At 65.3% G+C, this 54,038-nt stretch carries 62 protein-coding genes and 1 riboswitch (2 of these 63 cut by a window edge); of the genes, 28 read left to right on the plus strand and 34 right to left on the minus strand.

The annotated features are described in order from the left end of the window. The 3 genes in view from EN852_RS10700 to EN852_RS10710 are tightly spaced (each overlapping or abutting the next) and all read left to right on the plus strand, a layout consistent with a single transcriptional unit that may run on beyond the window. Nucleotides 1–285: the 3' portion of a (2Fe-2S)-binding protein gene (locus tag EN852_RS10700; protein ID WP_189545818.1), read on the plus strand. It extends 216 nt beyond the left edge of the window; the window shows 285 of its 501 coding nt (coding positions 217–501); the start codon falls outside the window, past its left edge; it ends in the stop codon at nt 283–285. Beyond that, on the plus strand, nt 282–1,265 hold the full coding sequence (locus tag EN852_RS10705; protein WP_127875065.1) for a xanthine dehydrogenase family protein subunit M: 984 nt from the start codon (nt 282–284) through the stop codon (nt 1,263–1,265). The genes EN852_RS10700 and EN852_RS10705 overlap by 4 nt, the downstream gene beginning before the upstream one ends. Beyond that, the gene (locus tag EN852_RS10710; protein WP_127875064.1) at nt 1,262–3,556 is read left to right on the plus strand and encodes a xanthine dehydrogenase family protein molybdopterin-binding subunit; all 2,295 of its coding nucleotides are present in this window, start codon (nt 1,262–1,264) and stop codon (nt 3,554–3,556) included. Before EN852_RS10705 ends, EN852_RS10710 begins: the two co-directional genes overlap by 4 nt. 300 nt (nt 3,557–3,856) lie before the next feature. Here EN852_RS10710 and EN852_RS10715 read toward each other — a convergent pair whose 3' ends face one another. After that, a complete protein-coding gene (locus EN852_RS10715; protein WP_127875063.1) occupies nt 3,857–4,867 on the minus strand; it encodes an NAD(P)-dependent alcohol dehydrogenase in 1,011 nt (336 codons plus the stop codon). A 96-nt stretch (nt 4,868–4,963) separates the two neighbouring features. Between EN852_RS10715 and EN852_RS10720 the strand changes: the two genes are divergently transcribed. Next, the gene (locus EN852_RS10720; protein WP_127875062.1) at nt 4,964–5,893 is read left to right on the plus strand and encodes a LysR family transcriptional regulator; all 930 of its coding nucleotides are present in this window, start codon (nt 4,964–4,966) and stop codon (nt 5,891–5,893) included. 13 nt (nt 5,894–5,906) lie between these two features. On the opposite strand, the gene EN852_RS10725 is transcribed toward EN852_RS10720, so the two are convergent. Beyond that, nucleotides 5,907–6,284, minus strand: a complete 378-nt coding sequence (locus EN852_RS10725; protein ID WP_127875061.1) for an SgcJ/EcaC family oxidoreductase — start codon at nt 6,282–6,284, stop codon at nt 5,907–5,909. A 139-nt stretch (nt 6,285–6,423) separates the two neighbouring features. Here EN852_RS10725 and EN852_RS10730 point away from each other — a divergent pair, with 139 nt between their 5' ends. The 3 genes from EN852_RS10730 to EN852_RS10740 all read left to right on the plus strand — a co-directional run bounded on the left by EN852_RS10730 (nt 6,424) and on the right by EN852_RS10740 (nt 7,670). After that, on the plus strand, nt 6,424–6,633 hold the full coding sequence (locus tag EN852_RS10730) for a hypothetical protein (RefSeq protein WP_040980578.1): 210 nt from the start codon (nt 6,424–6,426) through the stop codon (nt 6,631–6,633). Between the two features lie 42 nt (nt 6,634–6,675). Further along, nucleotides 6,676–7,059, plus strand: a complete 384-nt coding sequence (locus EN852_RS10735; RefSeq protein WP_127875060.1) for a VOC family protein — start codon at nt 6,676–6,678, stop codon at nt 7,057–7,059. Between the two features lie 125 nt (nt 7,060–7,184). Beyond that, nucleotides 7,185–7,670, plus strand: a complete 486-nt coding sequence (locus EN852_RS10740) for a hypothetical protein (protein WP_246694231.1) — start codon at nt 7,185–7,187, stop codon at nt 7,668–7,670. A gap of 50 nt (nt 7,671–7,720) precedes the next feature. On the opposite strand, the gene EN852_RS10745 is transcribed toward EN852_RS10740, so the two are convergent. From EN852_RS10745 to EN852_RS10765, 5 genes are all read right to left on the minus strand, one after another. After that, nucleotides 7,721–9,616 (minus strand): diguanylate cyclase, encoded by a 1,896-nt coding sequence (locus EN852_RS10745; protein ID WP_189545826.1) that lies wholly within the window; start codon nt 9,614–9,616, stop codon nt 7,721–7,723. A gap of 161 nt (nt 9,617–9,777) precedes the next feature. Further along, nucleotides 9,778–10,536, minus strand: a complete 759-nt coding sequence (locus tag EN852_RS10750) for a slipin family protein (RefSeq protein WP_127865222.1) — start codon at nt 10,534–10,536, stop codon at nt 9,778–9,780. Further along, the gene (locus EN852_RS10755; RefSeq protein ID WP_127865221.1) at nt 10,533–11,918 is read right to left on the minus strand and encodes a nodulation protein NfeD; all 1,386 of its coding nucleotides are present in this window, start codon (nt 11,916–11,918) and stop codon (nt 10,533–10,535) included. Before EN852_RS10755 ends, EN852_RS10750 begins: the two co-directional genes overlap by 4 nt. Before the next feature lie 226 nt (nt 11,919–12,144). Further along, nucleotides 12,145–12,456: a hypothetical protein gene (locus tag EN852_RS10760; protein WP_127865220.1), complete on the minus strand. Its 312-nt coding sequence runs from the start codon at nt 12,454–12,456 to the stop codon at nt 12,145–12,147. A 128-nt stretch (nt 12,457–12,584) separates the two neighbouring features. After that, on the minus strand, nt 12,585–12,779 hold the full coding sequence (locus tag EN852_RS10765) for a hypothetical protein (protein WP_127865219.1): 195 nt from the start codon (nt 12,777–12,779) through the stop codon (nt 12,585–12,587). A 321-nt stretch (nt 12,780–13,100) separates the two neighbouring features. Here EN852_RS10765 and EN852_RS10770 point away from each other — a divergent pair, with 321 nt between their 5' ends. After that, on the plus strand, nt 13,101–13,463 hold the full coding sequence (locus EN852_RS10770; protein ID WP_127865218.1) for a low affinity iron permease family protein: 363 nt from the start codon (nt 13,101–13,103) through the stop codon (nt 13,461–13,463). Nucleotides 13,464–13,657: 194 nt separating this feature from the next. After that, nucleotides 13,658–13,897 carry a hypothetical protein gene (locus tag EN852_RS10775; RefSeq protein WP_127865217.1) on the plus strand — a complete coding sequence of 80 codons (240 nt, stop codon included), beginning with the start codon at nt 13,658–13,660 and terminating at the stop codon, nt 13,895–13,897. 449 nt (nt 13,898–14,346) lie between these two features. Here the strand turns inward: EN852_RS10775 and EN852_RS10780 are convergent, their stop codons facing one another. Then, the gene (locus EN852_RS10780; protein ID WP_246694244.1) at nt 14,347–15,774 is read right to left on the minus strand and encodes an MFS transporter; all 1,428 of its coding nucleotides are present in this window, start codon (nt 15,772–15,774) and stop codon (nt 14,347–14,349) included. 133 nt (nt 15,775–15,907) lie between these two features. Here EN852_RS10780 and EN852_RS10785 point away from each other — a divergent pair, with 133 nt between their 5' ends. Next, nucleotides 15,908–16,816: a LysR family transcriptional regulator gene (locus EN852_RS10785; RefSeq protein WP_127875058.1), complete on the plus strand. Its 909-nt coding sequence runs from the start codon at nt 15,908–15,910 to the stop codon at nt 16,814–16,816. Nucleotides 16,817–17,262: 446 nt separating this feature from the next. On the opposite strand, the gene EN852_RS43155 is transcribed toward EN852_RS10785, so the two are convergent. Next, nucleotides 17,263–17,385, minus strand: a complete 123-nt coding sequence (locus EN852_RS43155; protein ID WP_281407780.1) for a hypothetical protein — start codon at nt 17,383–17,385, stop codon at nt 17,263–17,265. 1,212 nt (nt 17,386–18,597) lie between these two features. Here EN852_RS43155 and EN852_RS10790 point away from each other — a divergent pair. Further along, a complete protein-coding gene (locus EN852_RS10790; RefSeq protein ID WP_127875057.1) occupies nt 18,598–18,819 on the plus strand; it encodes an alkylphosphonate utilization protein in 222 nt (73 codons plus the stop codon). A 122-nt stretch (nt 18,820–18,941) separates the two neighbouring features. Continuing rightward, on the plus strand, nt 18,942–20,936 hold the full coding sequence (locus EN852_RS10795) for an acyltransferase family protein (RefSeq protein ID WP_127875056.1): 1,995 nt from the start codon (nt 18,942–18,944) through the stop codon (nt 20,934–20,936). A 211-nt stretch (nt 20,937–21,147) separates the two neighbouring features. Here EN852_RS10795 and EN852_RS10800 read toward each other — a convergent pair whose 3' ends face one another. Further along, complete coding sequence (locus tag EN852_RS10800; RefSeq protein ID WP_127875055.1) at nt 21,148–21,501, minus strand: cupin domain-containing protein; 354 nt, start codon at nt 21,499–21,501, stop codon at nt 21,148–21,150. A gap of 102 nt (nt 21,502–21,603) precedes the next feature. Here EN852_RS10800 and EN852_RS40805 point away from each other — a divergent pair, with 102 nt between their 5' ends. Then, nucleotides 21,604–21,792, plus strand: coding sequence for a hypothetical protein (locus tag EN852_RS40805; RefSeq protein ID WP_189545828.1), 189 nt, complete (start codon nt 21,604–21,606; stop codon nt 21,790–21,792). Between the two features lie 327 nt (nt 21,793–22,119). On the opposite strand, the gene EN852_RS10810 is transcribed toward EN852_RS40805, so the two are convergent. Beyond that, on the minus strand, nt 22,120–24,144 hold the full coding sequence (locus EN852_RS10810; protein ID WP_246694245.1) for an AI-2E family transporter: 2,025 nt from the start codon (nt 24,142–24,144) through the stop codon (nt 22,120–22,122). A 255-nt stretch (nt 24,145–24,399) separates the two neighbouring features. On the opposite strand from EN852_RS10810, the gene EN852_RS10815 reads away from it, so the two are divergent. The 3 genes from EN852_RS10815 (at nt 24,400) to EN852_RS10825 (ending at nt 26,857) form a co-directional block, all read left to right on the plus strand. Then, nucleotides 24,400–24,729 carry a hypothetical protein gene (locus EN852_RS10815; RefSeq protein WP_127875052.1) on the plus strand — a complete coding sequence of 110 codons (330 nt, stop codon included), beginning with the start codon at nt 24,400–24,402 and terminating at the stop codon, nt 24,727–24,729. Between the two features lie 220 nt (nt 24,730–24,949). Further along, a complete protein-coding gene (locus EN852_RS10820) occupies nt 24,950–25,279 on the plus strand; it encodes a hypothetical protein (protein ID WP_127875051.1) in 330 nt (109 codons plus the stop codon). 324 nt (nt 25,280–25,603) lie between these two features. Beyond that, complete coding sequence (locus EN852_RS10825) at nt 25,604–26,857, plus strand: DUF763 domain-containing protein (RefSeq protein ID WP_127875050.1); 1,254 nt, start codon at nt 25,604–25,606, stop codon at nt 26,855–26,857. A gap of 90 nt (nt 26,858–26,947) precedes the next feature. On the opposite strand, the gene EN852_RS10830 is transcribed toward EN852_RS10825, so the two are convergent. The 7 genes from EN852_RS10830 to EN852_RS10860 form a co-directional block, all read right to left on the minus strand. Continuing rightward, entirely contained in the window at nt 26,948–27,820 is an 873-nt protein-coding gene (locus tag EN852_RS10830; RefSeq protein ID WP_127875049.1) for an NmrA family NAD(P)-binding protein, read from the minus strand. 85 nt (nt 27,821–27,905) lie between these two features. Beyond that, on the minus strand, nt 27,906–28,502 hold the full coding sequence (locus EN852_RS10835) for a DUF6456 domain-containing protein (RefSeq protein ID WP_127875048.1): 597 nt from the start codon (nt 28,500–28,502) through the stop codon (nt 27,906–27,908). 179 nt (nt 28,503–28,681) lie between these two features. After that, on the minus strand, nt 28,682–29,056 hold the full coding sequence (locus EN852_RS10840) for a hypothetical protein (RefSeq protein WP_127875047.1): 375 nt from the start codon (nt 29,054–29,056) through the stop codon (nt 28,682–28,684). Continuing rightward, nucleotides 29,025–29,663, minus strand: a complete 639-nt coding sequence (locus tag EN852_RS10845; RefSeq protein WP_127875046.1) for a hypothetical protein — start codon at nt 29,661–29,663, stop codon at nt 29,025–29,027. The genes EN852_RS10840 and EN852_RS10845 overlap by 32 nt, the downstream gene beginning before the upstream one ends. A gap of 304 nt (nt 29,664–29,967) precedes the next feature. Further along, nucleotides 29,968–30,765, minus strand: a complete 798-nt coding sequence (locus tag EN852_RS10850; protein ID WP_127875045.1) for a GcrA cell cycle regulator — start codon at nt 30,763–30,765, stop codon at nt 29,968–29,970. Between the two features lie 109 nt (nt 30,766–30,874). After that, a complete protein-coding gene (locus EN852_RS10855; RefSeq protein WP_127875044.1) occupies nt 30,875–31,189 on the minus strand; it encodes a hypothetical protein in 315 nt (104 codons plus the stop codon). Continuing rightward, nucleotides 31,186–31,521: a hypothetical protein gene (locus tag EN852_RS10860; protein WP_246694232.1), complete on the minus strand. Its 336-nt coding sequence runs from the start codon at nt 31,519–31,521 to the stop codon at nt 31,186–31,188. The genes EN852_RS10855 and EN852_RS10860 overlap by 4 nt, the downstream gene beginning before the upstream one ends. An 80-nt stretch (nt 31,522–31,601) precedes the next feature. Here EN852_RS10860 and EN852_RS10865 point away from each other — a divergent pair, with 80 nt between their 5' ends. From EN852_RS10865 to EN852_RS10875, 3 genes are all read left to right on the plus strand, one after another. Continuing rightward, complete coding sequence (locus EN852_RS10865) at nt 31,602–32,246, plus strand: S24 family peptidase (protein ID WP_127865199.1); 645 nt, start codon at nt 31,602–31,604, stop codon at nt 32,244–32,246. 167 nt (nt 32,247–32,413) lie between these two features. Further along, complete coding sequence (locus EN852_RS10870) at nt 32,414–35,944, plus strand: tetratricopeptide repeat protein (protein ID WP_127875043.1); 3,531 nt, start codon at nt 32,414–32,416, stop codon at nt 35,942–35,944. A gap of 50 nt (nt 35,945–35,994) precedes the next feature. Then, nucleotides 35,995–36,735 (plus strand): hypothetical protein, encoded by a 741-nt coding sequence (locus EN852_RS10875; RefSeq protein ID WP_246694233.1) that lies wholly within the window; start codon nt 35,995–35,997, stop codon nt 36,733–36,735. 63 nt (nt 36,736–36,798) lie between these two features. On the opposite strand, the gene EN852_RS10880 is transcribed toward EN852_RS10875, so the two are convergent. The 4 genes from EN852_RS10880 to EN852_RS10900 all read right to left on the minus strand — a co-directional run bounded on the left by EN852_RS10880 (nt 36,799) and on the right by EN852_RS10900 (nt 40,377). Next, complete coding sequence (locus EN852_RS10880) at nt 36,799–37,809, minus strand: ABC transporter substrate-binding protein (RefSeq protein WP_127875041.1); 1,011 nt, start codon at nt 37,807–37,809, stop codon at nt 36,799–36,801. Continuing rightward, the gene (locus EN852_RS10885; protein ID WP_127875040.1) at nt 37,802–38,578 is read right to left on the minus strand and encodes an ABC transporter ATP-binding protein; all 777 of its coding nucleotides are present in this window, start codon (nt 38,576–38,578) and stop codon (nt 37,802–37,804) included. Before EN852_RS10885 ends, EN852_RS10880 begins: the two co-directional genes overlap by 8 nt. Next, a complete protein-coding gene (locus EN852_RS10890) occupies nt 38,575–39,363 on the minus strand; it encodes an ABC transporter permease (RefSeq protein WP_127875325.1) in 789 nt (262 codons plus the stop codon). The genes EN852_RS10885 and EN852_RS10890 overlap by 4 nt, the downstream gene beginning before the upstream one ends. Before the next feature lie 405 nt (nt 39,364–39,768). Continuing rightward, the gene (locus EN852_RS10900) at nt 39,769–40,377 is read right to left on the minus strand and encodes a YkoF family thiamine/hydroxymethylpyrimidine-binding protein (RefSeq protein ID WP_127875039.1); all 609 of its coding nucleotides are present in this window, start codon (nt 40,375–40,377) and stop codon (nt 39,769–39,771) included. Next, a riboswitch (TPP riboswitch) is annotated at nt 40,368–40,480 on the minus strand. (Overlaps the previous gene by 10 nt.) Nucleotides 40,481–40,672: 192 nt before the next feature. Between EN852_RS10900 and EN852_RS10905 the strand changes: the two genes are divergently transcribed. The 3 genes from EN852_RS10905 to EN852_RS10915 all read left to right on the plus strand — a co-directional run bounded on the left by EN852_RS10905 (nt 40,673) and on the right by EN852_RS10915 (nt 42,612). Next, entirely contained in the window at nt 40,673–41,761 is a 1,089-nt protein-coding gene (locus tag EN852_RS10905) for a GSU2403 family nucleotidyltransferase fold protein (protein ID WP_127875038.1), read from the plus strand. 103 nt (nt 41,762–41,864) lie between these two features. Further along, entirely contained in the window at nt 41,865–42,209 is a 345-nt protein-coding gene (locus tag EN852_RS10910; protein WP_127875037.1) for a hypothetical protein, read from the plus strand. A 193-nt stretch (nt 42,210–42,402) separates the two neighbouring features. After that, nucleotides 42,403–42,612 (plus strand): hypothetical protein, encoded by a 210-nt coding sequence (locus EN852_RS10915; protein ID WP_127865192.1) that lies wholly within the window; start codon nt 42,403–42,405, stop codon nt 42,610–42,612. A 162-nt stretch (nt 42,613–42,774) separates the two neighbouring features. Here EN852_RS10915 and EN852_RS40810 read toward each other — a convergent pair whose 3' ends face one another. The 4 genes from EN852_RS40810 to EN852_RS10930 form a co-directional block, all read right to left on the minus strand. Next, nucleotides 42,775–42,918 (minus strand): hypothetical protein, encoded by a 144-nt coding sequence (locus EN852_RS40810; protein WP_189545830.1) that lies wholly within the window; start codon nt 42,916–42,918, stop codon nt 42,775–42,777. Between the two features lie 60 nt (nt 42,919–42,978). Next, complete coding sequence (locus EN852_RS10920) at nt 42,979–43,206, minus strand: DUF2934 domain-containing protein (protein ID WP_127875036.1); 228 nt, start codon at nt 43,204–43,206, stop codon at nt 42,979–42,981. A gap of 108 nt (nt 43,207–43,314) precedes the next feature. Beyond that, nucleotides 43,315–43,524 (minus strand): hypothetical protein, encoded by a 210-nt coding sequence (locus tag EN852_RS10925; RefSeq protein ID WP_127865190.1) that lies wholly within the window; start codon nt 43,522–43,524, stop codon nt 43,315–43,317. Between the two features lie 128 nt (nt 43,525–43,652). Then, nucleotides 43,653–43,952 (minus strand): DUF1236 domain-containing protein, encoded by a 300-nt coding sequence (locus EN852_RS10930; protein WP_127875035.1) that lies wholly within the window; start codon nt 43,950–43,952, stop codon nt 43,653–43,655. Between the two features lie 241 nt (nt 43,953–44,193). On the opposite strand from EN852_RS10930, the gene EN852_RS10935 reads away from it, so the two are divergent. Further along, the gene (locus EN852_RS10935) at nt 44,194–44,541 is read left to right on the plus strand and encodes a DUF982 domain-containing protein (protein ID WP_127875034.1); all 348 of its coding nucleotides are present in this window, start codon (nt 44,194–44,196) and stop codon (nt 44,539–44,541) included. Nucleotides 44,542–44,685: 144 nt separating this feature from the next. Here EN852_RS10935 and EN852_RS10940 read toward each other — a convergent pair whose 3' ends face one another. Together EN852_RS10940 and EN852_RS10945 are read right to left on the minus strand one after the other, a co-directional pair. Further along, nucleotides 44,686–44,907, minus strand: coding sequence for a hypothetical protein (locus EN852_RS10940; RefSeq protein WP_127865187.1), 222 nt, complete (start codon nt 44,905–44,907; stop codon nt 44,686–44,688). A 227-nt stretch (nt 44,908–45,134) separates the two neighbouring features. Next, the gene (locus EN852_RS10945) at nt 45,135–45,434 is read right to left on the minus strand and encodes a DUF1236 domain-containing protein (RefSeq protein WP_127875033.1); all 300 of its coding nucleotides are present in this window, start codon (nt 45,432–45,434) and stop codon (nt 45,135–45,137) included. A gap of 250 nt (nt 45,435–45,684) precedes the next feature. Between EN852_RS10945 and EN852_RS10950 the strand changes: the two genes are divergently transcribed. After that, entirely contained in the window at nt 45,685–46,617 is a 933-nt protein-coding gene (locus EN852_RS10950) for a DUF1236 domain-containing protein (RefSeq protein ID WP_127875032.1), read from the plus strand. A gap of 269 nt (nt 46,618–46,886) precedes the next feature. Then, nucleotides 46,887–47,252 (plus strand): exopolysaccharide production repressor protein, encoded by a 366-nt coding sequence (locus tag EN852_RS10955; protein ID WP_246694234.1) that lies wholly within the window; start codon nt 46,887–46,889, stop codon nt 47,250–47,252. Nucleotides 47,253–47,303: 51 nt separating this feature from the next. On the opposite strand, the gene EN852_RS10960 is transcribed toward EN852_RS10955, so the two are convergent. Further along, nucleotides 47,304–47,711: a hypothetical protein gene (locus EN852_RS10960; RefSeq protein WP_127875031.1), complete on the minus strand. Its 408-nt coding sequence runs from the start codon at nt 47,709–47,711 to the stop codon at nt 47,304–47,306. A 492-nt stretch (nt 47,712–48,203) separates the two neighbouring features. Here EN852_RS10960 and EN852_RS10965 point away from each other — a divergent pair, with 492 nt between their 5' ends. Continuing rightward, a complete protein-coding gene (locus tag EN852_RS10965) occupies nt 48,204–48,746 on the plus strand; it encodes a J domain-containing protein (protein ID WP_127865183.1) in 543 nt (180 codons plus the stop codon). 463 nt (nt 48,747–49,209) lie between these two features. Here EN852_RS10965 and EN852_RS10970 read toward each other — a convergent pair whose 3' ends face one another. Beyond that, nucleotides 49,210–49,998, minus strand: coding sequence for a hypothetical protein (locus EN852_RS10970; RefSeq protein WP_127875030.1), 789 nt, complete (start codon nt 49,996–49,998; stop codon nt 49,210–49,212). Nucleotides 49,999–50,361: 363 nt separating this feature from the next. On the opposite strand from EN852_RS10970, the gene EN852_RS10975 reads away from it, so the two are divergent. Further along, a complete protein-coding gene (locus EN852_RS10975) occupies nt 50,362–50,643 on the plus strand; it encodes a hypothetical protein (protein ID WP_127875029.1) in 282 nt (93 codons plus the stop codon). Between the two features lie 368 nt (nt 50,644–51,011). Here EN852_RS10975 and EN852_RS10980 read toward each other — a convergent pair whose 3' ends face one another. The 4 genes from EN852_RS10980 to EN852_RS10995 form a co-directional block, all read right to left on the minus strand. Beyond that, nucleotides 51,012–51,296 (minus strand): hypothetical protein, encoded by a 285-nt coding sequence (locus EN852_RS10980; RefSeq protein ID WP_127865179.1) that lies wholly within the window; start codon nt 51,294–51,296, stop codon nt 51,012–51,014. Nucleotides 51,297–51,473: 177 nt separating this feature from the next. Next, nucleotides 51,474–51,914, minus strand: a complete 441-nt coding sequence (locus EN852_RS10985) for a TadE/TadG family type IV pilus assembly protein (RefSeq protein ID WP_246693047.1) — start codon at nt 51,912–51,914, stop codon at nt 51,474–51,476. Beyond that, nucleotides 51,904–52,353, minus strand: a complete 450-nt coding sequence (locus tag EN852_RS10990) for a TadE/TadG family type IV pilus assembly protein (protein ID WP_245519593.1) — start codon at nt 52,351–52,353, stop codon at nt 51,904–51,906. Before EN852_RS10990 ends, EN852_RS10985 begins: the two co-directional genes overlap by 11 nt. Then, nucleotides 52,350–53,600, minus strand: a complete 1,251-nt coding sequence (locus tag EN852_RS10995) for a pilus assembly protein TadG-related protein (RefSeq protein ID WP_127875028.1) — start codon at nt 53,598–53,600, stop codon at nt 52,350–52,352. The genes EN852_RS10990 and EN852_RS10995 overlap by 4 nt, the downstream gene beginning before the upstream one ends. Nucleotides 53,601–53,881: 281 nt before the next feature. On the opposite strand from EN852_RS10995, the gene EN852_RS11000 reads away from it, so the two are divergent. After that, nucleotides 53,882–54,038: the 5' end (the start) of a TadE/TadG family type IV pilus assembly protein gene (locus tag EN852_RS11000; protein WP_127875027.1), read on the plus strand. 1,061 nt of this gene lie beyond the right edge of the window; only the first 157 of its 1,218 coding nucleotides appear in the window; it begins with the start codon at nt 53,882–53,884; its stop codon lies beyond the right edge, outside the window.

Genomic DNA, 54,038 nt, shown 5'->3' on the forward strand with positions numbered 1-54,038 from the left:
CTGGCAGCGCAGGTCGAAGGCCGCGAGATCACCACCATCGAGGGGCTCGCCGCCGAGGACGGCACGCTCAACGCCGTGCAGGCCGCTTTCCTCGAGCAGGACGCCTTCCAGTGCGGCTATTGCACGCCGGGACAGATCATGTCGGCGGTGGCCTGCATCCGTGAGGGGCATGCCGGCTCCGACGAGGAAATCCGCGAATATATGGCCGGCAATCTTTGCCGCTGCGGCGCCTATCCGAACATCGTCGCCGCCGTCCGCCAGGCCGCACAGGAGCTGCGCTCATGAGAGATTTTTCCTACTTCCGCGCCGACAATATCGAGGCCGCCCGCAACGCGGCCGCCCTTCCCGGCGCGATGCTGCTTGCCGGCGGCACGACGCTGATCGACCTCGCCAAATGCGGCGTCGCCGAACCTTCGACCGTGATCGACATCAGCCATATCGATGGGCTCAACGCCATCGACGTGACCGCCGACCGCGCCGTCATCGGCGCGCTGGCCAGGATGAGCCATGTCGCCGACAACCCGCGCGTGAAGAGCCTCTTCCCGGCCGTCTCGGAAGCGCTGTGGCAGGCCGCTTCGGCGCAATTGCGCAACATGGCGACCATCGGCGGCAATCTGATGCAGCGCACGCGCTGCCCCTATTTCCGCGATCCGCAGAACTTCCCGGCCTGCAACAAGCGCGCGCCCGGCAGCGGCTGTTCGGCGATCGGCGGCGTGACGCGCGGCCATGCCGTGCTTGGCGTGAGCGAGGCCTGCATCGCTACCTATCCGGGCGATCTGGCGGTGGCGCTCGTCGCCTTCGACGCCGAGGTCGATCTCGGCCAGCGCAAGCTCAAGATCGAGGATTTCTTCCTCGCCCCCGGCGCCACGGCCGAGCGCGAGCACGACATCCATCCCGGCGAGGTGATCACGGCGATCGAAATCCCCGGCTCGGCCGCCGCCAGGCGCTCGACCTACATCAAGGTGCGCGACCGCGAGTCCTATGAATTCGCCGCGGCCAGCGCCGCCGTCGGGCTGGAGCTCGAAGCGGACGGCCGTACCGTCCGCGACATCCGCGTGGCGCTTGGCGGCGTCGCGACGAAGCCGTGGCGGGTGCGCGCCGTCGAGGACGCGCTGAAGGGCAAGGCGCTTTCCGAAGTCACGATCCGCAAGGCGAGCGAGCTCGCCATGGAGGGCGCCGTCGACCATGGCGCCAACCACTACAAGATCGCATTGGCGCCGCGCGTGATCGCGCGCGCCATCCTCAAATTGGGAGAGACGGCATGACCGTTCATGACATGAAACACGCAGCGTCCGACAGCGCGCGCCTCGAAGCGGTGGGCGGACGCCTGTCGCGCGTCGACGGTCCGGCCAAGATCACCGGCGCGGCAAAGTATGCCTTCGAGCAGCAGCTCGAAGGGCTGGTGCATGCCGTGCTGGTCGGCGCGACCATCGCCGCCGGCAAGGTCTCGGCCATCGACAGCCGCGCTGCCGAGACCGCGCCCGGCGTGCTCGCGGTGCTCACACCCGACACCATCATGGAACTGAAGGGCGCGTCGGACTGGCTGGGCAACCCGCCGTCGCAGCAGACCTATAACCCTCTCGCCCGCGAGGTCACCTATTCGGGCCAGCATATCGCGGCGGTGGTGGCCGAGACCTTCGAGCAGGCGGTGGCCGCCGCGGCGCTGCTCAAGGTCTGGTATGACGAGACGCCGGCCATCGTCGACCTCAGCGACGGCAAGGCCGGCGACGGCATCCCGATCGACGCCATGACCAAGGAATGGGGCGACGCGCAGGCCGCCTTCGCCGCCGCCCCGGTGCGCATCTGCGCGGCCTACAACACGCCGCGCGAATTCCAGGCGGCGATGGAGCCGCATGGGCTGATCGCGCGCTGGGAGGGTGACGAGCTGACCATCTGGGAGCCCAGCCAATGGCTCGACGGGATGGCGCGCACCTATGCCGAGTGGTTCGGCGTGCCGTTCGAGAATGTGCGGCTGGTCTCGCCCTATATCGGCGGCGGCTTCGGCTCGAAGGCGCTGGCGCTGGCGCACAGTGCGGTGGCGGCGGCCGCCGCCAAGATGCTCGGACGGCCGGTGAAGCTGGTGCTCAACCGGCCGCAGAATTTCACGTCCTATGGCGGCCGCGCGGCGACGCGGCAGACGGTGGCGATCGGCGCCGACAGGGATGGCAGGATCCAGTCGATCGTGCATCGCGGCGTCAACGAGACGGCGGTCGACGGCATGTGGGTCGAGCCGCTCGGCTCCGTCACCTCGATCATGTATGCCACGCCGAATTTCTCCTCGAGGCAGAATGTGGTGCGGGTCAACACGGTGGTGCCGGGGGCAAAACGCGCGCCGGGCGAGAACCCGAGCGCTTTCGGCATCGAATGCGCCATAGACGAGCTGGCATATGAGCTCGGCATCGATCCGCTGGAGATGCGGCTGATCAATTATGCCGAACAGGATCCGCATACGAAGAAGGCGTGGTCGACCAGGCAGCTGCGCGAGGCCTTTGCAGCAGGAGCGGAAGCCTTCGGCTGGGCGAAACGCCCGCCTGAGCCACGCTCGATGCGGGACGGCCATCAGCTCATCGGCTGGGGCGTGGCGGCCGGCACCTATCCGGTGCGGCGCGCGCATGGCGAGGCGGTGGTCAAGATCCTCGCCGACGGTTCGGTCGAGGTCGAAAGCTCCTCCATCGACATGGGCCAGGGCACCTACACGATCCTGGCGCAGACGGCGGCCGAGACGCTCGGCGTGCCGGTGGAGCGGGTCTCCGTGAAGCTCGGCGACTCCCACTTCGCCCGCGCCGGTGTCACCGGCGGGTCGCGGCTGGCCGGCGTCATGACCGGCGCCGTCTACAAGGCGGCCGGCCAGGCGCTGGACGAGCTCATCGGGCTGGCGCTTTCCGACCCGCGCTCGCCCTTCCAGGCGCTGCAGGCAAACACACTGCAAGTGCGGGATGGCCGCATCGCCTCGCCGCGCGGCGAAGGACCGGAGCTGTCGATCGCCGAGTTCATGGCGGCGATCGGCCGCGACCAGATCGAAGCCAAGGCAGATACGCTGCCGGCCAGCACGACGGCGGAGGAGCGCTACAAGAACTACACCACCATCGCCATGTCGATCCCGCACACCGATGGCGACTATTCGCGCTATTCCTGGTGCGCGCACTTCGTCGAGGTTCGCGTCGACGAGGATTTCGGCACGGTGCGCGTGTCGCGCGTGGTGTCGGCGCTCGATTCGGGCCGGCTCTACAACCCCAAGCTGGCCGAAAGCCAGTGGAAGGGCGGCATCATCATGGGCATCGGCCAGGCGCTGCTCGAGGAAGGCATCGTCGACCGCCGCCACGGCCGCATCGTCAACGGCAATTTCGCCGATTACATGCTGCCGACCAATGCCGACATTCCCGATATCCAGACGATCTCGGTCGGCATCCCCGACCCGCATTCCTCGGCGCTCGGCGGCAAGGGGGTTGGGGAACTGGCGATCGTGGGCATCGCGCCGGCGATCGCCAACGCGGTGTTCCACGCGACGGGGAAACGGGTGCGGGATCTGCCGATCACGCTGGAGAAGCTGATCTGAGGTCCCGAGATCAAGGTTCCTCGCCGCCATGAAATGGGGGAGAGGTGGCTCGGCGAAGCCGAGACGGAGAGGGGGAGCGCCCTACGAAGGCCCCCTCTCCGTCCGCTTCGCGGACACCGTTCCGGGGCGAGCCACGGGTCTCGCCCGTCCTTCGGACCCCCCGCCTTTGGCGGGGGCGAGGAACCCAAGCCTTGAAAGCGTCGCCGGGACAGCGCCCCCTCTGTCCTGCCGGACATCTCCCCCACAAAGGGGGGAGATCATTCGCTCGGCCGCTTTCGCCAATCTCCGACTGTGCCCTTCCTACCAATCCAGCCCGAACACCAATTTCCCGAAATGCAGGCCGCCGGCTGCCATGTGGGTGTAGGCTTCGGTGGCCTCGTTCTGTGAGAACACCTTGTCGACGACCGGCTCGATCCGGGCGGCGCCGATGGCGCGGGCGGCGTCTTTGAGGTCGGAGACCGATCCGGTGTTGTTGCCCAGCACCTTCAGCGCCTTGATGATGATCGGCAACAGGTTAACGCTCGCCTCGGCGCCGGTGACGAAGCCGATGGTGAACAGCGTGCCGCCGGGCGCGGTGGCATTGACGGCGCGCGCGAAGGTGGCCGCGCCGGCGGTCTCGACGATGAGGTCGGCGCCGAGGCCATCGGTCAATTCCAGCACCTTGCCGTCCCAGTCCGGCGTCGAGCGGTAGTTGATGAGGTGATCGGCGCCGAGCGCCTTGGCCCGCTCCAGCTTCTCATCCGAGGACGATGTGATGATCACGGTGGCGCCGGCGGCCTTGGCAAGCTGAAGCGTGAAGATCGAGACGCCGCCGGTGCCGAGCAGCACGACGACGGAGCCCGGTCCGACATCGGCGGCGCGGAGCGCGTTCCAGGCGGTGGTGCCGGCGATGGGCAACGTCGAGGCCGCCTCGAAGGAGAGATGCGCCGGCACCGGCACGACCGAATTGGCAGGCAGCGCGACATATTCGGCGAGCGATCCGGGCAGCGAGATGCCGCGCATCTGCGTCATCTCGTATGGACGCGGCCGGCCGCCGATCCAGCGCGGCTTGGCATGGGCGACGACGCGGTCGCCAAGGGCAAACCTCGTCACGCCCTCGCCGAGCGCGACGATCTCTCCGGCGCCGTCGGCGACGGGTATGAGCGGAAAAACCGGGCCGGGATAATTGCCGCTCGCCACGGCGACGTCGACGAAATTCAGGCTCGCCGCGCGCTGGCGGATCAGCACCTCGCCGCGCTGCGGTTCGGGCGTGGCGACGCTGGCGGCGCGGAAGGCGTCGAGCCTGGGCTGGGTGAGTTCGATGGCTTTCATGGGTTCACTCCGTGGGGCCGATTGACGGTTGAGTGAACCTATCTGCTGCGCTATGTCTCGATAATCCTCGGTCTCTGCATTTGAGTATTGCAAATCATGCAGCAATCCCACGAACCCGCCGCCCTTGCCGAAATGGCCGCCTTCGCGGCCGTCGCCGAGGCGCGCTCCTTCACCAGGGCGGCAGCGCGGGTCGGGCGCGACGCGACCATCCTGTCGCGCCGGCTGCAATCGCTGGAAGAGCGGCTGGGGGTGCGGCTGCTCCACCGCACGACGCGCAGCGTGTCGCTGACCGAGGCGGGCGCGGAATTCCTGGTGCGCGTGCGCGCCATCCTCGCCTCTGTCGACGAGGCCGAAGCCGCCGCCTCCGCGCATGCCGGCGGCCGGCCGCGCGGGCTGCTCAGGCTGGCGCTGCCCGGCACGTTCGGGCGCATGTGGATAGCCCCGTTCCTGCCGCAGTTCCTCGCCGAATTCCCGGACCTGCGCATCGAGGCCGAATTCTCCAACCGTTTCGCCGATCTCGTCGCCGAGAATTTCGACGTTGCCGTGCGGCTGGGAAGCCTGGAGGATTCGCGCCTGGTGGCGCGCAAGGTGGCGACGCGGCGCCGGCTGCTCTGCGCCGCCCCTTCCTACCTCGCTCGAAGGGGCCGGCCGGAAACGCCGCAGGCGCTGCTCGAGCATTCCTGCCTCGGCTTCACCGGCTTTCAGACCTTTCCGGCCTGGGAGATGACCGACCGCGAGGGCCGGCGCGTGCGCGTCGAGGTTTCGGGACCGCTCACCAGCGACGACGCCGAGGTGCTGGTCGAGGCCGCCGTGCAGGGCGTCGGCCTGATGATGAGCACGGACTGGCTGGTCGGACGCGAGCTCGCCAGCGGCCGGCTGGTGCCGATCCTTGAGGACTGGACGCTGGCCGACGAGGGCGCGGTCTATGTCGTCATGCCCTCCGCCAGGGGCCAGGCCGCCAAGACCCGCGCCTTCGCCGACTGGATCGGCAAGCGATTTTCGCCGGAGCCGCCCTGGCGGCGGTGAGGACCGCGGCGCGCTACCCGGCCAGCAAGTTCGCATCCCGCGCCAGTCGCCAGCGCCCATCGCTTTCCTTCCTCAACAGCGTCAGCGTATAGCCGGACCGCCGCACCGGCTCGCCGCCTGGCGGCATCGCGGTCATGTCGATATGGTTGCGGATATAGGCCCAGTCGCCGAGAAGCTTGAGCTCGACGATCTCGCTCGCGCCGTCGACCTTTGTCTTGCCCATGCCTTTGAAAGCGGCGGCGAAGGCTTGCTTGCCGAACGGCTCCTTGCCGGGAACCATGAAGACGACGTCGTCCGTCATCAGGTCGAGCACGGCCTCCAGATCGCCCCTGCGGCTCGCTTCCATCCATGTCTCGACCACTTGTCGGATCGCGGCTTCGTCGTCGGTCATTGCCCTGCTCCTTGCAATTCCACGGCGGTCGGCTTCGCTCAATAGCTGGCGCGCCCGCCGGCGCTGACAATGCCTGGTGCCGGAACCCGCCCTCTGCGCGCGCGTTTGCAACAAAGCACTCCACGAATGGAGACGGACAATGGCAAGCGCAGCCGACCGCGATCCGCGGCACCACACGCAGAAAATGCAGAAAGCATTCCAGGAGATTCAGGACCACCTCCGGGAAGACATCACGAAGGTCGATGAGCCCCAGTTGAAGGCGATGTTCGAAACGTCGGCGGAAGTCCTGGGCGGCCTGATCAAGGCATTCAGGGACTATGAGCAGAAAAATGAGGCGGCCTGGCGGTAGGCCGACTAAACCGACTGCTCGCTCACGCAAAAGGCAAGGCTAATGTCCACGACTGTGAATGTCCGATACATGGTCAACGATGTCGATGAGGCCCTGGCCTGGTACACGAAGCACCTGGGCTTCACGCAGCTTTCGAACCATGCGCCGGCCTTCGCGGATGTCACGAGGGGAGCGCTTCGGTTGCTCCTCAGCGGTCCGACCAGTTCAGCGGGCAGGCCAATGCCCGACGGCGAGCGGCCAGGCCCAGGCGGCTGGAACCGCATCCACCTGATCGTCGAGGATATTGCGGCGGAGGTTGCGCGGCTGCGGGCGGCGGGCCTCAGCTTCCGCAATGAAATCGTGACCGGGCCGGGCGGCTCGCAAATCCTGCTGGTCGATCCTTCCGGCAATCTGGTGGAATTGTTCCAGCCGGCCAAGGCCCGGTGAGCGCAAAGCGAAAGGTCGGCTTCCTTCACGCACTGCTGTCCTGCCGGACATCCTCGTGGGAGATTGCGCGCTCGCCCGTTTTCGCCAATCTCTGTATGATCACCGCATCACGAGGGGGAGCGATCATGAAACGAGGGCTGGCAACACTCATCCTGGCGTTGCTCACCACGCTGCCCGCCCATGCCGCGTCCTGCTCCTGGTCCGCCAAGATGGAAGAGGACGAGGGCGGCAGCGTGATGATGGCCTCGGTCTGCGGTGGGCCGAAGGGCGATGCGCATCTGATGCTCGCCTGTTTCGGCAAGCCGGTGCTGAGCTACGACCTCGGCGCCGCGGGCGGGCAGCTGGAGCCTGGCATCAGCGGCTCCTTCACCTTCAAGGCCGGAGCCAAGAGCCTGACGAAGAAGCTCGAGCTGGAGGCGATGTACAATAACTTCACCACCGAACTTTCCGGCCCTGCCGACCCGTTGCTTTCGCTGCTGCGCGGCAAGGGCGACGTGACGGTCAGCGCGGACAAGTATGGCGAGGCGACGTTTCCGCTGAAAGGTTCAGGTGCCGCGATCGGCAAGGTGCTGGCCGAGTGCGGCAAGGGTTCGGGCGGCGAGGCGGATTGACGCCTGGCCGCAAGCACCCGCTTGTTCCGATGCCTTTCCCGCCGCGCTGATCACGCCTTGCGCGGAAGCGGAATGGGTTGGAAGCCGGCGTCCGGCTCGGCCAGTCGCGTGGCGTCGCGCCCGCCTGCCTTGGCGGCGTAGAGAGCCTTGTCCGCCTGCAGGATCATGCTGGTCGGGTCGTGGCGGGCGGTCGGGCCGCTGATGGCGACACCGACGCTGATGGTGACGACCTTGCGCGCGCTGCGATCATGTTCCAGCGCCCGCTCGCGCACCGCGGCCCGCAGATTGTCGGCGACACGCATGGCGCCGGCCGCCGACGTATCCGGCAGGATGACGGCAAATTCCTCGCCGCCATAGCGCGCCACGAAATCGCCGGCGCGGGTGCGCTGTCGCAGGCAGTCGGCGATCTGGCGCAGGCATTCGTCTCCGGCAAGGTGTCCGTAACGGTCGTTATAGGCCTTGAACGAATCGACATCGATCAGCAGCAGCGCGACCTCCCGCTCGGACTGGCTGGTATCCGCAACCACCCCGGCCAGCGCCTGATCGAAAGCGCGCCGATTGCCGACACCCAGCAGCGGATCGGTGTTGGCGAGCTGCGCCAGCTGGTTGCTGAGCGTGGTGAGCTCTCCCTCGGTGCTCTTGATCTCGGTGATGTCGGAGACGACCACCAGCGCCAGGCCGGCCTGGGTGGGTCTCGTCCTCAGCATCAGCCAGTGGCCGTCGAACAGCTTGATCTGCTGCTCGCCGGGGGTGTGGAGCGCGCCCACGACGCTGTCTATCCATTCCCGCTCGTGGCCCTTGGGGATGCCCACCTGCTCGCCGGTCACGGTCACGGCTTCCAGGATGTCGCGCAGCCTTGTGCCGGGAACGCGCAGGTCGCCGGTCAGCGGAAACAGCTCGCGGTATTGCTCGTTGCAGAAGACCAGAACCCCCTCGGCATCGAACATGGCAAGGCCGTCCGACATCTCGGACAGCGCATAGGAGAGCTGGTTCTTGGCCTCCAGCAGCGTCTGTTCGAGTTGCTTCTGGGCCGTGATGTCGCGTGTGACGCCAACAAGGCCGATGACGTTGCCGTCGACATCGCGCAAAGGTGTCTTGGAGGTCGAGAACCAGCGAAGATTACCCTTCAGGTCCGGAATCTGTTCCTCGAAGCCGGCGATCCCCTCGCCCGATTTCAGCATCCTCTGCTCCAACCCGGAAAGGATGCGGGCGCGAGCGGCGTCGGCTATGTCGAAGTCGGTCTTGCCCGTCATCTGCACGGGGTGGTCATAGCCATTGTAGGCGGCGACCGTCTGGTTCACGGCAACGAACTGGCCGCGCGCGTTCTTGACATAGTAGAAGTCCGGCGCCTGGGCGACCGCCGCGCGCAGCAGATCGCGCTCCTTGGTGACAAGCTGTGTGTGCAGCACGACGAGGCCGGCCACGGCGGTTGCCGCGATATTGAGCGCGATGAGCGGCAGCACGAGATGGACATCGATATCGGGCGCGGCCGTCTGCGGCAGGATCGATACGGGCACAAGCCCAGACAGGCCAACACAAACCGCAAACACGAGCACTTGCCAGGCGCGCGTCTGGCGGCGCCCGATGAGGCGGTTGGCAAGAACGCCGGCGGCGAATGCCACCGCAATGCCGATCAGGCCGGCGGTCAGGCCGTGGCCGCCGATCGCGATGCGGTATCCCAGCGGAAAAGCGGTGGCCACCAATGCGCCCGGCATGCCGGCGAACAGGCCGGCCGTCGCAACCAGCGACGTCCTGAGATCCAGCAGGACGCCCGGCTTAACCTCGACGGTCAACAGCATGGAGGCCAGCGCGCCCCAGCCCATGATGCAGCCGAAGACGAGCAGCCTGACTCTTTGCGAGCGGCCCTCGAGCCAGGGCTGCACGTAGTTCCAGCCGGATACGAACAGCGCCACCGCAGCGAGATTTGCCGTAAGATGTTGCCACATGGCGCCGATACCCATCTCCGATCGGGCCATTAAAAGCACTTGAAAAGTTGTTTCCGGGTTAAGGCCGCCACCCAAGGTGGTTCCCCGGTTGCGTCGCGAACTCGGCTCCTCCTTTGGCGAAGCCCCTCGCCCACACCATGGGAAGGAGCAGGCTCAGTGCCTCACTTGCCTTGCGCCTTCATGAACTGCCCGAGCAGTTCCACCGGCAGGGGGAACACCACCGTCGACGAACGCTCGCCGGCGATGTCGTGCAGGGCCTCGAAATAGCGCAACTGCATGGCCTGCGGCTCGGTTGCCAGCATGCGGCCGGCCTCGACCAGCTTCGCCGCCGCCTGCTGCTCGCCGTCGGCGTTGATCACCTTGGCGCGGCGCAGCCGCTCGGCTTCGGCCTGCTTGGCGATGGCGCGGATCATGCTCTCATTGAGGTCGACATGCTTGATCTCGACGTTGGAAACCTTGATGCCCCAGGCATCGGTGCGCTGGTCGAGTATCTCCTGGATGTCGCTGTTGAGCTTGTCGCGCTCGGCCAGCATCTCGTCGAGCTCATGCTTGCCGAGCACCGAGCGCAGCGTGGTCTGCGCCAGCTGGTTGGTGGCGGCCATGAAATCCTCGACCTGGATGATCGCCCGCTCGGCGTCGACGATGCGGAAATAGAGCACGGCGTTGACCTTGACCGAGACATTGTCGCGCGAGATGACATCCTGCGGCGGCACATCCTGCACCACCACGCGCAGGTCGACCCGCACCATCTGCTGGACGAAGGGGACGAGGATGATCAGGCCGGGACCCTTGACCCCGGTGAAGCGGCCGAGCGTGAAGACCACGCCCCGCTCATATTCCCTGAGGATGCGGATTGCCGCCGCCAGGAAAATGATCGCGGCCACCGCAATGATGAGATAGGCCACGTAACCGACCATCATTTTATTGCTCCGTTGTTGCCTGCATCGCGACGCCGCACCGTCAGCACGAGGTCGCTGACACCGGTCACCTCGACACGGTCGCCGGGCTGCATGGGCTCGCCTGCCCTCGCCCGCCAGCGCTCGCCCAAAGCCAGCACATGCCCCTCGCCGCCCTGCCAGTCGAGGATCTCGACGGGAAGGCCGCGCATGGCCTCGCCGCCGACGCGCGGCGGGTTCCTGCGCGCCGCCCAGACATAGGTGCCGGTGAGCAAGGCCAGGCCGAGCGTCAGCGCGGCGGCCGGGCCGATGACCGCCCAGGACATGGCAAAGCCCGGCCCTTCGACCTTGAGCAGCATGGCGGAGCCCAGCAGGAAGGCGGCGACGCCGCCCAGCCCCAGCACCACGGTTGGGTTGAAGGCCTCGACGATCAGGAAGGCGACGCCGAGCATCATCAGGGCGAGACCGGTGTAGTTGATCGGCAGGAGGTTCAGCGCGTAGAGACCGAGCACCAGGCAGATGGTGCCGACGACGCCCGGCGCCACGGCGCCCGGGCTGGTGAACTCGAAGACGATGCCGTAGACACCGACCAGCATAAGGATGACGGCCGTGTTCGGGTCGGTGATGACGGCCAGGAGCCGGATGAACCAGCCGGGCTCCAGCGTCTCGACCGGCAGGCCCTTCGTCGCCAGCACCTCTTTCCTGCTGGCCACCTCGACGGTGCGCCCGTCGGCAAGCTGCAGAAGCTCGGTGGTGTCGCGGGCGACGAAGTCGATGACATGTTCCTGCAGCGCGGCGTTGGCCGACAGGCTCGCCGCCTCGCGCACCGCCTTCTCGCCCCAGTCGCCGTTGCGCCCGCGCATCTCGGCGAGCGAGCGGATGAGCGCCACCGCGTCATTGGTCACCTTGGCCATCATCGCGTCGCCGGCCGGCTGTCCGGTTGCGTCCTTCTGGTCCCCGTCCTTCTCGTTCTTGTCCTTCTCGCCGCCTGGAAGCGACGGCAGGCCGCCGAGCTCGACCGGCGTCGCGGCGCCGAGATTGGTGCCGGGCGCCATCGCCGCGACGTGGGTGGCGTAGAGGATGTAGGTGCCGGCGCTGGCCGCGTGGCCGCCGGAGGGCGCGACATAACCGATGACAGGCACAGGCGAGGCCAGGATGTCGGCGATCATCTCGCGCATCGAGGTGACAAGGCCGCCCGGCGTATCGAGCTGAAGGATGAGGACCGCGGCGTCGCGCCTGGCGGCGGTGTCGAGCGCGTCCTCGAGTTGCCTGGTGCTTGCCGGCCCGATGGCGCCGTCAACGGCGATGCTCAACGCCACCTTCCCGCTCCCGGCGGAGGAGAAGGCAGAAACGGCGGCCGCGCCCAAAAGAGCAGCGGCGAAAAGGGCCACCCGCGCGATGCTCACGCTCAAAGCTCCATGGCCCAAATATGGGGTTGTGTCGCGGTGAAGTCCAATGGGGCGTTGAAGACACAACGCGCTATCTTCCCCGCAAGGCCGCTAGGGCGAGATCAGGAAGCGACCATCCCTACTGCGATCATCCGGCGGCGCGGGAGGCCTGCGCGAGGAAATAAAATCGGCAAACAAACGCGGCCGGCCCGTGCTTCGTTGCGCACAACCCGGCCGCGTTGCGTCAATAGTCGGTGTTGCTCTCGACCACGACCGGACGGTGATGGTGCCGGTGGCCGATCGAACCCGTGACGACCACCGTGTCGTCGCGGCGGTGATGGCGGTGACGCCAGCCGCGCTCGCCATTGTCATAAAAGGCGATCGTGCCGTGGTGGCGGTGGTGAAGACGGTGGCCCTCGTCGTTGATGACGACCGCCGGGCGGTGATGATAGTAATGCCTGTGATGCGTCCTGATGACGACATCGGCCTCCGCCGCGGAAGCGACGGCGGGCGCGGCGACACAGAGCGCCAGGGCAGCAAGAAGCACTGTTTTCATTGCTCTATTCCTAATTCCTGAATTCATCCCTTCGCCGGATAAACCGACGCCCGCCGCTTTGGTTCCGGCCCGGGTTGCATTGCGCAATGGGACTGCGGCAGACGGAAAAGCCCAGCCGGCGGCGAGGCTCAGCTGTCGCGCTGACGCCGAAGCGCCATGTAGCGCAGGTAGGTCTTGGCGGCGGCGTCGCAGGCGCGCCGCCCGGGGCCGTTGGCCTCGATCATCGTTTTGGCGAGCCGAGGCGGCAGGCCGTATTTGCTGGCGAAGAACGCCGGCTCGTATGGTTGGTCGTCCACATCGTCTGTCGGTCTATCGAGGCTCATGTCTGCTCCCTATCGGCGGCGCGCGGAAGTCGGCGCGCGTGCCAATGCGGAGCGCTGGCTTTGGTTGCGGCGCCCAGCCCTCTTCGCGCGCCGGTCCGACCTCAGTCCGACACCGCTTTGCGACCGTCGCCCGATCGTGGGAACGAAGGCTTCCCAGCTTCGTTTGCCGACGTGAATTTGCGGCATAGTGCCGGCCAACAGGAGCAACGAACATGGACGACAATCGCAACAGTGTTCTGGAGGCGCGCTGGCTCCTGGCCGTGCCGGCATCGGTGCTGCTCACCGTGCTGATAGCCGGCATGCTGCTCGGATAGGCGGCCGATGAACCGCCTGCTCTTCCGCGCGGCGGATTTCCTGTCGCGTCCGCCAGGCTTCTACGCGATGCTTGCCGCCATGGCGGCCTGCACGCTGCTGGTGCCGTTCGGGCTTACAAACGTGGTGACCTATGCCCTGTCGGTGGCGGCCATCATCATCACCGGGGTGGTTCTCATCCAGGGCTACCGGGACACCGCCGCCATCCACGCCAAGCTCGACGAGATCGTCATTGCGCTGCGTGAGACGCGCAACGACGTGGTCGGGCTCGAACATTCCGAGCCGCATGAGATCAAGTCCAAGCTGGTGGAACTGGAGATTGAGGCCGAGCGCCTGGCGGCCTCGGAAACGTTGAACGGGGGCAAGGGATGAGGCCGGCGCCCCAGTGGGTGGGGCTTCGTTGGGGTAGCTGAGGCACCGGCCGAAGGCGGAATGGGCACCGCCGCCAGGCAAAGATAGGCCTCGCGGGCGGCGGCGAAATTACGCGATCGCGGAAGCGCCCGTGAAGCCACCCCGGCGGGGCCGATCGGAACAAACGCCCGGCGTCGCCGTTTGTGGGGATGGTTATGTTCGCTCCCCTCGATATGCACGGCGAGAAGCGCGCCGATCTCCACCGGGCCGCAAGGCTGTCGCTGCTTCATGACCGCGTGGTAAAGCGCTTCGACAGGGTCGATCATTCAGCCGATGCTGCCGAGAGGGCCGCGGCCGCTTTCGTCGAGGCGACCCATCGGCCGACCATCTTCGTTGCACCATTCCGGTCAGACAGGAAACCTCAAACAGCGGCCGGCTGGACGCTCGGGCTGTGACCGGTGGTGAGTTGGCAAGGGCGGCATGAACCGTCAGTGAGGCCGCGCGTTGCGTTCCCTGATCAGATCGCGCGCTCTCAACTCGGCATATACCGCCTCGCGGTCCCCACGGTACCGTCCTAGCAATCTCATTGCCTCGTCGCGCTCCAGACGCCCGAGTTTCATCATAAAGCGAAGTTCCCGTTCCGGAATCAGAGGCTGAGCTTCCCGTCGCCGCCACCACGTTTCATGCATCGCTTCGACCTCACCGCCACGCCCACTCGTCCAGCAGAACCGCTGCCCCGCCCTGCCCGTGGAGACGTTATAGACCTTCCATGCATTGGCCAGAGTGACACTGCCCACACTTCTCAGTTCTGACACTTGCATTTGTTAACGGCGTCTCCCTTTTCCTCCGACCCGGCATCGGCTCCCGCCCGCATCCTTGTGTCACAGCAGGCTGGCTGCGGAGATCAGGCGCTGCAGCGCTCCCTCCGACCGCCAGCAAACGCAATCGCTGCCGCGACCGCGACCACGCCCGCGGCCACCGCAAAGGTCATTGCCATCCCGTGCGCGACGGCCGCGGGGGCTGCCGCCGCGATATCTTTCGTCCCCACGGCGAAGGCGAACACCGCGCCCATCACCGCCGTGCCGGTGACGAGGCCGAGATTGCGCGAGAGGCTGAGCATGCCCGAGACGACGCCGCGCTCGTTAGCGTCGACATCGGCCATGACGGCGGTGTTGTTGGCGGCCTGGAAGAGCTGGTAGCCCGGCGTGAGCACGGCGATCGCCGCCGCGTAGCCGACGACGCCGAAGAGGTTCGGGAGTGCCGCGAGCGCGGCGCAACCGGCGACCATCAGCGCCAGGCCGGCGATGACCATCGCGGCCGCCCCCAGCCGGTCGACGATACGCCCGGCAATGATGCCGCAGACCGCCGAGACCACGGGGCCGATCGACAGCACGGCCCCGGTCGCCGCTTCGCTCAAGCCCAGCGCCCGCGACAGGAAGAACGGTCCGACGACCAGGGTGGCCATCATCACCGTCGAGACCAGCGCATTCATGGCGAGGCTCGGCGCCAGCACCCTGTCGCGCAGCAGCGCGAGCTTGACCAGAGGCGATGCCACCTTGGCCTCGGCGACGACGAACAGCGCCGCGCCAGCCATGGCCGCGCCGAGCAGCGCCGCGTTGAGGCCGCCGAAATGGCCGCGCCCGATGGTCATGGCCAGCGCATAGGCGGCAAGCGTCGCGGCGAGCAGCAGCGTGCCCGGCACATCGAAGCGGGCCTTCGCGCCCGTCGCCTGGCGCACGATGCCCGCCGCCGGCAGGAAGCGCCAGGCGGCGAGCAGCGCGACGCCGCCCAGCGCGGCGTTGACGAGGAAGATCGAGCGCCAGCCGAGAGCGGCGATCAGCACGCCGCCGAGCGAGGGGCCGAGCGCCGTGCCGATCGCCGACATGGTGCCGAGCAGGCCCATGGCGCTGCCGGTGCGCTCTTTCGGCACCGTCTCGCCGACGACGGCTATCGTCAGCGCCATCATCACTGCCGCGCCCAGCCCCTGCACGGCGCGCGCGGCGATCAGCAGCGCCAGTGACGGCGCGAGCGCGGCGGCAAACGAGGCGGCGCTGAACAGCGCCAGGCCGGCGATCAGCAAGAGCCGCCGGCCGACGAGATCGCCGAGGCGCCCGACGCTGACGATCAGCGCGGTGATGGCGAGCAGATAGGCGAGCACCACCCATTGCACCGCCGGAAAGGACGCGGCGAAGACAACGCTCAGCGTCGGCAGCGCGACATTGGCGATGCTGGTGGCGAGCGAGGAGACGAGCATGGCCAAGGACAGGCTGGCCAGCGCGCCCGCCGTCGAATGGCTTAGGGGCGCGGCGCGGGTCTCGGCAATATCGGCCATGATGTCTTCTCCGTCGGGTGAACTCGGCGGGAAGATAGGCGTCCAGCCGATGTGGCGGAACGCGCAGCATTTGCACTTGATCAGTGCATGGAACGCCATGTCATCGAGCGACAACCATGCTATGGTTGCGCTCATGTCGCGACCCGATCTCAACCTGCTCGTCACGCTGGATGTGCTGCTTGCCGAAGGCAGCGTCGCCAATGCGGCGCGGCGCCTGAAGCTCAGCCCTTCGGCGATGAGCCGGGCGCTGGCGAGGCTGCGCGAGGCGACCGGCGATCCGCTTCTGGTGCGCGCCGGGCGCGGCCTGGTGCCGACGCCGCGCGCCGTCGAGCTCGGCGCGGAGGTCGGCCGGCTGGTGAAGGAGGCGGAAGCGGTGCTGCGGCCCGCCGAGCGGCTCGACCTCGCGCGGCTCAACCGCAGCTTCACGCTGCGCAACAGCGACGGATTCGTCGAGAATTTCGGCCCGGCGCTGCTGGCCCGCGCGTCGCGGGAAGCGCCGGGCGTGCAATTGCGCTTCGTGCCCAAGCCCGACAAGGACAGCGGCCCGATGCGCGAGGGCGCGGTCGATCTGGAGACCGGCGTGATCGGCAATACGACCGGGCCGGAGGTGCGTTCGCGGGCGCTCTTCCGCGACCGCTTCGTCGGCGTCGCGCGGGCCGGCCATCCTTTGAGCGAAGGCCGCGTCACCGCCGCCCGCTTCGCGGCCGGCCGTCACATATTGATCTCGCGGCGCGGGCTCGATCGCGGCCCGGTGGATGACGCGCTGGAGCTCGCCGGGCTGACGCGGACGATCGCGACCGTGGTCGGCGGCTTCGCCGAGGCGCTGGCGCTGGCGCGCGGCTCGGACCTCATCGCCACGGTGCCGGAGCGCTATACGGGCACGCTGCGCGAGGGCCTGTTCACCTTCACGCTGCCGGTCAAGCTTGCCCCGCTCTCGATCTCGCTGCTGTGGCATCCGAGGCTCGACGCCGATCCGGCGCATCGCTGGCTGCGGGGGCTGGTGAAGGAGGTGTGCGGCAGCGCGCGTAATCCCGGCCCTTGAGAGGAGATCAACGCGGCAAGGAACCGGCCACGCGTCCGGAGGACACTTGTTTAACGTTAGCCTTTACTAACGTATAATACACGAAAGAAAAAACCGTGCCGTTCATGGAACCCGTGGCATGGTCAGCGCGTTGCCGGGCGCTTTTGAGACAGCCGGAGGCTCGCTTGAGCGAATTCAGGAAGTTCGCGTGCCCCCGGTGCCTGGGCGCCGGCAAGGTGTTCGAGTGTGAAAAGCAGGTTGCGTCGAAAGGCTCATGCTGTCCCTCGGGCACCTTGCGCGACAATTGCCCTGGACAACGGGTTTCCTGCCAAGCCTGCAACGGAACCGGCCTGCGCGGCTACGGCGCACCTCCTCTTTTGCAGGACTGAGCCGCGACAGAGCGATCACGGCATCTGGGCTGGCCAGCCTGTGGCGCATGCAGCGAATCCGAAAGATCGCGACGCGCTTCAAGCGCTGGCACCGCCCATCAGCGCGGCGACCAATGTCGCCAGGAAGACAAGCAGCCCCAATGCGAGCCGATCCAGCCACGCGCGCCGTCTGGCAAGGATCTCGAACAACCGATTGGTCATCGCAACTTCCCCCTTCGCTGCGCGACACTCTACCATGCCTTTCATGAGAACATCATGAAATGACTCACACAGCCTCCGATGCCGCTTCAAGGGGAAATCGGCCGCTGCCGGCCGCCCGATGCCGCGCCGCCAAATGCACCCAAAAAAAGTCGGGGTCGAAGGACAGTCGGCCTGGCGAAAAATCAGCTTATTCAAGCGGATACGCATATATGTGCGGCGCGGTATGCTGGACATCGGAAATGCCCGGAATTCCGCCATTTCATGGCTTTTCGCCGTAGCCCCAGCATGACTGCCATGCGTGCTTAGGGCGCGAAAAGGCGGCTAAAAAGGCGCTTCAGGAGCCCTCGCCGGCGGCGTTGACAGGGCACCGCGCCAATGGCACTCCGCAAGCACTGGTCACGCCATGACCGTTGCTGTTGGGGACGGACGGGGTTTCAGCAGCTTGGCGGCGGCGCCGGACGGGCGGGCACATGCAGTGCACCGCCCGCTCCTGGCCTCCAACCCTAAACAGCTTGCCTTAAAACCGATCGGGTCGACGGCGCGTTCCTGGGATTTCAGAACGTGAAGCCGGAGGACGGCAAGGCGCCGCCGAAAGCCTATCACGTCTGGTTCGCAATATGGCTTCTTCACCGGCTGGCTCGGCCCGGTCGACGACGAGATCAGGACGGCAGACATGCCCGGCCGCCGCGTCGAGCGGGGGGCCGAATTGGCCGTCCTGCAATTGATGCCAGACAATTGGCCGGCAAGCCGGTAGGCCGCCAGCCAATTTTCATCCGCGCGCCGGCGCTACTCCTTGACGTTCGAGGGAATGGCGGCCGCAACGACGCCCGACAACTTCTGGCGCTTCGACAGCACCGGCTTCTCGTAAGTCTTCTTCATAGGGAACCCCTTTGCCCAGTTTCGCGCCCGCACCACGCAACGCCAAAAGGTCTCCCGTCAAAGAAAATTTGCGCTATCGCGGCACGATGAGGGCTGACCGCAACTGAAAGCATATGGGCTGTGGCGCGCCGGCAACATCCGGCGCCGTCTTCCGATAGAACTTTACCACCGCCCCGGGTGATGATTGGAAGCTGACCTCCCCATGGCTCGCGTCGCCACAGCGATTGTCCTGCCTTGAGGCCGAGAGCGGCCGCTCCGGCGCCGCGCGGCTTGACCAGACCGTGGCCGGCGCGATAGGCGGGCGCAGCCTATCCAACCGATGAAAGACCCGCCATGACTGACGTTATCGTGAAAGACAGCAACGGCACGCCGCTGAAGGATGGCGACTCCGTGACGCTGATCAAGGACCTCAAGGTCAAGGGCACGTCCGAGACGGTCAAGCGCGGCACGCTGGTGAAGAACATCCGCCTCACCGGCAATCCCGGCGAGATCGAATGCAACACCAAGCAGGTCAAGGGCCTGGTGCTGAAGACGGAGTTCCTGAAGAAGGCGTGATTGGGGGGCCAATCTCCCCTTATGTTGCACTGCGTTAGATTTGTTGCATTGCGATATCGGCGCACAGGGCCGAGGCTTTGTCTCAGGCGGGATACGAACAAGCATTCACGAGGTTCGTATTCGTGTCAGCATCGGCGCAGGATTTCCGACCCGATATCGAAGGGCTGCGAGCGGTGGCCGTGGCGGGCGTCGTCGCCTACCATTTCAGCCTGGCGGCGCTGCCGGGCGGCTTTGTCGGGGTCGACATCTTCTTCGTCATCTCGGGCTATCTGATCACCCGGCATCTGGTCGCCGAGATATCTCAAACAGGCCGGCTCGACCTCTTGCGCTTCTATGCACGGCGCGCGCGGCGCCTGCTGCCGGCAGCGCTGTTCGTCATCGCCGCGACGCTTGCCGCCGGCGCGCTCATCCTGTCGCCGGAGGAGCAGGCGCTCTATTCCAAGGGCGCGATGTTCGCCTCGGCCTATATGATCAATCTGTGGCTGATCCGCTGGTCGTTCGACTATTTCGCCAATGACGCCACATCCAACCCGTTCATCCACTACTGGTCGCTGTCGGTCGAGGAACAATTCTATCTCGCCTGGCCGGCGCTGTTGATGCTGGCCGCGTGGATGAAACCCGGCAAGCGCGCCATCATCGTTGCCATCGGCGTCGTCGGCCTCGTCTCCTTCATCCTCTGCGCCTGGCTGACAAGCGTTTCGCAGCCCTGGGCGTTCTATTTCTCGCCGCTGCGCGCATGGGAATTTGCCGCCGGCGGCCTCGCATCGATGGTGCCGGCGCGGCTGTTGCAGAAGCGTCCGCTGCTGGGGCGGGCGTTGAGCCTGGCCGGCCTGGCGATGATCGGGACCGCTTATCTCACCTTCAGCGAGGACGCTCCCTTCCCCGGCTTTCTGGCGCTTCTGCCTGTCGCCGGCACGGTCCTTCTGCTCAAGGCGGGAGCGGCCGGCGCCAGGGACGGCACTCCTTATTCGCCCAATTCCGGACAGAATTGGGTGAATGCCGCCCTGGCGCTGTCGCCCTTGCAGTGGACCGGCAGGCTCTCCTATTCGATCTATCTCTGGCATTGGCCGGTCATCGTCTATGCCGGCATGCTGGCGCCGGAGCTGACGCCCATCGAGCGGCTCTATTGCCTGGCGCTGACGCTGGCGCTGTCCGCCCTCACCTACCACCTCATCGAGAACCCGATCCGTCGCAACGGCTGGCTGATGGCCAATGCGGCGCGGGCGCTGGTGCCGGCCCTCCTCCTGACCGGCACCGGCGTCGCAGCCGCCTATGGCAATGCCAGGCTTGCCGTGCGCGACCTCGATCCGCAGCAGCGCGTCATCGCCGCGAGCGCGGCCGAGCCTTCCACCGCCCGCGCCAGGGCGGGCTGCGTGCAGGACTACGAGACGGTGACACCGGCCCCTTGCGTGTTCGGCGACGGGCGGCGCGTCATTGCTCTCTTCGGGGACTCCCACGCCGACCACTGGTCGACGCCGCTGATCGAGGCGGGCCGGAAGAACGGCTACCGGGTGGTGACGTGGCTGAAGAACTCCTGCCGCGCCTCGCGCATCAGCGTGTGGTCGGCCGAGCTCAAGCGCCCCTATGCGGAATGCGACCGCTGGCGCGAGCAGGCGATCGCCGGGATCATCGCGGCGAAGCCGGCGCTGGTCGTCATCTCCGAGCTGGCGCTGACCAGCGGGCGCAAGATGGCGGGCCGCGACGGCGACACGGCGAGGCAGGATGCCGAATGGCGGGCGGGCCTGCGCTCCACCCTCACCAGCCTGAGCAAGGCCGGCCTCAAGGTCGCCTTCATCCGCGACGTGCCGTTCAACAACGCCAATGTCGACACCTGCGTGGCGCGGGCGCTGTGGCGGGACGAAGCGCCCTCGCGCTGCGACCAGACGCGCGCCTATGCCGCCAACGACGCCATGGCGGCGGTGGAGCGCGACATCGTCGACAGCATCCCCAACGCTGCTTACGTCGACCTCACCGACCGCTTCTGCAGCGCCACCGTTTGCCACGCCTTCATCGACGGCAAGCTCGCCTTCCGCGACCAGCACCATTTGGCCACGCCCTTCGCCGAATCGCTGGAGCCGGAAGTGGAGAAAAGGGTGATCTCGAAGGTGGGGCGGTAGGGCGGGCCCCGCGCCTTCGTCATCCTAGGGCGGAGCAAGGAGCGAAGCGACGCGCGCAGACCCTAGGATCCATGCCGTGACGGTAAGGCTTTGCAACGGTTAAAGAATTCTGCACCGTCACGCTCTACGGCGGCGGTCACGGCATGGATCCTCGGGTCAAGCCCGAGGATGACGACCGGAAGAGCGTCGGCGCTCCTTCACCCTCATCCTCCTACCCCACCACAACCACAAAATGCTTGGTCACCGGCTCGAGGATCTTCCACGTGCCCTTGAAATCCGCCTCGACCACGAAGGCGTCGCCGGGGCCGACCTCGACCGGCTCGCCGCCGTCGGGCGTGATGATGATGCGGCCGGCGATCATGTGGACGAATTCATAATCGGTGTAGGTGGCATGGTAGGTGCCGGGCGAGGCGCGCCAGGTGCCGGACATCACCTTGCCGTCCCCGGTCGTGTGCTGCACGGCGGTCTGCATGGTCGGCCTGCCCTCGACGACGATCCAGCCCGGCAGGTCGCCGGCCTCCGCATGCTCGACAGCGCCGAATTTGAGGATGGTGGGTCTGGTCATCGGATGCTCCTTCGGTTCGCCGGTATTGGCTGGCGACGGCATAGCCGATGATAGCATGCGTTGCACGCGGCGATACGACAGCGGGAGGCGATGTGGCGACGGATGCCTGCGGCCTTCAACGCGCGGCTGAACATCGAGCGGGTTCACATCCGCCGCGTTGCATCCAGAATGAAAAGCCCGCCGGATGGCGGGCTTTTCGGTTTCCGGCCAGATCAGGTCGGAATGGAAGATGGCGGCCTTGCGGTGACGACGCTCAGCTTTTCACGCCTGGCCAGAACAGGCTTCTCATAGGTCTTCTTCAAGGTACGCCCCTTTCAAGGCTTTTCAGGTCCGCATGTGGAACCATAAAGCTGGCGCGACCTGTAAGCTGTAGCACATTAGCAACAGTTCACAGACGTTCCGCTGGGCTTGAGGCATCAAGCATCACTGTCCCGTTTCGGGACTGGCATCCGTCTTGCTATGAAGAGATTGCCGGTGTCCTCCCGCCGGTCCTGATCGGGGGATCAGGTTTAAATCTCGCCGGGCCTGTGGGCTTTTGGGCATCAGGGTAGGTCCGGCGAGTTTTTCTTTTCCCACCGTTATGCCGACACGGTTACGCCAGTGGCGGGCGCCCCGCCTTCACTCCGCGGCCTGCAACTGCTTCCTGCGCGCCGGCGGCCTGCGCCGGTGGCCGGCCTTGAGCGTGACGGCCGTCTTTTTGGAAAGCGCTCCGGTCACCGCGTCGATCATACCGAAGGCGACGAAGTCGGCGTTAAGAGTGGTAGCCAGTTCTGCCGCGGCCTCGACGTCACCATTGCCGACTTCCGACCAGAAGACGATGCCGACGCGAAGCTTCGCCTTGATGCGCTTCAGCCGACGAACCATGAAGCGCGCGTGCCGGGTGGATTGGCGGTTAAGGAAGCCGATCACGACGGCATCGATGGTTTCGAGGTCGAGACGGCGGATCGCTAGCGGTTCGAGTTCGGTAAAGCTCGTCTTCGACACCGAAGCGCCCTGCACTTCCAGCACCTGCGCCAGCATCGCGGCGGCGGCGTCGTCGAGTTCGCCGCGCCCGCCGGCGCAGAGCACTGCGATCCCCGAGCCGTCGGGCAGATCGACCTCCTCTTCCTCCTCCTCGGCAGGCTTGGCTTCGCCAGAGTTTTTCTCGGTAGCCTTGTCTTTCTCGCCAGCCTTCCTGTCGACTGCCTTCTCATCGGCAGCGGCCGCCTGCTCGCTCTCTTCCTCCTCAGCCTCCTGCTGCGCGCTGTCGTCGAGATTGGCGACCAGGGTCATGGCGCTGTCGGCGAGTTGCCGGCGCTGCGCGTCATCCATGACGCCGCGCTCCCGGTCCTGCTCGCCGAGCAGAAGCGCGGGTATGGCTACCCTGCCGTAGAATTCGAACAGATACTTGTCCTCCAGCATCTCCTCGGCATGGTCGGTCGCCTCGTCCGGATCGCCGGCCAGGAGCCGCTGGTAGAGCCTAGCATGCGGCTCCAGCACCGGCTCGTTGCCGAACAGGACGTCGAGGAACTCGAACTGCGGCACGTGCCGGCCGAGCACCACCAGGCAGACGGTGAGCGGTGTCGACAGCACCAGGCCGATCGGTCCCCACAGCCAGGTCCAGAAGATCGCCGCCACGATGATGGCCAAAGGCGAGAGTCCGGTGTGCGAGCCATAGAGCCACGGCTCGATGACGTTGCCGGTGACGAGCTCCACGACGACGAAAAGCGCGGCGGTCCACAACAGCAGCGACCAGCCGGGCGCCACCGCCAAAGCCAGGAACAGCGGCAGCAGCGCGCCGATGATCGGGCCGATATAGGGCACGAAGCGCAGCGCCAGCGCCAGCAGCCCCCAAAGCAGCGCGTTGGGGATGCCGAGCACCCAGAGCCCGATGGTGATGGGCACGGCGTAGATGATGTTGACCACCAGTTGCATCAGCAGATACTGGCCGACGCGCTTGCCGGCATCCTGCAGCGCCTGCGTGCTGCGATGGAGGTCGCCATAGCCGACCAGCCGGATGAAGCGGTCGCGCAGGTCCTCGCGCTCCATCAGCATGAAGATGACGACGATGATGACGAGGCCGGCGGAGCCGAGCGGGCTGAGCAGCGGCCCGATCAGGTTCTGCAGCACTTCGAGCGGCTTTTCATGCGAGACGACCTCGACCGGGATCGGCTCGCGCTTCGGCGCCTGGGCGGCCGAGGGCAGCTGCGGCTCCTGGCGGTCGATCTCCTGGCCGACGCGCTCGATGACGCCGCTGAGGCGCGAGATGATGCCGCCGCCGAGGCCGTTCTCCTTCAGCGCGCGGACCTTGGTCAGGATGTTGATCTGGTAGACGGGGATGTTCTGCGCGAGGTCGCTGACCTGGGTGGCGACGACGAAGGAGAACAGCGAAAGTGCTGCGAAGGCGCCGGCGACGCTGGCGATGACGGCCGCGATGCGCGGGACGCCGGCGCGCTTCAGTGAGGACACGACCGGCGCGATGGCGAAGGTCAAAAGCAATGCGACCGCGATAGGCAGGAACACCTCGCGCCCAAAATAGAGCGCGGCGACCGTGACAACCACGCTCGCCACCGTCGGCAGCGCCGTGCGCCGATGGCCCCCGGACGCGGCGAGCAGGCTTTCCAGCCTCGGCTCCGACGCCCCGTTCCCGCGATTGGCCGCCACCATCGAGCCTCCATGCCGTCCGCCCGGCAATGATCCCAGATACTTCGCCGGCGTGCAACGCGCCGGGGCCCGGTCGGTTGCAGTTGCCCTAATAAATATCCGGGCTCATGAGGTTGCGGGGACGAAGCGCCGGATCCGCCGCCTTGCGTGCCGCCCATGCCCTGTCCGGGGTGGCAACCGGGCCGCGCGCCGGGAACATGGACCGCCCGAAATCGTTGTCTTGCCGAAGGGGCCTTGAAACTCAAGGAGGCAGCGATGAAAAAGCTTCTGCTTGCTTCGATGATCGCCATCGCCTCGGCGTTCGCGATCGCGCCGGCCAGCGCCGGCAGCGTGCAGCTCGGAATCGGCGTCGGCCCGGGCTATGATGACGGCTACTATGACGACTATGGCGGTTATTACCCGCACCGCTATTACCGCCATGTCTACAATGACGACTATTACGACAATGGCGGCTATGTGGTGCGCTACCATAACCGCTATCACCGCCATCATTGCCGCACCGAGCTGATAACCCACTGGCGCCACCACCACCGCGTGGTGGAGGAAGTGCGCGTCTGCGGTAACGGCTACTACAACAACTACTAGTAGGAGCCAGTAAGCCTGAATGACCGCGCGGGGCGGCACTGCCGCCCCGCGCGATTTCGCGCCATGGACAGGGGCTTGGCGTCGTCGGGTCCGGTTCCCGACCCTTTCCGATCTTGCTGGAGGCTGCTGGCGCGCGGCGAGCGAATATTAGCACTTGCGGGAACACGGGCTGGCTTGGGCGCGTTTACAGGGTGATCGACCTTCAGGAGGAGGTTGCCCCATGAAAAAACTTCTGTTTGCTTCGGTGATCGCAGTCGCGTCGGCGGCGGCAACGATAGCGCCGGCGGATGCGCATGGCTTCTTCGGTCTCGGTTTCGGGCCGTTCGGCGGCTATCCATTCTATGGCGGTCCGATGTATGGCGGCCCGTTCTACGACTATGGCGGCCGCTATTACGGCCCGCGCTACTATGACGACTATTATCCCGGCTATGTCCGCTATCCGCACCGGTACTACTACAGGCACTACTACGTGTATCACCACCGGTATCACCATAGGCACCACTACTGGCACCACAGGCATCACCACCACCGGCACTATTACAGGTACTAGGCGGCGGGCCCGGCGGGCAGCAGCGTACCGAAGCGGCATTGACGAGACGCAAGCGTAGGCCACGCTTCGCGGTCGTCATCCTAGGGCGGAGCAAGGAGCGAAGCGACGCGCGCAGACCCTAGGATCCATGCCGTGACGTACGAGTGCTGCCACGGCGCAGAATTCTGATCCGCGGCATTCCTCGGCCTACGTCACGGCATGGATCCGTGGGTCAAGCCCAAGAATGACGAAGGCGCTTACGGCTTCGCTCGCCAGCGCTTCGCGCGGCGCCTTGCAAATCCCCGCCAAAATGCCATCTAAATCACCGGCATCCAGGAGAATCACGTGACGCAGCGAAGCGGCAGCGCCGACCTGCCGCTGCATGGCGGGCGGGTCCCGAAATGGCTGGGCGAGCGCATGACGAAGCTCGGCGCTGTGCTGTGCGAGGCGATCATCCACCATTACGGCCGCGACGAGCTTCTGCGGCGACTGGCCCATCCCTTCTGGTTCCAGTCCTTCGGCGCCGTGATGGGCATGGACTGGCATTCCTCCGGCATCACCACCTCGGTCATCGGCGCGCTGAAGCGCGGGCTGAACCCGCTTGCCGGCGAGCTTGGCATCCATGTCTGCGGCGGGCGCGGCGCGCATTCGCGCAAGACGCCGGGCGAGCTGATCGCCGTCGGCGAACGCGTCGGGATGAATGGCGATGCGTTGGCCACCGCCAGCCGCCTGGTCGCCAAGGTGGACAGCGCCGCCGTGCAGGACGGCTACGACCTCTATCTGCACGGCTTCATCGTCACCGATGACGGGCGCTGGGTGGTGGTGCAGCAAGGCATGAACGGCGACGCCCGCCAGGCGCGCCGCTACCACTGGCTGTCGGAAGGCTTGACCAGCTTCGTCGACCAGCCGCATGCGGCGATCGAGGGCGAGCGCCAGGGCGAGATCATCAACCTCACCGACCATCGCGCCGAAAAGGCGCGCGGCGGCCAGGTCGAGCTGCTCAAGACCATGAGCCCGGAAAAGATCCTGAGCGAGCTCGCCGTGCTGGAGCCGCAACCCGAGCCGGAACCCGCCGCGCAGCCGCTGCTGCCCAACCTCGTCATGCCGGCGCATCACGACGTGCGCGAAAGCGACATCGTCATGCGCCGCCTGCACGGCAACATCGCCTCGGCCATCGAAAGCGGCCCCAAGGATTTCCCTGAGCTGCTGCTGGTGCCCGGCGTCGGCCCGCGCACGGTGCGGGCTCTGGCCATGGTCTCGGAGGTGGTGCACGGCGCGCCCTACCGCTTCTCCGACCCGGCACGCTTCTCGCTCGCCCACGGCGGCAAGGACCGCCACCCCTTCCCCGTGCCGCTGAAGGTCTATGACGAGACGATCGGCGTGCTGAAATCGGCGGTGGGGAAGGCGAAGCTCGGGCGCGGCGAGGAGCTGGAGGCGCTGAGACGGCTGGACGGGGAGTCTCGCCGGATGGAGCGGTATGTGACGGGGCCGAGCTTGAAGGAGATTGTTGCTGGGGAGATGGACCAGTCGCATTTGCTGGGGGGACGGAGTGTGTTTGGGTGGGAGGGGGCGCCGGAGGGTGGCGAGAACCGCAAATAACATCGAAGGTCGGCGCTGCCGTCCTTTCGCAAGTCCATGCCGACAATGCACCTAACATTTTGATTCGTCGTAACCCGCCAACTGCCTGATTCACATCGCAAGTGCGCTTTTCTTCTCGACCAGCGCAGCGACATAGTTTTCCAGGGTGATCTTGCCGCGCTCGGGATCCTCCGGCTGCATAGGACCATCGAGCGTAGCAGCCGTCATGCGCGCATAGGATTGCGCGGCCGATTTTGAAAAGCCGAGTTGCTGATAGGTCTCCAGCCAGCGCTCTTGCGGCGTGGTCACCACTCGCACCTCCTTGCCCAGTGCCTCGGCAAAGGCGCGCGCGACATCGGCCGACGAATAGCGCTTCGGCCCTTCGACATAATGCACGCGGGTTTGGGCCACAGGCTCCAGCAAAAGCCGCGCGGCGGCCTCGCCGAGATCCTGAGGCGCCACCATCGGCAGTCTGAGATCGGCCGGGAAGAAGGAATTAATGATACCGTCACGCCGCGCTGTCTCCAGTGCCTGATCCCAGTTGCTCATGTAGTAGGCGGCGCGGATAATACTGGCCGGAATGGTCTGCGCCTTCAGCTTCTGCTCCAGGCCGTAGAGCACGGAAAGATCGCCGATGCCTTCGCCGGGCTGCGCGCCATAGGTCGATTCCGCTACCACCTTTTCAAGACCTGAGCCTGCAAGCGCGGTGACGATGGCGGCAACTGTCTTCTGCTCTTCGGCGTCGGTATCGGTCGCCGGATCGGCGGGCGGGTTGAGAAGAAAGGCGCCGCGGCCTTGTCGCAGCACCTTGCGCAGCGCCTCGGGGTCGCGAACGTCCGCCTCCGCGACCTCAGCGCCCTGCTCGGCCAAATGTGCCGCATTGGCCTTATCGCGCGTCACCACCGTGACCGCCTCGCCGCGCCGCAACAGCGCCGCCGCCGCGCCCGAACCGACATGGCCGGTGCCACCCAGGATGATGTGCATGGCTTTGTCCTTCCTTGATCGTTGCATGCCCTTTCAATGGGCGAGCGATCGATGGGTTCAACCGATGCTGACAGGTACTGCCGCCTCACCCCGCCTTCCTCCCCATCATTCCGTAGTGCACCGCCAGCAGATCCAGCCCGACCTTCAGCAGCTTGACCACCACATCCCTTCCCTCGCCGCTGCGCTCCGCGATCGCCTTTACCGACTGGCCTTCGAGGCAGGTCTTGCGCACCACCTCGGCCACCTCCCAATGGGCGAGCGCGGCCGCTGCATGAGCATGCGCGCGGCCGGCTGAGAGGACGCGGTCGGGGACGCCGCCGCCCATGCGGCTGGCGTCGACGCGCTCGCTCCAGGATTGCGGCTGCAGGCCGTGGCGGGTGGCGCGCTCGAAATCGTCGCGGAAGCGTTGGCCGGCCTCGCGCTGCTGGCGCGTCAGCGAGGTGATGCCCGTAAGCGGGTCGACATTGCGCAGGCGCACGATGCCGCCGGTGGAGGTGTAGCCGCCGTTCGACACTTCGTAGACGCGGCGCGCCTCGGCCGTGCCGGCGGTGAGGCGCTGGCGGCCGAAGGCGTCGGGCTTCAACGCGAAGTCGTGGCCGACCTCGCGGCGGATGCGCACTTGTTCGGCCTCGCCCTTGGGGAGCTTTGGGGGTTGGGGTTTCCTGACGGGCTTGCGGGGCATGGGTGCGGTCCTTTGTGGGTTGTGGGGTTCCAGAACTTGGGTTCCTCGCCCCCACCAACGGTGGGGGAGAGGTGGCCGCGAAGCGGACGGAGAGGGGGGACGCCCTCCGCGAAGCCAATGGCGTGGAAGGTCGAGCGAGCGCTCATTGCGTTTCCGCTGTGATGCGAGGAGCCAGGTTCTCAACCGGCTTTGGCTTCGCGGAGGGCGCTCCCCTCTCCGTCGCGGCTTCGCCGCGCCACCTCTCCCCCGCGTTGCGGGGACGAGGAACTGGCGCCCAGCGAGGCCCGCTTCGCCGTCAGCTCCCGCATCAGGCGCCGCTCCCGCACCTCTATCGAAAGCTGCGCGCTCGACGGGCAGAACTGGGCGTTGTCGACCTTGGCCTCGCCGCGGATGAAGCGCCGGATCGCGGCCTCGACATCTCGAAGCTCGGCATCCTGCACGGCGGCCAGATAGCCGCGCAGCTGCATCTCGGCGTCAGCCAGCGCGGATTGCGGGAAGCAGGAAAACATCGCGGCCAGCGCCTTAGCCGCCTGCTGCAATTCGGCTGCGGTCATTGATCTCCTCGATGATTGCGTTGGCGGCATCGACATGGGTCCTGCGCCGCTGCCATTTCTGTTCGGGCCTGTCCGGTTGCCCTGAAGGCGCCTTTCCATTCCTGCCCCGCGAAGCGGAAAACGCCGGGGCGTTTTCTCTCGATGGATCGATGGATCCTGGACTCTGGGAGTCTGGACTCTGGGTTTTATCGCCCGCCTTATCCCCTGCCCTGGCCCGCCGCTTATCCGAGGGCGAAAAGACTCTTTCCTTCGAAAGGCTAGGGTTGCCGCCCTTCAAGCCGTTCTTGCGCGCCGCGCGCGCCTTGCGGGCGTCGGCGATCATGCGCCGGGAATAGATGCGGCCGTGGCGGTCGCGCGAGAAGACGCGGTTCTGCTCGAGCTCGGCAAGCAGCGCGCCAAGCTCCGCTTCCGAGCAGCCGGCAAGGCGGGCAAGGGCGGCTTCCTCCAGCCCCTTGCCGGCGATCGCGACATAGCCGACCGGCTCGTGCGCGGCGGCAATGCAAAGCATGCGCATCCACAGGCCCTGCGCCGCGAGAGAGCACAGCCGCAGGTTCGGATCGGGCTCCCAGTCCGACCAGAAGAATTTCGACCAGATCGTGCCGCTCATGGGATTGCCTGACGAGAGGCAGGGCGGTGGGGATTAGCTAATCTCCCCCCAAGTGGGGGAGATGTCCGGCAGGACAGAGGGGGGCGCGAAGGATCGCAGCGCCTCAGGATTAAGGATCCTCGCCCCACGAAGAGGGGAGAGGTGGCTCGGCGAAGCCGAGACGGAGAGGGGAGCGCCCTACGAAGGCCCCCTCTCCGTCCGCTTCGCGGCCACCGTTCCGGGGCGAGCCACGGGTCTCGCCCGTCCTTCGGACCCCCCGCCTTTGGCGGGGGCGAGGAACCCAAGCTTGGATACGCCCCGCTCCTCACATCCCCCTCCCGCGATGACCGTGGAACCTGGCGTGGTGGTGCGCGCAATAGCTGCGCGTGGCGGATGTCGGCAGGCCGCAGCAGAGCATGTCCGGCCCCGGCCGCGCGCCGAGCGGATCGGCTTCGGCATCCTCGCGCAGCGCGAGGTCGAGCGGGGCGCGGCAGCGGCCGAACAGGCAGTCGAGGAAGCGCATGGCCGCGACATGCGGCTGGCGGCCGGGGTTTACCGCAGGCGGCGGCGCCGGCAGCTTGTAGACATGGGCTTCGGATTTCTGGCGCTCGCCGGGGGCAAGCCAGGCCGGCGGCAAGGTGCGCGCTGGCTTGCGGAGTTTGGGTTTTTTCGGCTTGGGGGTGCGGACGGCGTCCGGGTCCGAGGAAGCGCCAACGACTGAAAAGCCGGCGGGACAGCACCCCTCTCTGTCCTGCCGGACATCTCCCCCGCAAGGGGGGAGATTGGCAGCTTCGGCGCCGGCGCCTTCCACGAACTCGGCATATCTGGAAAGCGCGGCCGGCTCGGAGAGCGTCACCCCTCCAATCACGGTCCTGCCCCGCCTGCCTGGACGATCCGGCCGGGCATGCTTCCTCGGCCTGCCGCCGGCGCGGCCGCCCTTGGGATTGGCGAAGCCGATGGCGCGCAAGCCGGCATTGCGGTGGACGATGCCGATGATGGCGTTGCGCGAGACCGGGGCGCCGCGCAGCGCGCTGAAGCGGCCGGCGATGCGCGAGGCCGAAAGCCCCTCTCTCAGCCAAGCGGCGATCTCGTCGATTTCCTTTTCGGTGTAGGCGGCTGCCATCTTCTCGTTCCGTCGATTGCTGGGGCGTGGGTTTGCGAAGCGCCGGGCTAGGCCCAAGCGCCTGGATTCGGCCGCGAGGCCGTCGATGGGGTTCAAAAAAGGGTTGGAATCAGGCGGGGCGCGCGGCCTCGTCCAGCTCGCGAAGCCTGGCTTCAGCCGCCGCCCGCGTCAGGCCCGACACCGCCCTGCCCGACGCGCGGTCGAACAGGATGACGGTGCCGTCCTCGGTGCGGATGCAGCTTGTGCCCGGATTGGGGGCCGGAGCCGGGGGAGGAACGGCTCCGGCCGTTCCGGTGAACCGGGGTGCGGGCGGTTCGACCGGATCCGGGGCAAGCGCCCCGGAATGCGCCCGGACCGGGGAGGAAGACAGGCCGGACGATTGGAATTCCAAAGATGGCTTGAATTGGAAGGGCAGCGCGTTCATGCCGCCTCCCCTTGCATGGCGGCCGCCCGTTGCATGGCGGCGGCGCGGCCGGCCAGCCATTCGTAGCTGACGCCGGCAATGCCCAGCCGGTGGCTCGCCGCCACCACATGCGGCCAATGCTGCGGCGCGATGCGGCCGCGCCGGCGCATCTGACGCGCCGCCTCGTAGCCGCAGCCGACATCGGCGGCGAAAGCGCCGATGCTGCCCCAGCGGTCGATAAGCCCCGAGATGCTCGTGGGCAGCCCGTAGATATTTGTGGACAGTCCCTGGATGCTCGTGGGCTGCGCCGGAATCACGGGTAATGCGGAAATGCTTGCGGGATGCTCATTCATGCGCTAAGCGTACGTTATGTACGAATGACGCGCAAGCAAAATCGTACAATACGGACGATAAATTTCAGGCATTTTGTACGATGATGGATTCACGGCACAGATTGCAGCAGGCGCGCGCCCAGGCCGGCTATGCTTCGCCCAGCGATGCCGCGCGGGCGCTGCGCGACATCAATAAGAACACCCTCATCAGCCATGAGAACGGCAACCGGCCGCTGTCCCGGAAAGCCGCCGAGAAATACGGCCGGCTGTTCGGCGTCGACCCCGGCTGGCTGCTGTTCGATGGCAGTTTGGGGGGCGATGGCGCCGAAGCGGCGCCGGTCAATCTCATGCCCTCGCCCGTCACGGTCGACGTGCCGATCGTGTCGTGGATCAGCGCCGGCGAGCTCGGCAGCCAGGACAGCGTCGTCAACCTCTCCGACTATCCGACGATCCCCACCGCCGACCTCGAGGAAGGCGAATGGATCGCGCTGCGCGTCGACGGCCCGTCGATGAACAAGATCTCGCCGCCGGATTCGATCATCTTCGTCAATTTGCGCGACAAGCGGCTGGTGACCAATGGCTGCTACGTGATCTCGGACGAGACCGGACGGGCCACCTACAAACGCTACCGCCCCAACGACAACCCGCCCTTCCAGCCGGCTTCCTACCTGGATATCCCCCCGCCGGAACTGGAGGGCGCGATCACCATCATCGGCCGGGTGAGAAGGTCGATAATCGACATGTGAGGGGTGGGCGTGGAACTGGGCCAGAGGCCGCCTCGGTCCCGCTGACGTTAACCTTAGAAGCGCAGGAACGCAGCTCTCGCAATTTCTGCTTGCATTCCGGAACAAAAACAGAACTATATAGGAATTGCCAGCCGCCGTCGCGGCATCTCCGGGGGGAGGATCAAACCATGTCTCGCCGCACCGGCGCGGTCTCGCGCATATTCGTTGCCGTGCTCTCGCATGGGCTGGCGCTTGCGGTGGTGCTCGGCGCTCTGGCCGCGCCCGCCGTTGCTGAGGACCATGCCCTTTGCTTCGGCGACGAAAGCGGCGATCAGGGCAGTGACCAAAAGGAGGCGAATGTCGACCAGGCCGCGGTCGATCAGCGCATCGCTGCCTGCACGGCGATTGCCGAAGACGATACGCAAGCGCAGCGCCAGCGGATCAAAGCCTATTTCTATCGGGGCGCCGCCCGGGACGACAAGGAGGATTGGGACGGCGCGATTGCCGATTACAGCCAGGCCATCGCGCTCGATCCAAAGGCGACCTCGGCGCTGTTCAACCGCGGCACCGACTGGTCCAACAAGGGCGACTACGACCGCGCGATCGCGGACTTCAACATCGTGATCAGCCTCGAACCGTCCGCCAGCGACGCCTATTCCAGTCGTGGCTCGGCCTTCCTGCGCAAGGGCAAGATCGAGGCGGCGATGCTCGATTTCCAGCAGGCGATCGAGGCCGATCCGCAAAACGGCGACGCCCATACGGGCCTCGGCACCGCCTGGAGCAAGACCGGCGAACGGGACAAGGCGATTGCCGAGTATGACAAGGCGATCCGCATCGATCCGACCGATTTCATTGCACTCGTCAATCGCGGCATCGCCTACGCCGCCAAGGACGAGTTCGATCGCGCCATTGCCGATTACGACGCCGCGCTCGCCATGGACCCCAAGAGCGCCGATGCCTATGCCAACCGCAGCGCCGCCTGGATCGGCAAGAGCGACTGGGCGCGCGCGATCGCCGATGCCAACAAGGCGATCGAGCTCGACGCCGGGAACGTCGATGGCTACTACGCGCGGGGCGTCGCCTGGGCGAACAAGGACAACAATGATCGCGCCCTTGCCGATTTCGACAAGGCGATCGCCCTCGATGCGACCGATGCCAGGGCGTGGCTCGGCCGGTCGCTGACGCGCTCACGCAAGGGAGACAGCGCCGGCGCGGCCGTCGACTGCCGCAAAGCCATCGCGCTCGATCCGAAGAACGCTGGCGGATGTGATGTGGGGCCGGGAGACGCCAAGGCGCCTGCGGCGGAAAAGGCGTCCGAGCCGGATCTTTCCTCTTTGACCAAGCAGATAGAGGCCACCGGCAGGCAGATCCGTTCCAAAGAAGCTGCCGCGCAAATCCGGGATGCATTGAAGCAGCAGGTCTCCGGCGATGTGCCTGGCGCGATCGCTTCCTTCGGCTATGCCATCTCACTCGATCCCGACAATGCCGAGGCCTATTACGACCGGGCGGTTGCCGCGGCCTCGCAAGGAGACAATGATCTTGCCGCGAGCGACTGCCGGCGCGCTGTCGAACTCGACCCGCAACGCGCCGGCGCGTGCGCCGCGCTCATGAGCGGCCAGCAAATCGTTCAGGCCGCCGGGACACAGAACCAGGCTGCCCAGGATAGGACTGCCGCCAGGATACTGGTCGACCGCGCGGGGGCGCGCCTGGCAAAATACGGCGTCGACGGCGCGCTGCTCGATTTCGACAAGGCGATCGGCCTCGATGCCAAAAATGCCGACGCCTATCTCGGCCGCAGCCGCGCCAGGGCGCTCAAGGGCGACCAGGCCGGCGCGGGGGCGGATTGCCGGCGCGCCGTGGAGCTGGATTCCGCGCGGTCGGGAAGCTGCGACCAGCAGGCTGCCGGCGATGAGGGCAACCCTGCGACGGCACAGGCGCCAGACGTGGGGCAGCCGAAGCTGGCCGGCGCCGCTTCGGTCCCGCAAACGATACATCCGAATTTGGCGGCCACGGACGACACTCTGGCTGCAAAGGCCTTGGAGACAAAAGACCAGCGCGCGCTGCAAGCGATCCTCGGCGGCGATGCCTGGCTGGACATGGGCAAATACGACAAGGCGATAGGTTCCTATGACGTGGTGATCGCGCTCGAACCCGACAACCGCTTCGGCTATTTCGGCCACGGCAGGGCCAGGGCCGCCACACGCGACTACGGTCAGGCGATCGCCGATTTCGACAGGGTCATTCAGCTCGCGCCCAATTTCGCCGCGGCCTATTCTCTCCGCGGCCTCGCCAAGGCCACATCCGGCGATGTCGACGGCGCGCTTGCCGATTGCGAGCGGGCTGCCACGCTCGACCCGAAAGCGCGCGACGCGCACTATTGCAAAGGCATGGCCTTGCACGCCAAGGGCGACGCAGCACGCGCGGTCGCCGCCTATACGGTGGCGATCGGCATCGATCCCAAGGCCGACGCCAGCTATTACGCGCGCGGTATGGCTCGCGCCGACCGCAAGGACTATTCCGGCGCGATCGCCGATTTCGACCAGGCGCTCAAGCTCGATCCCGGTAATGGTGAGTACGCCGTAGCCCGCAAGGCAGCGGTAGCGGCGAAGGGCGAAAGCGGTGAGGCCGGCGCTGCGGAGGGCACGGATCTGAGGGCCGCTATGCCGCTGTTGAAGCGCGGCGACGCGTTCTACGCAAAGCGCAAATACGACCGCGCGGAGGCTGAGTACAGCCGCGCCCTGGCGCTCGCGCCAAACGAACCGTCGACCTATTCGGCGCGCGCCAGGGCGCGCATGCAACAGGGCGACTATGACGGGGCTTTGGCGGACGTCGACAGAGCGCTTGAGATCGATCCATCCTACATCACGGCCTACTATGCCCGCGCTCTTATACTGACAAAGAAGCGCGAGCCGGAAAAAGCCATCGCCGATTACAACCGTGCGATCGAAATGAAGCCGGACTATGCCCCGCTTTATTTCGGGCGCGGCAGCACCTGGTACTCTATCGGGGACTTCGATCGCGCCGCCGCCGATCTCGACCGGGCTCTCAGGCTCGACTCTAAATCCGAGATGGCCCGCCAGGGTCGTAAATTGGCAATGGCTGCGAAGGAAAAAGCTCTTGCCTCGAAGAAGTCGGGCGGGATGGCGAGGCAGAGCGACCGGCAGACGGCCGCCTCAGACGAGGCGCCGCAAACTCGCGGCTCAGAAAGCGCCCAGTCATTCTTCACGAGGGGCAACGCCCTATACGACAAAGGCAACTATGACGGTGCGATTGCACAATTCGAACAGGCGATCGCGCTCGATCCGGGCTTTGCGCCGAGCTATTACGGCCGCGCTCAGAGCTTCACCCTGAAGGGAGACTACGACCGAGCTCTTGCTGATTACGACAAAGCGATCAGCCTGGCCCCCGCCGAAGCGAAGGTCTACGCCGATCGGGGTCTCGTACGGATGGGCCAGCACGACGGCGCCGGCGCCTACAACGATTTCGAGAAGGCGTTAAGCCTCGATCCCAAGAACGTCTATGGATACTTTGGCAGAGGGGTGATTAGAACAACCACGGCGGACTATGACGGAGCCATTGCCGATCTTAGCAAGGCTATAAAGCTCGATCCCAAGTTTGCTGGCCTTTACAAAGCGCGAAGCCGAGCCTGGGAGGCCAAGGGAAACCATCAGCGCGCCGAGGCCGACCGCAAGAAGGCATTGAGCCTCGGGGCGGAGTGAGCAGGGTGTCGGAGCGCAGGCGAATGTCACCTTGGAAATGGTTGCAAGTCGTGGCGGTCATCCCCGTGAGCATCGTTGGGGCTGACGTGATGCCAACGATGTTCGGCGGCGGGCATCACCACTATCAGTCTGTGGCGATGCCGCCCCGGGCGCTGACCACCGCCGACATCGATGCCGAGATCCGGAAGCAGCATCTCGGGATCTTCGAGGCTATCGCCCGGGAGTTTCCGGACGACTACGATGCGATGCTGCGTAAGATCACTGCCGCGGCCCAGGCTGGAAACCAAACAGAAGTGCGCAATATCAGCAGGCAGACGGTCGCCGATCTCAGGCATAGATACGCCCCGCTCCTGCCCACGACCCCCGACAGCAATGCTTGGGAAGTGCTTTCGGCGCAGCTCGACATGCTCAATCATGTCATGGCGCGCGAAACGCCGGCCACCTGCAACAATTACCTGCGCAACGGGCCGGACGCGATCAGCGCGCCCGGCCACGATTTCCTGGCTGACCTGGACAGAATCGGCGCCGCGCTGTTCCGCGCCTACGGCGCCGCCAAAAGAAGCGGCCTGCCGGCGGTCGAGCCCAGCGATCAGGATTGGTCGCTGGTCGCCGACGTTTTCACAAAAATCGGCGGCACGACGGCAGAGATGGAGGCTATCTCAAAGGCCAACCAGGATTTTCCGGATCTGTGTCCGGCCATGGCGAAATTCTATGAGGCCGCTCTGTCGCTGCATGGCGAAGCCGGGTGGCACATCAAAACCGCGCTGCTTCGGACCATCGTCGAGAATTAGGCTCCGTACCGGATTTCCGGGCAAGGTGCCGGCGCAAGGCCGCGTTCCTTCGGCGCTTGGCCCCTACCCCAGAAACTCGTTCGTGAAATACGCCGACAGATCCGGCTTGTTCTTCAGCGCCTTGCCGTTGCCATCGAGCAATATGCCCGAGGCAAACAAATACCCGCCCATCGCTTCCATCTTCGCCTTGTCCATCGTGCCGATGGCGCCGTTGGCACCCTTTAAAAAGTGGCCGTCATTCAGCGCCTTCAGCGAGGCATCGATCAGCGCCGGGTTGGTGAGCGTATCCTTGTTGGCGGCGACCAGCAGCTCGCCAGCCTCCTTCGCGTGATCGACCGCGAACGCATAGCCGGCCCGCGTCGCCTGGACGAAGGCGGCGGCAGCCTTGGGATTGGCGGCGAGGAAGACGTTGCTGGAAACGATCAGCGTGGTGTGCTCGTCCGGCACGCCGTAATCGGCGTACCGGAAGCTGCGCTGTTTCAACCCTTTCAGCTCGGCCTCGACGCCTTCCCAGGTCGAGACTTCGAGCGTGAAGTCGACCGCGCCATTGGCCAGCGCCTCGTAAGCCGAGGTGCCCAGCGTCACCGTGGAAAAATCGCCCTTGCCGCCGTCATAGCGGATGATGGTCGAAATCAGCGCGTTCTCCCAGGCGCTGCCGAAGCCGCCATAGGTCAGGCCGTCGAGATTTTTCGGGCTTTTGATGGCGGCGCGGTCGGCATTGAAGACGACGCGGCCGGTCTCCGACTGGACGACCGCGTAGACGGCCTTCAGGTCGGCGCCGGCGCTCTTTTGCGTGAACAGGCCGAGCGAACCCGAAATGCCGAAATCGGCATTGCCACTGGCCACCAGCGTGCCTGAGCCGGTGTCGCCATAGGGCAGGATTTCGACGTCGAGCCCCGCGTCGCGATAGAACCCTTTGTCGCGGGCGACGAACAGGCCGATGTGGTTGGTGTTGACGGTCCAGTCGAGCGCGACGGTGATTTTTTGCGCGGCGGCCCGGGCACGTGTGACGGTCCCGGCAAATGGCAGGCCGGCGGCCAGGAACAGCGCCTGGCGGCGGGTAAGGTCAATCATTTCGGTTCTCCATTGGGTGATCGTTGAATGGGGTCGGCTGGCCAAGCAGCGTGTCGAGGATGCCGGCCTCGATCGCGGCCGCCTCGCGGGCGAGCGCGGCGTTCTCGGTGCGCGGGCGCGGCAGCGGCACCGCCACTTCGGCGACCACGCGCGCGGGCCGTGCCGAAAGCACATAGATGCGGTCGGACAGAAGCACCGCCTCGCGCACGTCATGGGTGATCAGCAGCGCGGTCCAGCGGTGGCTCCGCCACATGCGTTCCAGCCAGCGCTGCATGGCCGCGCGGGTCAGCGCATCGAGCGCGCCGAACGGCTCGTCGAGCAAAAGCATGTCGCGCTGCTGCACCACGGTGCGCAAGAGCGCCGCGCGCTGGCGCATGCCGCCCGACAGCTCGGCCGGCCAGGCGCGTTCGAAGCCGGCAAGGCCGAATTCGGCGAACAAGGGCGCCACGCGCTCGCGCGCTGCGCTGCGCTTCATGCCCTGCACTTCAAGCCCCAGCGTGGCGTTGTCGATGACGCGCCGCCACGGCATCAGCGCGTCGCGCTGCGGCATGAAGGCGAAGCGGGCGCCATCGAGCGGCGCGTCGTCGAAGCGCATCTCGCCCTCGCCCCGGATCGCGCCCGTCAGGAGCTGGAACAGCGTCGACTTGCCGGCGCCGGAGGGCCCAAGGATCGACACGAACTCACCCGCGCCGACATCGAGCGAAACGCCGGCCAGAACCTCGAGCGCGCCGAAGCTTTTTCGCACATCGCGGAGCTCGAGCCGGGTCATGACCGTCGCTCGGAGGGCTCGGCCTTGCGGTCGCGCCCGGCCCTCTCCCAGGGCATGGCGAGGCGCTGCACCAGGACGGCCAGACCAAACAATGCCAGCGTCAACGCCGAGCTGACGGCAACGGCGGCAAGCACGAGGTCGGGCCGAAAGTTGTTCTTGGCGCTGAGCATGTAGATGCCTAGCCCTTTCGCGGCGCCCGCATATTCGGCGAAGATCGCGCCGACCACCGCATAGGTGATGGAGATGCGCAGTCCGGCGAAGAAATAGGGCAGCGCCGACGGCAGCCGGGCGAGCCAAAAGATGCGCCAGCGCCCTGCTCCCATGGCGGCAAGCATCTGGCTGATTTCGGCACTCGTGGCGGCGTAGCCTTCGACCAGCGCCACCATCATCGGGAAGAAGGTGACAAGCGCGACCAGCAGGATCTTCGGCAAGAGGCCGAAACCGAACCACAAGACCACCAGCGGCGCGATCGCCACCAGCGGCAAGGTCTGGCTGGCGATCAGCAGCGGAAACAGCGCGCGGCGCAGGGGGGCCAGGAAGTCGACCAGCGCCGAAAGCGCGAAGGCGGCGAACAGCGAGCAGGCGAAGCCGGCAAGCGTGGCGCGGATGGTGGGGAGTGTGTTTTCGGCGAGTGTCGCTCGGTTTTCCCAGGCTTGCGCCAGCACGTGCGAGGGTGCGGGAAGCACGGTGGGCGCGATGCCACCGAGGCGGGCGTAGAGCTCCCAGGCAAGGAGGAGCAAGGCGAATGCGAGGGCAGCGGGAGCGAGCTTGGCGAAGGCGGCGATAACAGCTGATCTCCCCCCTTGCGGGGGAGATGGCCGGCAGGCCAGAGGGGGGTGTGACGGAACGCCAGCTTGTGAGGGCTCCGAAGGAACGGACGAAGGCTGCGCTTGCAACCCTTGGAGACGCTGGCGGGACAGCACCCGCCTCTGCCCTGCCGGGTTGGCCGGCCCTTCGCTGTCGCTCCGGGCGTTCGTCGTTCGCGAAGCCAAGCAATTGGCTTCGCGTCCGCTTTGCGGACCACTCCTTACCCCCCGCAAGGGGGGAGATTGGATGTCGCCTCGGCTTTCGCCAATCGCCGAAGGCCCCCATCCCTCTTCCGGGATAGGATCAGATGCGGGGTTCTCTCCCCCGCGCAGCGGATTAAACGAAACAGCCACGACATCCACCTCGACAACTCGAGCGCGGGCTCAGACCGCGGTCGGGCTGTTCGCCGAAATCGTGATGTCGAGGGTCACGTGGCCCGCGCCTGGGCCGAAGCGGCAGAAGGCTTCGTTGAGCGTGGCGAACACCGCATCGGCATCGCCGCGCAACCTGGTGCAGAAGTTCTTGGAACGGTCGAACACGCCGGACTGTTTCAGGAAATCGATGCAGCCATAGATCTCGTCCATATGGTCGCCGGTGCCCATCACATAGAGCGAGAATTGCGCCGCCACCGCCTGGTCGGTCGAGGGCGTCGACCGCACGGCGCCGAGCGCCGCGCCTTTGCGTTCGTCGAGCGGGATCGCCGGGCCGCCGATCTCGTCGGAGCGGCAGATCGGATCGTCCGGCTCACCGGGACAGCCGCGCGAAACCGCCGCCGACAGCACGCAGTGCTTGCCGCTTTTCGCCGCCGCCACGAACAGGTCGCGCATGGCCGGGAACAGCACTTCGGGCGGCCCGACCAGCAGCGTCGAGATGTCGTCGGTCTCGATCCTGAGCCTGTCGCGGTAAGGATCGAGCGCGCCCAACGCGCCGAGGATGACGCCGACGAAATCGTCGGCCATGGGATAAAGGGAAATCTGTGCGCCGCAAAACATGGCCCGCCTCGCTCCGCTGGTATTATCCAGATCAGCTGTAGGGTCCGGAGGCTTGCCGCCACCATCTCAGCCCCGACCGTACGGAGCACCCCTGTGGATGGCCGCGTTAAAGCACTGTTCGAGCGAAACGGAAAGCGTTTTTTGCCAGGTAATTGGGCCAGGAAGTCTCATCTCCCCTAGGGGAGATGCCGGTGGTTATAAGATTTTCACGAATTTCTTACAACAGACTTGCAATCGATCCAGCGAAGCGCAATTATAAGAAAACTGCAGAAATCTTATAACGCTGGTAGGAGCCATGAAGACCATCGACCTCGCCTACCGCACCCTCTACGCCGAGTTGGTGCAGCGCAGCCTCGATGCTTCCTTCGAGACGGATTTCTCGACGGCGGGCAATTTCGTGCGCGTGCCGGTGAAGGGCCGCGACTACTGGTATTTCGAGGAAACCCGCCCCGAGAAAACGAGGCGTTATGTCGGTCCGGCCGAGGATCCCGAGATCGCCAGGCGGGTTGCGGCCTTCCGGGAGATCAAGGATGATCTCAGGAGCCGCCGCAAGCTGGTCTCCACGCTTGTCCGCGATGCCGGCCTGACAGCACCCGAGACCTTCACCGGCGATGTCGTCGAGGCGCTGGAAAAGGCAGGGCTCTTCCGGCTGCGCGCGGTGCTGGTGGGCACCGTCGCCTTCCAGACCTATGCCGGGCATCTCGGCGTGCGGTTGCCGGGCGCCGCGCTGCAGACAGGCGATGCCGATTTCGCGCAGTTCCATTCCGTTTCGGCCGACGTGGAACACAGCATGCCGCCGGTCATCGACGTGCTGAGGGCCGTCGACCCGACGTTTCGCGAAATCCCGCACCGGACCGATGCCGGCCGCACGACGCAGTACGAGAACGCCTCGCGCTACAGGATCGAGTTTCTCACCCCCAACCGCGGCAGCGACAACCACGCCGACCGCGCCAGCCTGATGCCGTCGCTCGGCGGCGCTTCGGCGCAGCCGCTGCGCTTCCTCGATTTCCTGATCCGCGATCCGGTAAGGACGGTGCTGCTGCATCGCTCCGGCGTGCCGGTGCTTGTCCCCTCGCCCGAACGCTTCGCCGTCCACAAGCTGACCGTGGCGACCCGCCGCGAGCGAGGCGCGGCGGCGAAGCGGGAGAAGGACCTCCATCAGGCGGGCCTGCTGGTCGAGGCGCTGGATACGACGCGCCGACAGGATGACCTTGCACTGGCTTTCGCGGAAGCGTGGAAGCGCGGCGACGCCTGGCGGGGCGCATTGCGGAAGGGCTTGGGCCTGCTGAAGCCGGACAGGCAGGAAATGGTCCAGTCAGTCTTGGGGCGGGCACTTGGCGAAATCGGCGTGCCGCTCGAGGGCTTTTCGAAGCGGATCGCCTAATCTTCATCCCAGCACGAGGGCACATCGTTCAAATCGTACGACGTTCGCTTGACCAAGATTCGTACATAAAGTACGATACTTCCCTTCCTTTGAGGGGATTTGCTTGAACACCGCCAACCATGCCGCTTTCGCCGACCTCTCCCGCCCTTTGCTGTCGCCGCTGCCGCTCGCCGAGCGCGAACGCCTCGCCGGCGCCTGGCGCATGGCGAGCCAGGACATAGCCGACGACATCCGCTTCATCCGGCAATATCTGAAAGTGATCGCCGAGAGGGACGAGCGGCTTTCGACCGGCACGCTGGTGCACGGCCGCGCCTATGTCGAAGCCTGCGCCGCCTGGCTGCCGGAAACGGTGGCGCGATATCTGCGAAACCTCAGGCTGATCAGCGAGTGCGAAAGCGCGATGATCGCGGCCGGGGTAAGGTTCGCCAGGTCGAGCGATGCGTGGTGAGGCGTTCCCCGTGCGGGAGACCGAAGAAGCCCACGCCGTGGACCCCTCAACCAGCCGGCTGCAACCCTCGGCTCAGCGCCCCGGCAAATGCATCGTTTCACACAATCGCCAATTGGTGGACGCGGGTGAGTGGCCGGGCGTTAATTCCTGCCGGGTGAAGGAGGGAAACGCATAGCAGGGAGGAACACGTTTGATGCAACCGCAAATCGACATCGGCGCACTGCCCGAGGATCAGCCCTACGAAGTCACCTCATTTGCCAGAAAGCACGGATTGACGGTTCCGGTCGCGGATGCGGTGCTTTTTGCCAAGGGCCCGTCGCCGTCGCGGGCCGCCTGCGATACCGCGGCGCTTGCGCTTCTCTGCGCAGTCGCGCAATACGCCAGGAAGCAGGGAGGGCGCTAAAGCGTTTCACCGTTTCACGGAAAACGGCGAACCGCTCTATGTCTTTGTTTTGGAGCAATTCCGGACGGAAGGCTACGGCGAAGGCGCCGAGCCTAACCGCACACACTTTTCTTGGAATTGCTCTAGCGGTTCGGCGGCACGCCTTCCCTCTTCTTCCTCTTCCTACCAGTTGAACTGCAGCCCCGCATTGCCGCCGACCTGGCTGCCGGCGAAGGCGATGCCGAGCGTGGCGGTCAGGCGGCCGCCATGGGCGAAGCCTTCGCTCAGCACGGCGGCGCCGGCTACCGGCGGGGCCAGCGCAGCCACGTCCGGTCGTTGTCGGAGATCCTTGTCGGGATAGCCGGCGGCGGCGCGGCCGCCGGAGATTCAGGCCTTGGCTTTCGGCTTGGCCGCCTTTGCCTTGGCGGGGGCCTTGGCGGGCTTTTCCGCCTTGGCGGCAGCGGCCTTCTTCGGAGCTTTCTTCGGCTTGCCTGCCGCGTCGATCTCGGCGGCCGCCTGTTCCCAATGCTCCATATGAGCGCCTTCGGGCCGACCGGCCTGCTCCCAGATCTCGTGCGCGCGCTGGCGAATACGTTCGTGCCTGTCGTCCGTCACTGTCGCCTCCTAAGGTTGGGACGGGTTCCCCAGGGCGAACACTAGCGGAATTTTCACGCGGCGTCTTCGCTCTCACGCATATGCGACCGACTTAGACGGCAAATTCGCTCAATGCCCGTCGACGACGACCGCGATGCCCAGATGCGCTGCCTTCTTTGCGATCAGTCCGGCTAAATCCGCGTCAGAACGGTCGGTCCCCGTGCGCTGCCGCAGCAGGGAAATTGCCTCTTGCATGGTCAGCAGGCCGGTCCTGTGCTCGGCCAGCAGCTTGTCGACCGTGGCGGCGATACTCGGTGATTCGACATGTGGATGATGCATGGCAACGACTCCTTCCGCGCTTCGTTGCCTCCCAAACCACTGCATTCTAGGCGTTTTGCCCCGATGCGAGAAGAGCCCGGTCCTCCCCGATGCTTCGGCGGGAGGATCGGGCTCCTCGGTTCCAGATGTTACTGGATCACCTGGACCACGCGACGCGTGCCAGGATCGATCAGCACCGTGTGGTCGTTGACGACCGCATAACGATACTGCACGTCCGGAACCGTCTGCAGCTCGACGGTGTCAGGCACGGTCGAGCCGACGCCGAGCTCGAGGCCAAGCACGTTGACCGAGGCGATCGGGTGCTTGTGGACATATTCCTTGACCACGGTCTGCTGCTCGGGGGTGACGATCACCTCGTCCGCGGCCGCGACGCCGATGCCGGCCATCAGAGCCAGGCCGGCGACAGCTGCAATGAGGGTGTGTTTCATCGTTTCTCTCCTGTTGGATTCAAAGCGATCCTGCGGATCGCGTGTTGGCGAGCTCCGCCCTGCCTCCGCGGGTGGCGGAAACATCGGCAGGTCGAATAGTTGAGCTCCCGGGGCAAACGTCCCCGGCGAGGTGTTGTTCCGTCAGCGACGACTAATTGATGTGGCGGAACCTTCGCATGGGCTCCGCATTGGAAGGCATTGAAACTCCGCAAGACTTTGAAATCCAAAGGGCGCCGCCGTCATGCAAGAAGGTTACATCAGAAGCGACATTGAACTTCGCGCCCCAGTGGTGATCGCCGTCGGCGCCGGGTTCAAGCGCGAGATCGCCACGCTCACAGGGATGCAGAATTTCCTCAAGGAATGGCCGCTGGCCTCGCGGGGCGAGAGCCACGCAACGGCGCTGCGCGCCTGCGAGGCGGCGCGGTCCGGAGAGATCGATCTCGACAAGGCGCGCCAGGCGTTCCTGGCCTTCGCGAAGAAGGCGGGGATCGAGTGGACCGGGGCCGATCCGGTCGCGGTGCTGCGCGAGGCCAAGATCAGGCGCAACCGGGCACGCGAAAGCCGGGCTCAGCAGCGGCCGGCGCACTGACGGCTGCCGCGTTGGCGTTGCCTGCAGGTTTCAGGATCTGACCGACGAAATACCCGACGAGCGGTCCGCCTGCCGTCCGCGCGGACCGCCGCCTGGCGGCTAACGGTCGACTGGATCAATCGGGGATTTTCGGCTGGTGGCCGGTCAGGTCGGCGCCGACTCGCCCAGCGCCTCGGTGACGAAGGACGCGGCGATCAGGTCGTCCGCTTCGATGCGTAGGGAGCCCTCGCCGCCCCCCATGATGGCCGCGACCTTCTGGAAGGTCTTCATCTCATGCTCGGTGATCCGGGCGTCGCGCATCCTGGCTTTGAGATCGGCGACGCGCATCCCGAGGGAACGGGATGTTCCGATTTCTCGTTTCGACATGTTGGTCAAACTCCTCCTTGACCCCGCCCGTATCTGTTCGCCGCCGCCCGAATCTCCACCCTGCCATTGATTTGTGTTGGCTATGAGACAGCGTGAGCCCAGAGCCGCTAACTCAAGCGCGGCGGGAAGGTTCCGTTAGCATATGGTAACAAAATAATAATCGGTTAATGGCCCGCCGCAGAACGACGGGCCAACTGCTTGCGGCACGGTATCGATTATTCGATCGACTATTCGAGCACCTTGACGATCTTGCGCGTGCCGGGGTCGACGATGACCGTCCGATTGTCGACGACAACGTAACGGTATTTGACGTTCGGCACTTCGTGCAGTTCGACCGTGTCGGGAACCGTGCTGCCGATGTTCAACTCTACTCCCGGAATCTTCACCGAAGCCAGCGGCTGCTTGTGGACATATTCCTTGATCACGGTTTCCTGCTCCGGCGCGATGACGACATCTTCAGCGGCAGCGGCGCCAATACCGGCAAGAAGCAGCAGGCCGGCGGCGGCGGAGGTGATGTGCATTTTCATTGTTCGTCTCTCCTATGTGGATTGGATCAAATCGCCTGATGCTGCGCCTGCGATTTTCCACAGCGGGTCGGCATTGTCGTAACGCCGATCGCCTGGCGTTGTTCCTGCGAAATTCGGACGGGCGCTTGCAAAAATTGATGCCGCCGTGTTCCGCAAGACCACGCTCTTCGCCCCTTGCAGCAATTTCGGAACAATGCGTTTCGGGCGGGGTTACCCATGCGAAGGGACCGACTTTCCGAGGAGAAATCCAATGAAACATCTGCTGATCACAAGCATGCTCGCGCTCAGTGTGAGTTGCGGCGCCGCGATGGCGCAGACCGAATCCGCGCAGCCAAGCGGCGGCGACAACAATTGCGCGGCCGGCACGGCCGATTGCCAGAAGGGCGGCAAGGCAGGCGGGCAGGCCCAGGGCGAAACGAAATCGAAGACCGAGATGAACGCCCAGGGCAAGGCCGGCGCCAACACGCAGGAACAGGCTCAGGGCAAGGCCAAGATGAAGACCGATGAGCAGGCCCAGGGTCAGGCCGGCACCAAGACCGACCAGAACGCCGAGGACAACACGCAGCTCAAGAAGAAGCAGCAGGCTCAGGGCAAGGCCGGCGCCACCACCGAGCAGAATGCTCAGGGTAACACCAAGACGCAGACCGAGCAGAACGCTCAGACCAACACCGGCACCAAGACCGACCAGAATGCCGAGGACAACACGCAGCTCAAGAAGAAGCAGCAGGCTCAGGGCAAGGCCGGCGCCACCACCGAGCAGAATGCTCAGGGCGGCAACACCAAGATGCAGACCGAGCAGAACGCTCAGACCAACACCGGCACCAAGACCGAGCAGAATGCCCAGACCAACACCGGCACGAAGACCCAGCAGAATGCGCAGGGCAACACCACCGTCCAGACCGACCAGGACAAGACGGCCTCGATCAACAACGTGACCGTCGAGCAGAAGACGCAGATCACGCAGATCATTCACGAGACCAAGGTGGAACCGGTCCGCGACGTCAGTTTCGACATTTCGGTGGGCGTCGAGGTGCCCCGGCATAAGGTGCGGCTGCACCGCCTGCCGGCCCGCATCGTCAAGATCGTGCCCGCTTATGAATCCTACGACTATTTCGTGCTGGCCGACGGGCGTATCGTCATCGTCGACCCCGACACTTACAAGATCGTCCTGATCCTGACCTGACAGGGAATCGGCACGAAGAGAACAAGGCCCGCCGATGCGGGCCTTTTTCGTCCAAGTGCCGCCGCGGCCGGGAAATAGCCGGCGCGGCCGCCGGCACGCTCCATAAGGCGTTGCTTGAATGCGGGACCCATGGAACGATCCGGCGCAATTGCCGGTTGTTGCAAGGTAGTCCTGCATCCTTGGTCCCTGTCGGGGGCGGACGATGGTGCGACCAAGCCGCCGGGCAGATTGTTCAAGCTTGCGGTCCACCCGGAAAAGGTGCAAGGGTCATGACGGGTAGAGACATGGGCGAGGTCGTCGACGACTGGAAATGGTCGCGGCGCTCGGTTGGGCAAATGTATTTTCCGCAGTTTCTTGTGGGAATGGCGGCGACGCTTCTGGTGATCCTCGGCTGGACATTCGCGTCCACCGGATCGGTCTGGGCGGCATTGGGCTGGACGGTCCTTGCCGCGGTTATTCTGCAGGCCGGCTACTTCGCGGCGGTGCTGTGGCTGGTGCATGGCGAGGTCCGCGTGACCGACGAGGCCAAGTCGAACGAGGGCGCCGCCTCGCCCGCGAAATTGCCTGGCCCGTTCGAGCGCGACGGCATCATCCAGGCGGTCATTTCGCTGTTGTTTCCGAAGTTGTTGCCTTAGCCGGCGGAGGCTCCAGCCCATCCAGGCTGAAGCCCCCTGCTCGACCGCAAGCTAGCGCGCCGTGGCTGGTGAGGCGGAGCGCACCGTCTCGGACGACGAGAAGACGACGAAGCCAAAGACCAGCACCGCAGCGGCGACGATCAGCGAGCCTATCGCCACGACCGGCTCGATCTCCGGATGGCCTGCCGCCAGCATCCAGTAGAGCGCCGGCAGCATGATCACGATGCCGGCCGTATAGAGGCCGTAGTGGATCATGGCGATGCGGCGCTCGGCCTTGGCCGGATTGAGCGCATAATAGCCGCCGAAGATGGCGCTGGTGACCCAGCCAAGAAGGTTGATGTGGGCATGCGCCGGGAAGGCGCCGTGATCGCCCGAGATCGCCATCTGCAGCCCGGCGGCGATGCCCAGGATGAGAAAAACGATGGCCGTCTTGAAGAAGAGTTCCGATACGCGTGGCATTCTGTTGTCCCTCCCAATGCCTCTGTGGACCCGACTCTGTGAAGTCTATATCCAGCAAGCCATATTAGCCATGGCACACCTAAAGCGCGTCGCGATCTTTCAGATTCGCTCCATGCGCATCAGGGTATTTTATTTTACGCATGTCTTTATCCCGAAACCGGTTCCCACTTTCGGGAGACATGCTTTAGGTCGGTGAAGCCTTCGGACGAAAGCCGAGAGGCGGCTTCGCGAAAAAAAGGCTCGCCTCTTTCGAGGCGAGCCAAAAGGGAGCCGGGCTTGAGGTCGGCTCCCATCCAGGTTGCCACCTGAATTTCAAACCGCGCCAACCTAGAGCAATTCCAGGAAAAGTGTGAGCGGTTTCAGCCGGGAGTGTCGTCCCGGGAAGAGCGGCTTTTCACTTGGCTGATTGTCGAAGCCCGCCTTGCATATGCGCAGCGTTTGGGCAATGCTTGGATTCGGGGAGTGGTTTCCGTAATTTCGGAAGCACGATTAATGTTCATTGACTACTACGAAGTTCTGGAAATAAGCCCGAACGCCAATTCTGAGACAATCGAGCGGATTTTCCGTTATTTTGCTATGCGCTACCATCCCGATAATCGGGAAACGGGCAATGAATCGCGCTTCAGCGAGATTGTTGAGGCCCACAATACGCTGCGGGACCCAGTCAAGCGGGCTCAGTACGACATCCTTTACCGCGAGCATCTGGGCCTTCGCCACGAACTCACGGATGGCGCGCGCGATGGCGGCGGCATGGACAGGGATGCGGTCATCCAGGCCAATTTGCTGTCGCTTCTCTATGTGCGGCGCCGACGCGACGTCAACAATCCGGGCATCGGCGACGAGGAGCTCGAACGCCTGTCGGGCTGCCCCCGCGAGCACCTCGAATTCCACCTGTGGTACCTCAAGGCGAAGGGTTTCATCGGCAGGACCGAGAACGGGACGTTCGCCATCACGGTCGAGGGCATCGACCACGCCGGGAGCAAACAGGGCCGGGACCGCCCGGACGCCACCCGCCTGCTCGATCACGCCGATTAGAACGTTTCACCGTTTCAGGGAAAAGGCGAAACGCTGCATCTGTTTGGTCGGACGGGGCTGAAGGTTACTTCCCTCGAATTGCATTCGGCCGGGCTGCGTCGGCTGGCTCATCAAAAGCCCGCCTACTGGTGCCTGAACCAGTGGCGGGCTCGATGAAGGAGCAGCTACATCCCGGGGGGAATCGACTGTCGTCTCCTGAACTCCCCATATCTGGGCTCGGTTCCGCTGGGGTAGAGCGGAGCCTGAACCATGCGCCATGAAGGGCAAGAACAGGGAGCGCAGCAATGACATAGGCGCCGTGCGCCGCCGAAGGCAAGACGACTGAGGTCTGACGCGCCGCCGAAATGGGCCCGGCCTGGCCACGCCGAAGAGAACGGCTTCATGCTGAGGCTATGGCGCACAAAAAAGCCGCCGGGCTAGGCCCGGCGGCGTTTCGTCCACCCTCTGGTCGGTTCGGCCGGCCTTATGGCGCCGTCGCCGCGGCGGCCTGGTCGATCTTGTCAGCCAGCACGCCCTTGGCCCAGTCCGTCACTTCCTGATCGACCGGCTTGTTGGCCATGTCCTGCAGGGCGGCGTCCAACGTCGCGTCGTCCGGGGCGGGTGTATTGGTAACCTCAGTTTGGGCATCTGCGACCGCCTGGGTGTCAGCGGTGATTGCCGTATTCTGAGCGTCGATCTGCCCCTGGACGTCGGCGATCTGTGCGTCAAGATCCGCCTGCTGTTCGGGCGTGAAGTTCGTCGTGTCAGTCGCATTGAGATCGGCGAGCTGCTGGGTGAGGTCGGCGAGCGTGGCCTGGTCGGCGGCCAGCTTGGCGTTTGCCGCGTCGAGCTTGGCCTGCGCGTTCTGAGCTGCCGCTGCCGCTGTCACATAGGCCTGGATGCCGGCGAACTTCTTGCTCTTGGAATTCATATAGGCGTTGATGTTGCGCTGCAAGGAGTTCAGCCGGCCGAGCTTGGCGTGAAGGTTCTTCTCCTTCGGCGTGGCGGCGGTCGTCGTGTCGTCGGTCGTCGTGTCGTCGGTCGAGCTGTCGTCGGCGCTCTTGTTGTGGCCGTGAGCAGAAGCCGACTTGCCGTGCTCGGCGCCGCTTTTGCCATTGCCACCGGCATTGCCGCCGCCGTTTCCGTTGCCGCCATTGCCATTGCCGCCGTGGTTGCCGCCATTGCCGCCGCCATGGCCGTTGCCGGCGAGCGCCGGGGCCGCCGCCAGCGCCAGAATGGCAAGGGACGCCAGAAGTGTCTTACGCAATGTCATTGTGCTTCTCCGCAAATGAATCTTCACATGGCCCAACCGCTAGGCAGCCTCATATGAGAATTTCCTAACGCCGTCGGATAAACTTTAGGCAATTGCGGTCGCCAAATGAGAGCATTGCGGCCATTGCCTTGCATTTTTCGCAAAAAACCACACTAACTCATTGAAATAAAACAGAAATACAAAGGGCCGAGCGTGTTTGGGCCGTTTGGAACAATGAGGGCCCTTGTCTCCCCAGACCATGGTCCCTAGGGTCATTTTGGTACACGAAAGTCCCGCAGATCGAGCGCGTTCCGGCCGTTGGAACACTCCTGCCCCGCCGGGATTAAATGACTGAAGGGACGCTGCCCGAAAGGACCAATCGCCATGAAACGAATTCTTCTTGCCGCCGCCCTGCTTGCTCTGTCGGGGGGTCTCGCGACAGCGCAGTCCGGCACTTCGTCGGGTTCTTCATCCACGACCACGATGCCCAGCAGCCAGGACACGGATCAGACCAAAACAAACTCGACCAACCCGAATTCGGCGAAGGATTGCGCGCCCGGGCAACAGACGACCGGAACCGCGAAGCAGGCGGCCCCTGGACAACAGGACACCAGCGCCAAATCGAACGCTCCCGGCCAGATGAAGACGACGACGCAAGGCTGCTAGTTGTTCCTTAACACAGAAGTTTTGACCGGTTGGTTAGTGTGCGTTGGCAGATCCCATGCCTTGGCGATTGGCCGAGACGCCTATCGCGGTCGTCATCCACGGGCGGAGCAAGGAGCGAAGCGACGCGCGCAGACCCGAGGATCCATGCCGTGACTTGGAAACGCCGCGGCTGTCCAGAATTCTGCACCGTTGCACACCTCGGTCCAGGTAATGGCATGGATTCCAGGGTCTGCGCGCGTCGCTTCGCTCCTTGCTCCGCCCTGGAATGACGAGGTTCAGAGCCTTCAGCTCACCACCAGCGCTTGCACTGACTATTCCAGACGGACGTTGATAGGCCAACTTGACGCAAGTGCGGACGGAAAGCCGGTTCACGCGGCTTCCACGTCGCCGGCGGCGTTGGGCGCGTCGGGCGCGGTATCCGATTCCTCGCCCGAGCCGGCTGGAGAGAGCACCGTCAGATCCATGCGGGCGATGCGGGACGCGGCTTTTCCCTGCGCGTTCGGCTCGCCCGCATCCGTCTCGGTAACCGAGGCCTTTGCAAGGTGGCCGACGCTTTGCGCGCTCTTGCCCGGGAAGGTTTCCGACGATCCCTGAGGTTTGCTCGAATGATGCACGATGCCAGCGGAATGCTGGCTTCCAACGGGAGAAGTCATGGCTGCGCTCCTGACAGGACGACGGCAAATCCCTAGCATTCCTGGCTGGCGTCAAGCTTGCGACTTTAGGGATTGCTAAGATGACGCGCCGGCCGTCCGCAGCCGACGGGACGGCATCTATGCTGCCGGACCTCACCCACCCGGCGACGGTCCTATCTCCGGTTTGCCCGTGCCGTTCTAGCCGCCGACCAGCGGCACGGTCACGGATGTCGTGTAGTTGATCTGATAGTCGCTGAAATAGGGGAAGTTGATGACGAAGGCGTAGCTGGCGTTGACATGGGCCATGCGGAAGCCGCCGCTCGCCGGATCGGTGTTGATGGTGACGTTCACATTCTTCAGGCCGAGCGCCTTCAGCTTCTGCGTGGCGACCGCCTGGATGTCGGCCTGCGTCAGCGTGTTGTTGAGCTGCAGCGAGCGCGCCGAGGCCTCCAGCGCATAGCGCACGCTGGAGGTGGAGTTCATCGACCAGCCGAAAGCGAAGATTCCGAACAAGAGCATGATCAGGACGGGCGCGATCAGGGCGAATTCAATGCCGCTTCCGCCGGACACGTTGCCGGCAAATGCCCGGAGCCGCCGGGTCCAACCGCTGCGCGCTCCTGGAACTGCCCTATCGAACACGGACCACCTGCAAATGACCGAGCGTGGTGTTGTCTGGGTAAGGGCCGAAGGTGAAGGGCGGTGTCCAGGTGCCGGTCGCCTGGATTTGGACATAGACCGACGGCGCTTTCGGGCCGCTGCAAAGGGTTGAGGCGTCGACGACGGTCGTTCCGCATTTATAGATGCGGCTGATGACGACCTGGGCATCGGAAGGCTTGTTTTCCCAGCTCGCCAGCGCGGCGGCCTGGATCGCCGTGTCGTCGGAGGATCCGGCCATCACGAGGTTGGCGGCCGTCTTCACGCCGGCGCGCATCGACATCGAGCTGGTGACATAGGACCAGCCGTCCAGGGTACCGAGCAATGCGGCGCACAGGACCGGCAGCACCATGGCAAGCTCCACCGCGGCGATGCCCGTTTCATCGCGAATGGCCCGGACCAATGGATGGACCAGGCGTCTCACTCGACGACCGCAACCGCCTGGGCGGCCGGGATGTCCTTCATCCCGAGGCTCGAGCAGTCCTGGTTGATGGTCGAGTTGCCCGACCACTGGATGGTATCGGCTACGACCTGCGTGCAGCCGTTCACACCTGAGAAGTTGCCGAGATAATTGACCTGCTGCCTGGGAAAATAGATCGCGCCGGTCAACAGCGAGTCCGCGGTGCCGTTGAAGGTGCTCTGCGCCGCGGTGCCGGTCCTGTCGCCGTAAAACAGCACGCCGGAATAGGTGCCCGAGGTCGGCGCGCTCAGCGTCACCGTGGCGTTGCCGTTCATGCTGACGGTGTTGCTGCCGGACATGAAGATGGTGACCCCGGCGCCCACAACGACGGCGTTGGCGTTGATCTTCATATTGCCCTGAACGACATAGACCCCGGGAGAAAGCGTGACAATGCCGTTGAGGCTCATGCCGCTGCAATAGGTGCCGGGCTGCAGCGTCTGTGATGTCTTGTTGCCGTTGACGTTCTTGCACGGGTTGGTCGCCGCGGGCGCCGGCACGTTGGAGAAGGGGTCGGACGCCGGCAAGGCCTGGGTCATAGGCGACTTGCAGACCGTGGTCACCGGATTGCTCAGCGAAACGCCACCGGCGGTAATCAGGCAATCGGTCTGCAACCCAGCCGAGCCCTGCACCTTGATGGAGTCACTGGCGATCGAATCCGACATGACGGAACAGCCGTTGAGCTTCACGCTCGTGCTGCCGGAAAACAGCGCCGCTGACGAGGCCGAGGGGTTGAGCGCCAGCACGCAGGCCTTTGAAGCGTCGGTGATCAACGCAACAGCCCTCGCGTGTTCCGGCACCTTTGTCTGGGTGAAGATGGAGGTGAACATCCGGTCGAGGTTCTGGTCGAGGATGACCTCCACCGCCTTGTTGGCCGTGTTCGGTCCCGAGGTGGGCGGCGTGTTGACGACGATGGTGCCGCCGCCCAGCCCGTTCGAGGCGGCAGATGTCGTGGCGGCGGCGGTGATGGCGGCGGTGTCGGACCCCTGGATCTTTTCCAGCGCGCCCGCATAGGCGGCCGCGTCCGCGATCGCCTGCAGCTTCAGGCTCGAATAGTACCAGTAGGACGTTTCGACACCCAGCCCCGCGCCGCCGACGACGACCGGCAGGGTGAACGCGAAGATGGTCGCGACATTGCCGCCCTTGCCTTCGCAAAAGCGCCGAAGGGTCAGCCGCGAAAAAAACCTGCTGAAGAATGGACCTGAAAAGGCCATGGCCGAGCGCGCCCAAGCTATCCCAGTGGTCACGTTCATCATTGTCGTATGAACGAATGCCTAATTTTTTCGCTCGACTTGCACCGGTAGGACCGCAGCGGACCTCCGCCGCCATCTTGCGCCTCGCATACTCAGACTTAAGGCCTAACTGATTTAGGACTTAAGATGTAAGCGTCAGTAAAACCTAATATTTTAGCACTTTCTGCATTTTAACTTTTTTGGAAATCGCCCGTAGAGACGGCCCGCATATCACTCGTTGAAATACGATGAGGGCGGGCTCCATGCTTGGACGGTTCTGGGTTTCGAAGCGCGGCAACTTCGCGGTCGCGACCGCGGTTGCCATGGTGCCGCTGATGCTTGGCGTGGCAGCTTCCGTCGACCTGATCGGCACCAGCGACGACGCCGCCCAACTGCAAAATTCCCTGGACGCCGCCGGCC

This window comes from Mesorhizobium sp. M2E.F.Ca.ET.209.01.1.1 (assembly GCF_004010375.2).
In the GTDB taxonomy this organism is placed as follows: Bacteria; Pseudomonadota; Alphaproteobacteria; order Rhizobiales; family Rhizobiaceae; genus Mesorhizobium.

Bases quoted from the DNA above. Each gene is read 5' to 3' on its own strand.
- EN852_RS10705 (WP_127875065.1), top strand. From the start codon at position 282: ATGAGAGATTTTTCCTACTTCCGCGCCGACAATATCGAGGCCGCCCGC.
- EN852_RS10710 (WP_127875064.1), top strand. From the start codon at position 1,262: ATGACCGTTCATGACATGAAACACGCAGCGTCCGACAGCGCGCGCCTC.
- EN852_RS10715 (WP_127875063.1), bottom strand. From the start codon at position 4,867: ATGAAAGCCATCGAACTCACCCAGCCCAGGCTCGACGCCTTCCGCGCC.
- EN852_RS10720 (WP_127875062.1), top strand. From the start codon at position 4,964: ATGCAGCAATCCCACGAACCCGCCGCCCTTGCCGAAATGGCCGCCTTC.
- EN852_RS10725 (WP_127875061.1), bottom strand. From the start codon at position 6,284: ATGACCGACGACGAAGCCGCGATCCGACAAGTGGTCGAGACATGGATG.
- EN852_RS10730 (WP_040980578.1), top strand. From the start codon at position 6,424: ATGGCAAGCGCAGCCGACCGCGATCCGCGGCACCACACGCAGAAAATG.
- EN852_RS10735 (WP_127875060.1), top strand. From the start codon at position 6,676: ATGTCCACGACTGTGAATGTCCGATACATGGTCAACGATGTCGATGAG.
- EN852_RS10740 (WP_246694231.1), top strand. From the start codon at position 7,185: ATGAAACGAGGGCTGGCAACACTCATCCTGGCGTTGCTCACCACGCTG.
- EN852_RS10745 (WP_189545826.1), bottom strand. From the start codon at position 9,616: ATGTGGCAACATCTTACGGCAAATCTCGCTGCGGTGGCGCTGTTCGTA.
- EN852_RS10750 (WP_127865222.1), bottom strand. From the start codon at position 10,536: ATGATGGTCGGTTACGTGGCCTATCTCATCATTGCGGTGGCCGCGATC.
- EN852_RS10760 (WP_127865220.1), bottom strand. From the start codon at position 12,456: ATGAAAACAGTGCTTCTTGCTGCCCTGGCGCTCTGTGTCGCCGCGCCC.
- EN852_RS10765 (WP_127865219.1), bottom strand. From the start codon at position 12,779: ATGAGCCTCGATAGACCGACAGACGATGTGGACGACCAACCATACGAG.
- EN852_RS10770 (WP_127865218.1), top strand. From the start codon at position 13,101: ATGAACCGCCTGCTCTTCCGCGCGGCGGATTTCCTGTCGCGTCCGCCA.
- EN852_RS10775 (WP_127865217.1), top strand. From the start codon at position 13,658: ATGTTCGCTCCCCTCGATATGCACGGCGAGAAGCGCGCCGATCTCCAC.
- EN852_RS10780 (WP_246694244.1), bottom strand. From the start codon at position 15,774: ATGGCCGATATTGCCGAGACCCGCGCCGCGCCCCTAAGCCATTCGACG.
- EN852_RS10785 (WP_127875058.1), top strand. From the start codon at position 15,908: ATGTCGCGACCCGATCTCAACCTGCTCGTCACGCTGGATGTGCTGCTT.
- EN852_RS43155 (WP_281407780.1), bottom strand. From the start codon at position 17,385: ATGACCAATCGGTTGTTCGAGATCCTTGCCAGACGGCGCGCGTGGCTG.
- EN852_RS10790 (WP_127875057.1), top strand. From the start codon at position 18,598: ATGACTGACGTTATCGTGAAAGACAGCAACGGCACGCCGCTGAAGGAT.
- EN852_RS10800 (WP_127875055.1), bottom strand. From the start codon at position 21,501: ATGACCAGACCCACCATCCTCAAATTCGGCGCTGTCGAGCATGCGGAG.
- EN852_RS40805 (WP_189545828.1), top strand. From the start codon at position 21,604: ATGCCTGCGGCCTTCAACGCGCGGCTGAACATCGAGCGGGTTCACATC.
- EN852_RS10815 (WP_127875052.1), top strand. From the start codon at position 24,400: ATGAAAAAGCTTCTGCTTGCTTCGATGATCGCCATCGCCTCGGCGTTC.
- EN852_RS10820 (WP_127875051.1), top strand. From the start codon at position 24,950: ATGAAAAAACTTCTGTTTGCTTCGGTGATCGCAGTCGCGTCGGCGGCG.
- EN852_RS10830 (WP_127875049.1), bottom strand. From the start codon at position 27,820: ATGCACATCATCCTGGGTGGCACCGGCCATGTCGGTTCGGGCGCGGCG.
- EN852_RS10835 (WP_127875048.1), bottom strand. From the start codon at position 28,502: ATGCCCCGCAAGCCCGTCAGGAAACCCCAACCCCCAAAGCTCCCCAAG.
- EN852_RS10840 (WP_127875047.1), bottom strand. From the start codon at position 29,056: ATGACCGCAGCCGAATTGCAGCAGGCGGCTAAGGCGCTGGCCGCGATG.
- EN852_RS10845 (WP_127875046.1), bottom strand. From the start codon at position 29,663: ATGAGCGGCACGATCTGGTCGAAATTCTTCTGGTCGGACTGGGAGCCC.
- EN852_RS10850 (WP_127875045.1), bottom strand. From the start codon at position 30,765: ATGGCAGCCGCCTACACCGAAAAGGAAATCGACGAGATCGCCGCTTGG.
- EN852_RS10855 (WP_127875044.1), bottom strand. From the start codon at position 31,189: ATGAACGCGCTGCCCTTCCAATTCAAGCCATCTTTGGAATTCCAATCG.
- EN852_RS10860 (WP_246694232.1), bottom strand. From the start codon at position 31,521: ATGAATGAGCATCCCGCAAGCATTTCCGCATTACCCGTGATTCCGGCG.
- EN852_RS10865 (WP_127865199.1), top strand. From the start codon at position 31,602: ATGATGGATTCACGGCACAGATTGCAGCAGGCGCGCGCCCAGGCCGGC.
- EN852_RS10870 (WP_127875043.1), top strand. From the start codon at position 32,414: ATGTCTCGCCGCACCGGCGCGGTCTCGCGCATATTCGTTGCCGTGCTC.
- EN852_RS10880 (WP_127875041.1), bottom strand. From the start codon at position 37,809: ATGATTGACCTTACCCGCCGCCAGGCGCTGTTCCTGGCCGCCGGCCTG.
- EN852_RS10885 (WP_127875040.1), bottom strand. From the start codon at position 38,578: ATGACCCGGCTCGAGCTCCGCGATGTGCGAAAAAGCTTCGGCGCGCTC.
- EN852_RS10900 (WP_127875039.1), bottom strand. From the start codon at position 40,377: ATGTTTTGCGGCGCACAGATTTCCCTTTATCCCATGGCCGACGATTTC.
- EN852_RS10905 (WP_127875038.1), top strand. From the start codon at position 40,673: ATGAAGACCATCGACCTCGCCTACCGCACCCTCTACGCCGAGTTGGTG.
- EN852_RS10915 (WP_127865192.1), top strand. From the start codon at position 42,403: ATGCAACCGCAAATCGACATCGGCGCACTGCCCGAGGATCAGCCCTAC.
- EN852_RS10925 (WP_127865190.1), bottom strand. From the start codon at position 43,524: ATGCATCATCCACATGTCGAATCACCGAGTATCGCCGCCACGGTCGAC.
- EN852_RS10930 (WP_127875035.1), bottom strand. From the start codon at position 43,952: ATGAAACACACCCTCATTGCAGCTGTCGCCGGCCTGGCTCTGATGGCC.
- EN852_RS10935 (WP_127875034.1), top strand. From the start codon at position 44,194: ATGCAAGAAGGTTACATCAGAAGCGACATTGAACTTCGCGCCCCAGTG.
- EN852_RS10940 (WP_127865187.1), bottom strand. From the start codon at position 44,907: ATGTCGAAACGAGAAATCGGAACATCCCGTTCCCTCGGGATGCGCGTC.
- EN852_RS10945 (WP_127875033.1), bottom strand. From the start codon at position 45,434: ATGAAAATGCACATCACCTCCGCCGCCGCCGGCCTGCTGCTTCTTGCC.
- EN852_RS10950 (WP_127875032.1), top strand. From the start codon at position 45,685: ATGAAACATCTGCTGATCACAAGCATGCTCGCGCTCAGTGTGAGTTGC.
- EN852_RS10955 (WP_246694234.1), top strand. From the start codon at position 46,887: ATGACGGGTAGAGACATGGGCGAGGTCGTCGACGACTGGAAATGGTCG.
- EN852_RS10960 (WP_127875031.1), bottom strand. From the start codon at position 47,711: ATGCCACGCGTATCGGAACTCTTCTTCAAGACGGCCATCGTTTTTCTC.
- EN852_RS10965 (WP_127865183.1), top strand. From the start codon at position 48,204: ATGTTCATTGACTACTACGAAGTTCTGGAAATAAGCCCGAACGCCAAT.
- EN852_RS10970 (WP_127875030.1), bottom strand. From the start codon at position 49,998: ATGACATTGCGTAAGACACTTCTGGCGTCCCTTGCCATTCTGGCGCTG.
- EN852_RS10975 (WP_127875029.1), top strand. From the start codon at position 50,362: ATGAAACGAATTCTTCTTGCCGCCGCCCTGCTTGCTCTGTCGGGGGGT.
- EN852_RS10980 (WP_127865179.1), bottom strand. From the start codon at position 51,296: ATGACTTCTCCCGTTGGAAGCCAGCATTCCGCTGGCATCGTGCATCAT.
- EN852_RS10995 (WP_127875028.1), bottom strand. From the start codon at position 53,600: ATGGCCTTTTCAGGTCCATTCTTCAGCAGGTTTTTTTCGCGGCTGACC.